Source organism: Paenibacillus sp. FSL H8-0122 (genome assembly GCF_038005345.1).
Classification (GTDB): Bacteria; Bacillota; Bacilli; order Paenibacillales; family Paenibacillaceae; genus Paenibacillus_AQ.
This window is the reverse complement of the sequence record NZ_JBBOTB010000001.1, coordinates 1383002-1440672: the sequence shown is the minus strand read 5'-3', so window position 1 is coordinate 1440672 and position 57671 is coordinate 1383002. Positions and strand designations below refer to the sequence as shown.

Genomic DNA, 57671 nt, shown 5'->3' with positions numbered 1-57671 from the left:
TATGACCTGTTGTAAAAACAATGTGGGCATGCTCTGAAACCTCACGGATTTGCCGGGCCAGCTCCAGTCCGTTCATCTGCGGCATCTCTACATCCAGAAAAATAATATCCGGCTGCAGCTCGGGCAACTGTTCTAGCGCCTCCGCAGGATTGGTGAACGTACCCGATATTGTGAAGCTCTCATGACGGCTGACCAGCACCTCCAGCAAATCCAGCGCTGGAATCTCGTCTTCCAAAATTACGGCAGTGTACACCTAAGCCACTCCTATGATTGAGTTTGTTTTAACGCCTAACCCTTCTGGCAAAATCCACAAACTGAAATTTGTCCAGCCGGTGCCGGGACTCGGTATATTGGAACAGCACGGTATTCTCCAGATACACATAGTTGCGCACTACGACAATATGCGTGTATTGCTTCAGGTCCAGCAGGCGCTGATCCTCCCCGGTGGAGGGCTCAACAGAAATCAGCTTTTTGGCATAACTGATCTTAAGACCCAGCTCAGACTCAAGGTATTCAAAAATAGAGCCTGCTGCGATCTCCTTGCTGAGGAATGGGACGATATCTGAGCGGAAATAGTCCTTGTCCAGAATAATGCGCTCGGCTTCAATCTCTCTGGCGCGGATCACCTTCCACACCGGCGTCTCTTCAGTGATGTGCAGTTGCCGGGCCAGCAGGGAGCCTGCCGGCTCCAGGACCGTCTCCTCTACCAGTGTCCGCGAGGGAACCCCGAGCGTCCCTGTCAGCTCCTGGAATGAGATCAGCCCGGTTACGGGGAAATCCAGCCGGGTCATATCCAGCACAAACGAGCCTTTGCCTTTGATCTTGTTAATATAGCCCTCACGGAACAAGAGATTCAGCGCCTTGCGCACCGTCTCCCGCGAAGTCTGGTAAGCCTCCGCCAGCTCACTCTCGGAGGGCAGCTTGGTTCCGGGCGCAAGCTGGCCGGAATGAATACGGTTGCTATATTCCGTATAAATCTGCAAAAATATATTCTCTCTCATCAATCATCACCGCCCTATATTGTAACACGCCCTCACTTCATCCGTGTATGAACAAAACTGCCTTAACAGGCGAATTCAGGTCACTTGTGCAACTCTTGTGCCCGTTCTATTTCCCTGTATATTTATATAAAAACAGCCCCGCAGGGCTGTCTGACTATCCTTATAAGTCTTGCTTAGTCCTGCCTGATCCGCTCAGCTCAACCCTTCAGGTGAACGGTCAGAATACTTGTCTGCTTCGCGGTAGCCGGTCCGGTCCGCTCCTCAATCCGCTCCACCATCTCCTGCCCGGCAGGGATAATGATCGGAGTAATGAGCGGGTAACCGGCGGCGCGGATGGCCTCCATATCGAATTCCAGCAGAAGCTCGCCAGCCTGCACCTTGTCGCCGATTTCCTTGCGCGCCGTGAATCCTTCGCCCTTGAGCGACACGGTGTTGATCCCGACATGGATCAGCACCTGGACTCCGCTGGCATGCTCCAGAATCAGCGCATGCTTGCTCTTAATCACATGGGCCACTGTAGCATCGAAGGGAGCGTAGACCTTGCCTTCGGAAGGTTCAATGGCAATCCCTTCCCCCATCTGCTTCTCGGCAAAAGCGGGATCAGGAACCTGCTCCAGCGGCACCGCCGTTCCGCTAAGCGGCGAGGCCAGCTCCAGAATATTCACCGGCTCCTGCGAGCCTTGAACGGAGCTGCGGCTGCTTAGCTCTTTGCTTGTGTCTGACGGACCGGATACTGCCGCGCTTTCTCCAGCAGCATCTGATTTATTCGCCGCCCGCTGCACGACTGCCCGGCCATACAGCACCGTGGCAACAAACGGCACAATCAGTACGATCGCCATCCCGACGAAGAATACGCCCCACTGGTTAGGGAAGATCGACAGGAAGCCAGGTACTCCCCCCACGCCAATGGAAGTGGCGCGGACTTGATTAACGGTCAGCAGCACTCCGGCCATCGCGGAGCCGATCATCCCGAAGATGAACGGGTAACGGTAGCGGATATTTACCCCGAAGATCGCCGGCTCGGTGACTCCGAGGAACGCCGAGACGGAAGAGGTGACGGCCAGACCTTTGGCCTTCTGCTCTTTGACCACGAATATCATGGCAAGAGCTGCGGCACCCTGGGCAATGTTGGAGAGGGCCAGCATCGGCCACAGGAATGTGCCTCCTTCGCTGCCGATCAGCTGAACGTCCACGGCCAGGAAGGTGTGATGCATTCCCGTAATAACCAGCAGCGAATAGAATCCGCCGTAGATCAAGCCGCCAAGGATGGCGAAATGATCGAAAACATAGATCAGCCCGGAGGTAATGGCATTCGCAATGCCGAACGTAACCGGTCCGATGATGGTGAAGGCCAGGAACCCTGTAATCAGCAGTGTCACTGGTGCGACCACGAGCAATTTGATCGAATCATGGACCCGCTTATCCAGGAATTTCTCAATACTGGCCAGAATATAGGCCGATACCAGGACCGGCAGGACCTGCCCCTGATAACCGATCCGCTCCAGATGCCAGCCGAACAGGTTCCAGGTTGGAACCGTCCCTTCCGTAGAAGCGTTAGCATAGCTGTAAGCACTTAATAAGTCTGGATGAACCAGAATCAGCCCTAATACAATCCCGAGCAGCGGACTGCCCCCGAAGCGGGTCACTGCAGCCCAGCCGATCAGAGCCGGCAAGAAGGTAAACGCCGTGCTGGCAATCGTATTAATAATGGCAGCAATATCCTTCCACTGCGGATAGACATCCACCAGTGACTGGCTGAAGAAGATCCCCGGGCCGGTCAGCAGGTTATTGATCCCCAGCAGCAGACCCGCAGTGACGATAGCCGGAAGAATAGGGATGAAGATATCCGCCAGTGTCTTGATCGCCCGCTGAAGCGGGTTCTGCTTGCGGGCAGCAGCTGACTTCACCTCATCCTTGGAGGAGCGGGAGCCGCCGGTCAGTTGAATCATCTCGTCATATACTTTATCGACCGTGCCCGGACCGATAACAATCTGGAATTGCCCCTGGGAAGAGAATTGTCCTTTCACGAGGTCATTTGCGTCCAGCGCCGCCGCGTCCACCTTGCTCTCATCATAGAGCGAGAATCTTAGCCGGGTCACACAATGCGTCGCAACCTCAATATTCTCCTTGCCCCCAACCGCCCGGACAATAGCTTCAACATTTTTGCGGTCTATAGCCATATTGTCACTCCTCGCATAGTTGATGAATACATAGTAGCCCATCAGATTTCAACTTGTGAAAATTACTTTAACTAATCGCTTGCTAAGGGTTTGCCGCTCCCGATCAGATCAGGGGGTAAAGGGCAGGCTTAATTGCAATCTGTACAACTAAATCCTCGGATGTGCCGCCGTATCTCTGCTTAGCTGTATTTCGTGCAATTAAGATGCCTAAATACTTGGATTTTCGCCCATCCGGACAAATTTAGTTGTATAGACTACAGTTAGAAGAGGAAATCCTTCCATTTCACTGCATTTAGTTGTACAGAATACACATATCTCTGATGATTCGCTAAGAAGTGAATGCTTTCTATACTCCTTAGGGTTCATGCTCAACTGGTCAAAAATACGTTCGAAGTATATTCCCGCAATTTCGGTCTTTTCTAGTTCTGACTGATCAGCCACATATATGAGGCGTACGGGCTTAACCGCAGCTCTTGCGTGAATGCAGCCTGCTCTGCCGTATTGCCAAGCAGAAGCGTATCCTTGCCCTCAGCACCCAAGTCCGTCCAGTGATCGTCCGGCAGCCGGAAGGTGATCTCCTTACTGCTGAAGTTCGAGACCACCACCAGTGCCTCACCGTCCCCCATGCGTGCATAAGCGAACACCTCGGGATGTGCTTCGTCCAGTCTGCGGTAGATGCCGTCCGTGAAGACCGCATGCGCCTTGCGCAGAGCGATCAGCCTGCGGTAGTGATGGAAGATCGAATCCGGCCGCTCCAGCTCTCTTTGCACATTGATGTCCGGGTAACGTTCATCCACCTTCAGCCAAGGAGTACCAGTAGTGAACCCGGCGTTCGGGCTGTTCTCCCACTGCATAGGCGTCCGGGCGTTGTCCCTTGAACGTTCCTGAAGAATCGCAAGGGCCTGCTCAGGACTTGTTCCCTGCTCACACAGAATACGGTACATATTCAGCGATTCAATATCACGGAATTCTTCGATGCTCTTCCATCTCGGATTCGGCATCCCGATTTCTTCACCCTGGTAGACATACGGTGTGCCCTGTAGTCCATGCAGTGTAGTCGCCAGCAGCTTGGCGCTCTCCTTGCGGTACACAGTATCATCGGTGAACCGGGAGAGGGCGCGCGGCTGATCATGATTGTTGAAAAATAATGCGTTCCAGCCCCCACCCTCCTGCATCCCGGTCTGCCACTCACTGAACAGCCGCTTGAGTGCTTCGAAATCGTAAGGCATCAGCTCCCACTTGCGGCCGTTCGGATAATCCACCTTCAGATGATGGAAGTTGAAGGTCATCGAGAATTCCCGCTGCTCAGGGCTGGAGTAGCGGATGCACTGCTCCAGTGTCGTAGAGGACATCTCACCGACCGTAACCAGCTCATACGGGCCAAATACCTCGTCGTACATGGCCCGGATGTATTCGTGGACCCGTGGACCGTCTGTGTAATACTTCCGTCCGTCTCCCGGCGGCACACTCCCGTCATCGTCCGGGAAACGCTGGTCCTTGGAGATCAGGTTAATCACATCCATGCGGAAGCCGTCCACACCCTTGTGGGCCCAGAACAGCATCATCTCATTGACCTCTCTGCGAACCTGCTCATTCTCCCAGTTCAGATCTGCCTGTGTCTTATCGAAAAGGGTAAGATAATATTGGCCTGACGCCTCATCGTACTGCCAGGCGGGACCGCCGAACTTCGACTGCCAATTGTTCGGTACTCCCCCGCCTGGCGCCGGGTCCTTCCAGATATAATAATCACGGTACAGATTATCCCGGCTGGAGATCGCCTGCTTGAACCACTCATGCTCTGTCGAGGTATGGTTGACTACGATATCCGTCATGAGCTTCATTCCCCGCCGGTGCAGCTCCGCTACCAGCTCGTCGAAGTCCTCCATCGTGCCGAATTCGGGGTTAATCCGCTCATAGTCGGCCACATCGTAACCGTTATCATGTCCCGGCGAGACATAGACCGGTTGGAGCCAGACAATATCAATCCCCAGCTCCTGCAAATAATCCAGCTTCTCCGTCAGGCCTCTGATATCGCCGGTTCCGTTCCCCGTCGTATCCCTGAAACTCTTCGGATACACCTGATACACGGTAGACCGGCGCCACCATTCCGCTGTCCGGGCTTGACTCACTTGATTCAACTAAAGCACCTCCATGAAGAACTTGTTGACATACATTACACTTGTATATACAAGTTCAAACAGTGGGGAGGCTGTTATGTGAGGAGGATGCTCTCGCACAAACGGATACATTAGGCCCACGCGCCGTCCCCCGGCACAATGTATGCTGTTTTTGACATACATTCGGGCCGTGTGCCTGCTTGCGAGCACAATGTATGCTGTTTTTGACATACATTCGGGCCGTATGCCGCTTGCGAACACAATGTATGCTGTTTTCCACATACATTCGGGCCGTATGCCGCTTGCGAGCACAATGTATGCTGTTTTTGACATACATTCGAGTCGTATGCCGCTTTCGAGCACAATGTATGCTGTTTTTGACATACATTCGGCTCACGCGCCTCTACCTTTAAATTGTGTGCGGTTTTTCGCATACACTGGGTCCACGTACCTTCGGGCTGAGCATCCACCACTCCACCTCACAAAAAAACAGCGCCCCTCCCCGCAACCGGGGACAGAACGCTGCTTGTTAAAATGCTATTACCTCTACACTCTTCGCTTATTCGCGCTATTTTTCGCTATGCTTAGCTACTATTTACTACTCCAAATATCCCTTAATCAGTCCCAGCGGCAGCAGCTTCGGCTGCTCGCAGGTGGTGGTCAGCTCGGCATAGCGCTTCGAATCGGAGCTGGTGTGGAAGGCGTGCATGATCTCCAGCACATGATTCGCCAGCTCGCCGTTAGCGCGCGGGGTCTCTCCGGTCCCGATGCAGCGGGCCATATCCGCCACGCCGATGCCCCGGCTGTTGCCCTCATAGCTATGGACCACCGGAATCTCCTTGAATTCGGAGCTATGCGCCGGACGCAGCAGGATCGGGCCGCCGAAGGTGTTCGGGTCCGGCACAATCAGGGTGCCCAGCGAGCCGTAGATCTCAATGCGCGGGAGCGTGCTGTGCCAGACATCGAAGCTGGTAATCATCGTGGCAACTGTACCGCTGGCGAACTGGATTGTTCCGGCCACATGCGTAGGGACTTCAACGTCCACCACCTTGCCGAACTTCTTCTCACTGGTGATCGTCCGGGTAGGGAACGAGGTCTTCGTCATGCCGCATACCGTAGTGGCCGGACCAAGCAGAGATACCAGAGCCGTCAGATAATACGGGCCCATATCGAACATCGGGCCGCCTCCGGCCTGATAGTAGAATTCAGGGTCCGGGTGCCAGCTCTCATGCCCGTGGCAGAGCATGAAGGCCGTCGCCGCCACCGGCTCTCCGATGTAGCCGTCCGCGATCAGCTTCGCGCAGGTCTGCAGACCGGCTCCGAGGAAGGTGTCCGGCGCGCAGCCGATGAACAATTCTTTTTCCTTAGCCAGCTCCACCAACTCAGTCCCATGCTCAAGCGACAGCGACAGCGGCTTTTCCACATACACATGCTTGCCTGCGAGCAGTGCTTGCTTACACACATCGAAATGGTAATTAGGCGTGGTCAGATTCACGACAATCTCAATCTCGTCCGAAGCCAGCAGCTCCGCTGTCGTCCAGACATTCGGCACTCCGTATTGCTCAGCCGCCTGCTGCGCCCGCTCCAGATTTAGATCCGAACAGGCGTAGACCTCCGTATTCTTGAACGTTCCCGTCAAATTCTCGAAATAAATGCCGCTGATATTTCCGCAGCCGACAATCCCAATTTTTACTTTACGCACGCTGTCTCCCACCTTGTCCTTCGTTTATTTGGCTGCCCACAAGAAGCCCCGGCGCATCAGTTCCTTGGCCTCTGGAATATCGAACACATCCGCATGATGTCCAAGCGCGTTATAGAATACCTTGCCCTGGCCCCATTTCTTCGTGTAGACGACCGGCATCGTGATGACACCATTGGCCGAATGCTCCCCTTCACTCATAACAAAAGTAGTGGTAGCCAGTACATTCACCGCCGGATCGACGTGCAGATAATACTGCTCCGACTTCACCATGAAGTCCTGCATACCTTCCACAATCGGGCTGGAGCCGGATTTCACGATGTTCACTTCATAATCCACCCCATCGTTGAAGGGATGTGCCACCCATTGCGATCCGGTCAAAAATTGCCATTCCGTATTGGTACGGAAGGAATCGCACATCCCGCCATGACAGCCCGCGATGCCTACGCCGGAAGCCACAGCAGCCAGAACCGCCGAACACTGCTCCCCCTTGATTTCACCCATGGTCCACACCGGCACGATCAGGTTCAGCGCCTTCAGCGCCTCAGCATCATTGAAGCTGTCCAGCGTATCCGAGACTTCAACCTCGAAGCCTTCATTCTTAAGAATATCCGCAAAAATCGCCGCTACCTCATTCGGTTCATGCCCGTCCCATCCGCCTTTTACAATCAATGCCTTCTTTGCCATATCAAGCTCTCCTTTTTGTCCTATTTATCCAAGTTCGGGTTATAGATTGATTAAGAACCGGTCTTCCTGAAGAAATTGTAATTCATTGCGGCCGTTCCTGCTCGTCATTTTGCTTGTAGGAATGGTCATTTTTTGCTAAATTTAAGACTGCATTATGCAGTAAACACTAAATCACTGAAACCGCTTCCTGACGAACTGCCGGGAGGACGAGAACAGGAGTAACCATGAGAGCGTTTCACGAGAACCGGACGTATGGCTATGCGTTTCCCTTCACTGCCTTTGTAAGCCGTAATATTGATTTTTTGGCCCACTGGCATAATGATCTGGAGATTGTCTATGTCCTGGAGGGATCGATCCGGATGGGGATTAACTCCGAGACACGGGTGCTGACCGCCGGCGATCTGGCCGTATGCAGCAGCGGGGATATTCATTATTATGACAGCAAGAACAGCCAGTCCAAGCTGCTGATGGTTATTTTCAATCCTTCCCTGATCGGATATCCGGCCGGCTGGCCTCTGAATATGCGGCTGATGTCCCCTTTTCTACATAACAGCCCATCTGCCCCGGCAGAAGGCAATCCCCGGCTGCCTGCGATTATGCAGGAGCTGCTCGAAGAGTATCTGGAGAAGCCCCCGCATCATGAACAGCTGGTGACCGGCCTGCTGCATGAGCTGTGTGCGCTGATTCTGCGGCAGATGCCGCTGGATATCGTGAATCCGCATAAGGATAAGCGGCGCATTACCAATATGAAGATTATGCAGGAGGTGCTGGAGTATCTGGATGTCCATTACATGCACCCCATCACCCTGGCCGATGCCGCCCGGCATGCCAATATGAGCCTGTTCTACTTCTCCCGCTTCTTCAAAAGTATCTCAGGCATGAGCTTCGTCGCCTACCTGAACAGCATCCGCGTCAACCAGGCGGAACGGCTGCTGCTGGGCACCGACAAAAGCATTCTGGATATCGCCCTGGAATGCGGCTTCACCAACATCCGCACCTTCAACCGGGTGTTCAAGCAGGTCAAGCTGCGGACACCGAGTGAGCTGCGATAGCTTGAAATATTCTTAAAGAGAGAGTTAAAAAACCTCGTATAGGAGAGTATCCTTGCGGGGTTTTTTGCGGTTGTATGGGGTTAGGGCATGGATATTTCTTACAACTCTGCTGGAGGCGTCTCTATCTGTTGTTCATTTGCCCTGTTATAACGGACTCAACCTCTAAGTCCACACCAAACCGCCAAGCCTGAATATTACTATACTAATCATTAATAAGCTGCCCACTAGAGGATGAATGGAAAAGGAGTGGTGATAGTTAAACAGCCGATACCATACTATTCCGGGGCGCATACTTGAAGGAATTCAAATCTACTGACAGGAAGTGATAAAGTAATGGCCCTTTTATCAACAGGACCGATTGAGAATAATCCGGTTAGCGGAGTGAGACCTACCCAGCAGGTTACTATTAAAGTCGATAACCGCAGCGTTGACATGGCTTCTACAATATCGATTCAGGGATATTATTTAAATGCCGGGGTAAGAGTCTTGTATGTAAGCGAGCTACATCATATTGCACCGAATCAAGTCATTACGAAAAATTATTACGCTGATTTTAACGGTTTTGAATTTACCTTTGTTACACCGGAAGCATCTGAAGCCAGCGGACCGATTCAAGTCTCGGTGTGGGGCAAGAGCAGCACCGGCCAACTGGTAACGGCACACCGGTTAGTGTCTGAAGAACTGCTTGGAGAACATAACGGCGGAGGGGCAGGGCCTACTGGAGCAAGAGGTCCGACCGGACCGACCGGCGCAGGAGTGACAGGACCCCGCGGAGCGACAGGCCTTCGTGGAGTGACAGGACCCACCGGGCCAGGGACAGGAGCTACAGGGGTTACCGGTGCTACGGGACCTCGCGGAGCGACTGGACCCACCGGTTCAGGGACAGGGGCTACCGGCGCTACGGGACCTCGCGGAGCGACTGGACCCACCGGTTCAGGGACAGGGGCTACCGGCGCTACGGGACCTCGCGGAGCGACTGGACCCACCGGTTCAGGGACAGGGGCTACCGGCGCCACGGGCACTACCGGCGCTACTGGCGCCATGGGCGTTACCGGCGCTACTGGCGTTACCGGCGCTACTGGCGCTACCGGCGCCACGGGCGTTACCGGCGCTACTGGCGCCACCGGGGCTACCGGCACTACCGGGGCTACGGGTGCTACCGGGGCTACGGGTGCTACCGGCGTCACGGGTGTTAGGGGTCCAACCGGTCCAACCGGGGTATTATCCAATGAGCTTTTATTCGCGACTCTGTCTACAGATGCTGTCATAAATCCCTCAGGTCCCATACCCTTTGACGCCATTTCAACAAGCTTAGGAACCAATATCACACTTTCTACTTCAGGATTGACTCAAGGACAAATTACTCTCACCGGAAACCATGTCTATTTGGCTATGTATTCTGTGGCTACAAGTACAAATAACACCTCTTTTCAATTCTATAGGGATCTAACAACTCCAATTGCTGGTACCCAGACTTTAACAGCCAATAACTCCAATGCTAATCACAGTTCCACAGCTATTATCAATTTAATAGGAGCACCAGATGCGATCTTAACTGTTCAGAGTTTAACAACGAATGTAACTATGCGAGGAGTTTCTACTGAAGTAACAGTAGTAATGTTAAACTAATCACAATTTAAACATCCTCTTCTGGCTATTCGGAATACGGCTGTTCAATCGTTCAAATCCAATTGAGGTATACGCTCGTACTGTGCAGGAAAGTCAGCATTCCCTGCCAGTGCGAGCTTTTCGTTTGTTCTGAAGATCGTATAGTCAATAATCCAGTAGGCAATCTACCTTGAAGGCTAAGTCCCGCAGTTCTGCTGATTTAACCGGCTTTCAAGCATAAGGAAGGAAGCCGAAATGCTGCTCTGGAAGATTATATTCGCCTGCTTCTCGGCGGTCTGTACCTTCATCGCTACGTTGATGGGACTGGGTGACGTCATCGGCAATTACACTAGCGGCTGGGTCATTGAGACCGTCAGAGTAATATACGGCAGTGACAGGCGCCGTAGCTACAGGTTCAACCGGGACGACTGGACAGTCACCTCATACGGGTACAACGTCCGTTAAAACACAAAACGTGGTATTTTCCAGGGTCTCTCAGGTCCGTTAGCAGCACACTCGGCCGGCCGGTGTAGTCCCGTGATTCGGAACCTCCGGGATTCGACCCTATTCATAGAATTAAATCAGATGCTCTACTAGTCTTTTGTACTGAAGAATTACTATAAATAGGTTTATGTACGTTTCCAAAATAGAATCTACGAATATATTAATACATCCCCACCTATAAGGAGGCGTATGAATGTCTAACCCCAATATTCCAAACATCACTCCTTCGATTACCTTATCGAGGGATGATGTCGTCAATCTGTTGTTCTCTTCTATTGCGATGGAAGAGTTGGGACTTGCTCATATCATTAATGCAGAAGGCGAGAAAATTCAATTCGCTCTGGGTACACTACCAGGATTAAGCGGTCCCCCCGCCACACTGGCGCAGATGCTGGAGGTCAACAGCAGCACCCAAGCCATGCTCGACACGATCTTCCGACAGGAGATGATGCTCGATTCCAAGCTCAAGACCGCCGCCAACGTTCCAACCTTGCAGGGTCCCACCGGACCTGTCGGACCCACTGGCGCCGCAGGCGCCGTCACCACGGTCAACGGCCAGGCCGGTGTTGTCGTATTGGATGCTGCAGATGTAGGCGCATTTCCCGAAAACGTAGAGTCTTCTGATTCTAATCTTAACAGCTTCATAGAAGCGGGTGTCTATAGCTCCAATAATCCTACGGGTCCGGTGCCTCAGAACGGTCCGCAGCCTGTAACCCATCCGGCGGTTTGGACCTTGTATGTCTCACAGGTAGGTACCTTCGTGCAGCAGATCTATATCTCGAACCCTGTCCTCTTCTACCGTAGCAGTCAGGATAACGGGGACCACTGGGGCCCGTGGATCGAAATTGGACAACAGGGGGCGACTGGCGCTACAGGGCCGACCGGGGCAGGTGTTACCGGACCTACTGGAGTTAGTGGCGCTACGGGAGTAACCGGGGCCACAGGCGCTACCGGGACCACTGGGGCCACTGGGGCTACCGGGGCCACGGGCGCTACCGGCGCTACCGGGGCCACAGGCGCTACCGGCGCTACCGGCGCTACCGGGGCCACCGGGGCCACCGGCGCTACCGGCGCTACCGGCGCTACCGGTGCCACCGGGGCTACCGGCGCCACGGGCGCTACCGGCGCCACCGGGGCCACGGGCGCTACCGGCGCCACCGGGGCCACAGGCGCTACCGGCGCCACCGGCGCCACGGGCGCTACCGGCCCCACCGGCGCCACGGGCGCTACCGGCGCTACTGGAGCCACCGGGGCCACCGGCGCCACCGGCGCTACCGGCGCTACCGGGGCCACGGGCGCTACCGGCGCCACCGGGGCCACCGGCGCTACCGGCGCCACCGGGGCTACCGGCGCCACCGGCGCCACCGGGGCTACCGGGGCTACCGGGGCTACCGGGGCCACCGGGGCCACCGGCGCTACCGGCGCCACCGGCGCCACCGGCGCTACTGGGGCCACCGGCGCCACCGGCGCTACCGGCGCCACCGGCGCCACGGGCGCTACCGGCGCCACGGGCGCTACCGGCGCTACTGGCGCCACCGGCGCCACCGGCGCTACAGGTGCTACAGGCGCTACCGGCGCCACGGGCGCTACCGGCGCTACTGGCGCCACCGGCGCCACGGGTGTTAGGGGACCCACCGGGGCCACCGGCGTATTATCCACTAATCTTTTATTCGCGACTCTCTCTACAACTCCTACCTTAGGTGCCTCGGGTCCCGTGCCCTTTAACACCGTTTCAGCCAGTGCAGGAGGTAATATTACGCTCAATACAACAACAGGGCAGATTACGCTTACCGGGAATCATATTTATTACGCATCATATTCTGTAGCCACAACTAACAACAACTCCTCTTTTCAATTCTATTTAAATCTAACAACGCCAATTGCCGGTACCCAGACCTCAACAGCCAATAATTCCAATGCTAATCACAGTTCTTCAGCAATTATCAATTTAATAGGTTTACCAAATGCCATTTTAACTGTTAAGTCCAAATCCGCTAATGCAGCAATGAAAGGAAATTCTGTCGAAGTAACAGTATTCATGTTAGCTTAACCACAATTTGAGAGAACATCTCCAACAATCGAACAGTTGGCTACCTAATCTGACTTTCACATCAACGTACTGCCATTCAGTTTACCGTGGTTCAACCCCATATTCCACTTGTCATTAGACGCTCGTATTGGTTAGGGAAGTCATACAACCCTGCCTCTACGAGCTTTTTATTCGCTATGAAATGAGACAATTATATCTTGCCATTTCAGCGGAAACTAACTACAATTCACTTATTAGAACTCTTTTAAAAACATTAATACAATCATCCGGGAGGAGGACTCTGCTATGGCACCGCCGTCTCATAACACACAGCTGGTGAAGAAAATAAATGTGGAGCTAGTCAAAAATATGCTGCGCACCTCCGGCACCGGCACCAAAGCCTACATTGCCGGACAGACCCGCTTAAGCGTGGCTACCTGCGGCACCATCCTGAATGAACTGGTCCGCACCGGCGAGATTCTGGAGCTTGGTTGGGAAGAATCCAGCGGCGGCAGGCCGGCGAGAATATACCAGTTCAACGCAGATTACTCTTATATCCTCTGTATGATTGTACGTTCGGAGGGTGGCCTGCAGTCGATTACTTATGCGCTTGCTAATCTGAATGGTGAGATCATTGAGGAAGCTGCCAGGGAATTTGACCGGATTCCCCCGGATACTCTGACAGAATGGCTGGATGAGATCATTGCGGTCCATCCGAATGTCCAGGCGATCGGCATTGGCATTCCGGGAGTCGTCCAGCATGACCGGATAGGGATATGTGATGTCCCTGATCTCGCAGATCAGCCGCTCGGCATTCTCCTGAAGGAACGCTATGAAGAGGTAGAGATCATCATTGAGAATGATATGAACCTGACGGTCTACGGCTTGTACCAGAAGCTGCTCCTGGATGAAGAGAGCCATTTTGCTGTGCTGACCTTCCCCAAGAACCATTTCCCGGGGGCCGGCTTCATAGTGAACGGACGTTTGCTGAACGGCCACAGCTTTTTTAGCGGTGAGGTGTCTTACCTGCCTTACGGTATCCCCAGAGAAGAGCAGCTCCGGTTGCTCCAGAGCTCAGGCGACCCCCGTAAGCTAGCCGTACATGCCCTGGTATCCATCATCAGCATCATTAACCCTGCCACCATCGTAATTACAGGCGACAATATCTCGCCGAAGATGCTGGAGGATCTGCTCAGCGGGTGCCGGGAGATCATTCCGCAGGGGCATATGCCTGAGCTGATCATTCAGAATGATACCCGGCAAGAATACATGACCGGACTGATTACAACAACCATCGAAAGCCTGAATTGCCGTTTTCACCTGGTTGAACGAAAGTAAAATAAATCTATTTTTAATATCCTGGAGGCTATTGTACTGTGAAAGCTCAACCCACCCATTCTACCAGCAAACGCAACACCGTCTACATTATGCAACTCGTAACGATCTTCCTCGGCTTTGTGGTCTTTGGCATCTCCGAGAATATCAAAGGACCCGCGATTCCGCGGATTCAGCTGTCGTTCAATCTGGATGAAGGCCAGCTCGGCACACTGCTCTCACTGAACGCGCTGGGCTATCTGCTCGCCTGCTCCTTCACCGCTATTCTTGTCCGCAAATGGGGCATCAAGGCAGTCACTATTATTTCGTTTGCTTCCATGGTTCTCTCAGGGGTGCTAATCTACCTCTCACACAGCTATCCGCTGTTTACTTCCTCTTACTTTCTAATGTACATAGGGAACGGGATGCTGGAGATCGGACTGGCGATTCTGGGGGCACGTATCTTCGTCAAAAACACGGGGATGATGATGAACCTATCCCACTTCTTCTATGGCCTAAGCTCAACTGTAGCGCCGCTGCTGGCAACCGGGGTTATGTCGCTGAGTGTATTCGGTCATATGCTGGACTGGCGGGGGATGTATCTGGTCATGCTGTCGCTCTGTCTGCTGCCGATCCTCTCGGCGCTGCGCAGCACATTTCCCGGAGATGATCTGCCGAATGAGGACCGCACCTCCTTCCGTACCCTGACGCGCGATCCCGCGCTCTGGATGATGGTGATGATCCTGTCCTTCGGCGTGGTCTCAGAGCTGGCGGTGGGCGGCTGGCTGGTCAACTTTCTGGAAAAGGCTTATGCCTGGGACACTGTCCGGGCTTCCGGCTTACTGTCAGCCTTCTTCCTGCTATTCTCCCTGGGACGGCTCTTGCTGGGTGCGCTGACCGACCGGATCGGCTTCGTGCTCTCGCTGATTATTTTCTCCTGTTTCTCGGCCGTCTGCACCTTCGCCGCCCTGGCCGGCGGGGAGCGTCTCGCCTTTCTGTTCGCCCTATCCGGGGCCGGGATCGCTATTATCTATCCTACCGTGATGGCTTTTATTGCCCGCCGCTACCCGAACGGAAGCGATACAGCCATTACCTTTGTGGTCACCTTAATGGGCCTCGGGAGCGTCATCGGCAACTATATTATCGGCTGGGTTATTGAGTCCGTCAAAGCCTTCTACGGCTCCACCACCGAGCTTGGCCTGCTCCGCGGTCTCCAGGCGGGGTACGGGTTCATCGGACTGTGCGCAGCCGTCTGCTCCCTGTCGGGCATCGTGCTGTATGTATATTTGAAGCGGCGGCAGGAATTGATCTGAGGGCCGGATCGGGGAGGGCTTACTGCCCCCCTCCGCCCCTGCCTTTTACAAATAATCCTTAAGGTTATGCAGCACCACCGCGTACCCGTTAGCATACATGTGGACACCGTCCATCGTGTATGCTTCTTTCAAATTCCCTTCAGCGTCCATCAGCCCCTCATTGACATTAATGAACTCATAACCGTGCTTCATCGCCAGTTCCTCCACTGCCCGGTTCGCTTCCAGCAGCGCCGCATTGGTTCTCGTTCTGAAGTAGTTCTCCCGCATCTCCTCATCCATTCCGGGGAAATCGGCCTTGGCATTCACCGGATAATACGCCATGACATACACCTTGCACTCCGGCAGCCTGGCCCCGATCCGGGTCAGAATCTCATTGTAATTCGCAAGCAGCTTCTCCAGCTCATACTCCCCGTCCGCTGAGCTGATGTCGTTCGTGCCGATATTAATGAACAGCTTCGAAGGCGCAAGCTCCAGCACACAGACCTCCAGCGCTTCGAGCAATTCCCGGGTCACATAGCCCGCAATCCCGCGGTTATAGATAACCGTCTGCTTCTCCAGCGTCTGCTGCAATTCATTCACCGGAAAAAATTCCATCAGCGAGGAGCCCGCCAGTACAGTCTGCCCTTTTCGCGCCAAGGTGTTCAGGATGCTGTACTTCTTCACCTTTTCTGCTTTCTCCTCTTGCATTTGCTTCTCCCACATTGCGTCAAGCTCTTCCTCAGTCAAGCTAATCTCCTCCGTTTCTGCTGCTCTACTCTATTGTACTCTGCTACTCTACTATTGTTCTACTCCATAACTAAACCTGCAACTCGCTCCAAATTGTGTCAGAAATATGGAAATTGATCTTCATGTAAGGTTTATGTTCTATGCACACGTGTTCCGTTATATGTTAGATATCGGGTGCGGTCAGAGGTGCACATCTGGCTGGTTTGCCCGCAAGGTGCCGGTACGCCGGACCTCAATTCTACAGTTGAAGGGCGGAATGTTTTTGAAAAAGGTAGTTGGCTTGCTCCTGTCGGTTGCACTGTTGTCTTCGTTCTATGTTGCCAGTCCCCCCGAGGTATCAGCCGCATCACCAATTGTGGTGAATTCGACGATTGTAGTGAAGGCCGGGGAGACGTATAACGGCAATGGCCAGACGTTCGTCGCCAATCCGAGTACGCTTGGAGACGGCAGCCAGGCAGAGAACCAGAAGCCCATCTTCCGGCTGGAAAAGAATGCTACACTCAAAAATGTAATTATCGGCGCTCCCGGCGCAGACGGGGTGCACTGTTACGGGAATGCTACCATCTCCAACGTAACCTGGCAGGATGTCGGCGAAGATGCCCTTACCCTGAAGGCCTCCGGCACCGTCAATATTACAGGCGGAGGTGCGTACAAAGCCTACGATAAAGTGTTTCAGGCGAACGCTGCGGGCACCATCAACATTAAGAATTTCAGAGCCGATGATATCGGCAAGCTGGCCCGCCAGAACGGCGGCACCTCCTACACCGTGAACTTCACACTGGACAACTCGGACATCTCGAACGTCAAGGATTCCATCTTCCGCACAGACAGCAGCAGCAGCGCCGCCCGGATCACCAATACCCGCTACCGGAATGTGCCAACCCTGTTCAAGGGTTTTGCCTCGGGCAAGACCAGCCAATCGGGCAACACGCAATATTAAGGTACAACAAGGTCAGGGAAGCTAGTGTGAATACACCCGGCTGATTCCTGCAGCAGACCACCTTTAACAGTAACCGCCTCCATTTCCGGCTCCGCCGGGATGGAGGCGGTTTCAGTTCAGACGGACGGCCAAGCACACATGAACACGATAATCTCCGGGATGGAGAATTGGATTTATTTTGGACACATCTGCCCCTCTCAACTCTATCGACATGAACTCACATGATATGTTATTATGATACACTGATAACGTATTAACGAACTAAAGCAACCGATGCGGCAGGCAATCTACTAGGGGGATTAGAGAGATGAAGAGACAGGGAATATGGGTTCTATTAACCATCATGGCTATTGTACTAATTACAGGCTGCTCAGGCTCCGGTTCAGGCGGCAAGGACGGCAAGCTGGTGATCGGCATAGATGACAAGTTCGCCCCGATGGGCTTCCGGGATGACAACAATGAGCTTGTCGGCTTCGATATTGACTATGCGAAGGCAGCTGCCAAGAAGATGGGCAAAGAGGTGACCTTCCAGCCGATTGACTGGTCCGCCAAGGAATCCGAGCTGAACAGCGGGCGCATCGATATGATCTGGAACGGATACACCATCACGGACGAGCGCAAGGAGAAGGTGCTGTTCACCAAGCCTTATCTGGAGAATAGCCAGGTGTTAGTTGTGCTGGCGGGTTCATCGCTGGCAGCGCTTAAGGATCTGGCCGGCACAGAGGTCGGACTGCAAAGCCTCTCCTCTGCCGCAGATGCCCTGGATGCCAGTCCGATCAAAGCCGAGCTTAAGGACGTGACCGAATACCCCGACAATGTACTGGCGCTGACTGACCTGAAATCGGGCCGCCTGGACGGGGTGGTCATTGATGAGGTTGTCGCCAGATACTACATAGCCAAGGAGCCGGATACGTATAAGCTGATGGAAGAATCACTGGCTCCTGAGCAATATGGTATTGGAATCAAGAAGGGCAATGATGAGCTGCTGAAAGAGCTGCAGAAGGCGCTGGACGAGCTGAACAGTGACGGAACCGCCGCTGAGATCTCAACCAAGTGGTTCGGAGAGAATAAGGTATTGAACTAGAAGCTATCGTTTAGGAGCCGGTTGAAGACATGGATATCGATTATATTATTAGAATTTCCGGACCGATGCTGGAAGGCGCCCGGACCACGGTGCTGCTGTTCCTGATCGTGATCGTGCTGTCCATTCCGCTTGGGATGGTGGTCACGCTGATGGCCAAAAGCACGCTAAAGCCGCTGGCCTGGATCGCACACGCTTATATTTACGTCATGCGCGGAACGCCGCTCTTGCTGCAATTGTTCTTCTTCTGCTTCGGTTTGCCGCAGATTCCCGTAATCGGGCAATATCTGGTTATGGACCGCTTCGTGGCGGCCAGCCTGGGCTTCATCTTAAATTACGGCGCTTATTTCGCCGAGATCTTCCGGGGTGGGCTGCTCTCGATCGATAAAGGCCAGCATGAAGCAGCCAAGGTGCTCGGTTTAAGCCGATGGCAGACGCTGCGCAAGGTCATTCTGGCCCAGATGTTCCGGGTGGCGCTGCCTGCGGTTGCCAATGAGTCTATTACGCTGGTCAAGGATACCGCTCTGCTGTATGCCGTGGCGGTACCTGAGCTGCTAAATTTCGCCAAGACGGCGGTGAACCGTGATTTTACCGTCACTCCTTTTATCGTAGCGGGCGTTATTTATCTGCTGATGACACTGGTGCTGACACTATTCTTTAAGCTGCTGGAGAGACGTTTCAAATTTGAGTAGAAGGGCTGTTTGGCTATGAGTAGCATGATTGAAGTACGGCAATTGATGAAAGCCTTCGGCAGCCTCAGCGTGCTGAACAAGATTAGCTTTGACGTGAAGCCCGGCGAAGTCGTTGCCGTAATCGGACCCTCGGGCTCCGGTAAAAGCACCATGCTGCGCAGTCTCGTGCATCTGGAGGAGGTCACCGGGGGCAGCATCTCGATCTGCGGGAAAGCGCTGGTTGAGAATGGCCGTTACGCCAGTACGGCAGCGATCAGAGACATCACTTCAAGCATGGGGATGGTGTTCCAGCATTTTAATCTGTTTCCGCATCTCAGTGTGCGGGACAACCTGGAGCTTGCCCCGCGCACGCTGAAGCGGGAGAGTGTGCAGCAGATTACCGCCAAGAGCCAGGAGCTGCTCTCGAAGGTAGGGCTTGCCGACAAAGCAGACGTCTACCCCTCCACGCTGTCCGGCGGGCAGAAGCAGCGGGTCGCCATCGCCAGAGCGATGATGCTCAGCCCGGACATTCTTCTGTTCGATGAGCCCACCTCGGCGCTCGATCCTGAATTGACCGGCGAGGTGCTCCGCGTCATCCGCCAGCTCGCCGAGGAGAACATGACGATGATGATCGTCACCCATGAGATGAGCTTCGCCCGCGATGTCGCCGACCGTGTATTCTTCATGGACAACGGGGACATTGCCGAATCCGGCACACCGGAGGAGATCTTCGGCAGCCCGAAGCTGGAGCGGACACGGGCGTTTTTGATGCGGGAGTAGCAAATTGGAAGCAGATGAGGACTTGACTTAACGCGAGTCCTTTTTTTTTATGTGTAGGATGCTGTGATCATTTTGCTTTTCTCTTCTTTTCCTCTAAACGAATCCATAATATAAGAACACTGAGCTGTATAGCTGCCAGAATGAGAGCCACAAGTTGTTGCCCTGTGGATAGAGACTGGATGATGGGAATAAACATTACAGGCCCTCCATTTGTACAACTAATCTTTGGTATTCGTTTAATAGACAATCCAATTCCCTCGACTTCGTCAACACCCGATCATCCAATAAACCGTATTCGTTAGCCAACCCATTCATTTCCCTTCGTTTTTCTTCGATTAATTGCTGTAGGGTATACATGATAAATGTTTCTCCCATATTTTGTCGTTTGACCCATTTTAGCAAGAGTTACCCAACTATGAAAAAAACCTTTTAGGATTCTCACGTTATGAAAATGTTTGATCTCTCTGGACACAAAAACAACCTCCGCTTATAAAACACAGAGGTTGTTTTTATGTTGATTTTTTAAGAACCTTCACCATTTGAGAGCGTTGATACATTTACAGGAAAGGAACCGTCAGGTGGTATGGGCGGTATTACTTCCAAGATCAATGAACTACAAAGTAAGCTCACTAGAAGCAGGGATGAAAGCCACTTGCGCATCTTCGATCACTCCTTTCATAAATTGCTCATACCTTGCTTTTTTTTCAGCCAAAGCCTGATTTCGGTACTGCTCAAAAAAGGCAGCACAGTTTATGATGAGGTTCTTGTTGTTAGATGCAATAGAATGGGACAAGGCTTTTAGCAGCCGATTGATCCCCTCCTGATACTGATGGCGAGTAAGACAGTACTTAGCCAGCTCATAGCATAACCGCGCGTAGCGGTCACGTTGAAAAACATCTTGATAATGCACATGGGCAGGCCAGGAATCGTTCGTTAGTAACTCATCTATTTGATCTTTGAAATGAGCAAGCACTGCGTCAGCCTCATATTCAAAACGGTTAACTGCATTCATGATGGTCAGCAGGCTAGGCAGCCACTCCTCTGGGTACTTGTCTAAAAAAGTTAGATACTCTGGCAAACAATCAAAATGTCCCATAAGCACATTCAGGTTATATCGATTGGCCTCAGCAAACCGTGTGAATTTGTAGACTTCCTCCCAACCAGTATCATCCAGGTTATCGAACCAGCTCAGATCCTCATATCCGGCAATATACTCTAAAGCTTGTTCATACCTCCCCATCCACTCTAGAGCATTCCCTTTCAGCAAAAAACTCTGCCCATAATAAAAGACCAAATGCCGTTCTGTGATAAACGCTTCAGTTTCGGTAATCCCTCTACGTGAGCGTTCTTTTTTTGGAAAGAGAATAATAGTCAGCAAGGCTTTCATTTCATCGGCATATCGGATTACTTCGTCCCATTGTTGCAGGTTAAAATGAACATTGGCTAATTGCAGCAGGCCGTCTAATTGTAGGTTTTCGGCAAGACGCTTCCGATAAGGTGCAAACTTGAGCGCAGCCTCATGATTTTCCTTTAGGTCAGTACCTAGCCTGGCTCGAAACCATTTGTAATGACTAGTGGCTAGCCGCTCGGAATGCTGCTTGATCTCATTTTCACAGATACAACGGTAAAATGGAATGGAGGACTTCCACTCTCCTTGGGCAAAAAGTGACTCAGCTAAAGTGAATACATCTTGGATATGAACAGGCTCTTCCATGATATGGTTCAACGTGGCAGTAATCAAATCCTCTTTTCCAAGCTGGACACATCGCAACAGAAAATTTTTAATCTGTTTCCAGTGGGTTTTGCCGCTGGCCAAACATTCGGTAACATAAAACTCATACAGCCAGCCAGGAGGTTGCTCTAGCACCTTTCCGATTAAATCTAACTGCCGTACTGGTATGGGCTTTGAAGGTATGCTAGTAAATATAGCACTTAGTAGACCGCGGTTTATCCCGCTTCGCTGTGCAAGTTCATGCATTGTCACATTCTGCTGTTCCATCTCTCTCTCGATCAAGGTTAGTATAGAAGCTATTGGTTTAGTAAGAGAGCTAGGGTTTGGAACATTTTTGTTATTGATCAATATGATGTTCCCCCATCTCTTCTATGGTCTGCTCGGGAAAAGCGTTTTGCAGCTAATTTTTCCAAGCTGTAATGCTTTTTTTGTCGGAGCATGCACCACATCTTTTAGAATATGGGTAAATTGTACCTTATAGAACTTTTAAGTTCAATTATTAAACAAACAATACAACTTTCAACACTCTGCTAATCTCCTATAGGCTTGGTCTACACTTTTATATAGAGAGAGGTGGGCCTTTAATGAAGGTAGCAAAACAAATAGGAGATAAAGTACGACACTATCGAAATCTTAAAGGACTGACCCAGGAACAACTTGCAGAACTAGTAGATACATACGGCACCTACATTGGGCGATTAGAGCGTGGCGAGCAAAATGTGCAGCTTGAAACATTAGAAAAAATTGCAGATGCTTTACAAATAAGCGTATACGCCTTATTCAATCATCCTCAGTTTGATCACTTGAATAATCAGGAATGGATCTGGCAGGTTGTTCATCTGTTGCAGGAGCAATCTAACGATGAACAAGAGAAGGCTTATCGTGTATTGAGTGAAATGTTTAAGAAAACATCCAAGTAGCTGATTACATTACAAACGAATTCATACCAAAAAAACACACCGAAAATCATCTTATGGATTGATTTCTGGTGTGTTTATTTTAATCTGAACACTTAAAGTGTTACTGGGATGACGCTCAAGCTTAGCTCAGAACGCAGCAGATGAAGCAAGTGGATTTAGTCCATCTAATTTCGCGCTAGAGATACACTTCCTTATATTAGTTGGATAAACAACACTTACTGGGGCCGACTTTCGGCGAATCCTTATAATTCGGAAGATTAGATGTACTTTTTCCAACTGCTGACCCGTAACCGTCCATTTCGAGCGAAATAAGTGCCTTTTTTCCACCTCTGCCCCAAGCTCAGACCAACTCCACTCTTACTTCAGCCAACCTTACCCTTACTTCAACCGAACCGAACCGCACTTTCTCCACCCCATCCACGCGCTAATCCGTCCTTACTCTGCCTTATTTCACTCCACCTACTCCACCTACTCCCCCGCTTCCGCAGAAGACACTGTACCCCCGGGCACCGGCTCCGCCGGTCCCATGGGAACTGTCGGCTCCTCATCCCAGCGCTTGCGGATGAACAGCTGGTAGAGCTTGACGATGATGATTTTGAGCATCATATAGACCGGAATAATGACCAGGATGCCGATGATTCCGCCGAAATCGCCGCCGGCCAGGACGAGAATGATGGTAGTCAGCGGGTGGATATCCATGCTTTTGCCGAAGATATAGGGGGCCACCAGGTTATCCTGAATCTGCTGCGCAACGAGCACGACCACAATGGACCAGACCGCCGTAGACGGGGACTCAAACAGACCGATGATGAAGATTGGCACAGTAGACAGAATGGCTCCGATAAACGGGATAAAGTTCATCAGCACCGCCACCAGCGTCAGCAGCAGCGCATACGGCAGGCCAATAATCAGAAAACCGATGTACATCAGGACGCCCAGCGCCAGATTAACCAGCACTCTGCCGACGATGAAGCTGCCCATCACGCCGTCAATCTCGGCAATCACCCCCGCGCCCTCCTCGTGATAGCGTCTCGGGAAGAAGCTCACGAGCTTATCGCCGAACTTCCCGCCTTCCTTCAGCATGTAGAACAGCAGGATCGGAAAGGTGAAGAGCACAATCGCAAAATTAGAGACAAAGGAGAACAGCCCGGACACATAGCCCGTTGCCAGCGAGAAGCCTGTATTCAAATAGCCCATCAATTGGCTGGACAGGTTCATATTCTCGGGAATCAGACCCGACAGCAGCTCCGTGTTCTCCAGCTTACTTAACTGTTCTCCCACTGCTCTCAGCACACCCGGCATATTGTTGCCCAGGTTCAGCAGCTGACTTTGCAGCGATGGCCATACGCCTACCGTGAAGCCCAGCAGCAGAACAGCAATGACCAGATAGACCAGCAGGATCGCCAGCGTCCGCTTCAATTTGCGCGAGGACAGGAAGTCGATCAGGGGCCGAAGCAGATAATAGAAGAATACGGCCAGCATTAACGGCACCATCACAACATTGAAGAGCGAGATAATAGGGGTAAAAATAAAGTCTACCAGTGAGCTGACATAGATAATTCCCAGCACCAGCAGCACGGCAATACAAATGCGGATGAACAAATTCAATTTGGCCATAGTTGACTCCCGTTCCGTTATTTTGAGCAGCGTTTCTTGTTCACTTAAATATAGCCGGGGTTTCTTAATTCAGACTAAACCAAGTCTAAAGATAAGCTAAAGATTTGGTCTTCGGGCCGGAATACGACTATGTTTAATTCCCTCATGAAACGGCTCTGGGATAGGCGGGTATCTATTTGCCGAAAAGAAAGCTTCTGTCTGCGCGGTTAGCCGATAGTTTGGACTACATTGCCTTCCTGGTCTTTGATGTAAGTCTTGCGGATCTGCACCTTCAACGCTTTGGCGGCAGACAGCCGCAGCTCCCCTTCCTTGGGCTGGAGCTTCGCCTCCAGCTCCAGGACTGCCTCTTCTGTCAGACCGATACTGACAAACTCCTCATTGACCCTACTCTCGTTAGCAGGTCTCAATTCCAGCATCACCTGCCGCTTCTTGCTGGTCAGCGTCAGCGGCTTCCCCTTCAGCAGCCGGCCGCGCAGCAGCTTGGCTATAATCGGTGCCTGCCGTGCGCCTATAGTCAGGACGGCCGGTGCTGTGCCGATCAGACGGCTTGTGCCAGGCTCATAGCCCAGCTCATCCACATACAGAATGCCCGTCTGGGAACCGTCACGGTCGATACCCTGACGCACCGCTTCCTGGATGGCCGGAAGTTCGAGCAGTGAACCCCGGGCAAGATCGGTGATATAGTGGGGGAGAACCTCCCTGCCGGCCTCCAGAAAGGCGTTGGTATTCCAGGACATCATCGCTTCCAGCTCGTCCGCTGTGATCCCTACCATCTGCAGAAATTCCACACGGCCGTTCGGCGTATCCACAGCCGGAAGCTCCGGGTCATCGGTGAACGCCAGCGCCGTCAGCCCAGTATCTGCTCCCAGGCATATCGGACCATTGGCATCCAGGTGATGGCCGGAAGCAAAGATATTGCCGCTGGAGAACACATATCTGGCCATGTTCTGCAGCAGATTGATCGCCCAGGCCGGAGGCTCCTGTTCTTCTGTACTTCGCGCCAGGCGGAAGGTCAGCTCGAAGCCGTAGCCGCTGTATTCAGGGTCCTCGGACTCCTTCTCGAACAGTTCGGTGAAGCCGAAGGTTACGAAATGCCAATGCGGATAGGGCTGTTCGGCTGTATAGGCGCTGATTCCGTTCAGCGGGTCATTGCCTCCCAGGCTATACGGCAGCATAGCCGCATAATGCTTCGGCGTCTGCTCCCCGTATAATCTCGTCATCTGTTCCTCTATAGCATCCCAGCCGATAGCTTCCACTTCTTGCTCACTCATCTTGTTCCCTCCGGTCTCAGATTTATGTATAGCCGGTACTTCCATAACCGGCCTAGAATCTCCCGTTCATTACCCGTAATTCCGTAATCATAACCAGCGCCAAGCGCCTCTCTCCCCTATAGCCGTACACTTCCTGAGCAACACCTCCGGCTTGCAAAATAACCCCACACCCCAAACCATATAAATCCTTATTCTTGCAAAAAAACGGCAAGCTCATCTGACGAGCTTGCCGTTTGTGTATCTTCATTAATAAAGGTATCAGTTAACACCGACCAGCAGGTCCTTACGGGCTACGCCGCTCTTAGCTGCCGCTTCGGCTACAGCCATGCGGATTCTCTCTACTACACGCGGATCGAAGGCATCCGGGATGATATATTTCTCGTGCAGCTCGGATGGGTCAATCACTGAGGAGATCGCCTCTGCTGCCGCCAGCTTCATGTCTTCATTGATATCTGTGGCTTCACAATCCAGCGCCCCTCTGAATATTCCCGGGAAGCAGAGCACATTGTTAATTTGGTTCGGATAGTCGGAACGGCCGGTCGCCATAACTCTTACATGCGGCGCAGCAATCGCGGGATCGATCTCCGGGGTCGGGTTCGCCATGGCGAACACAATCGGATCTGTGGCCATGTTCAGCACATCTTCCAGCTTCAGCACGTCCGGTGCAGAGACTCCGATGAAGACATCCGCGCCTTTGATTACATCGGATAGACTTCCGATTTCAAGATAAGGGTTCGTAATCTGGGCGTAATCGCTCCAGTGACTGCGCTCATAATCCGCCAGCCGGTTAATCGCGCCCTCCCGGTCCACGCCGATCAGGTTCACCGCTCCGGCATGCAGCAGCATTTTGGAGACGGAGATGCCTGCTGCACCTATTCCGTTGACTACGATTTTGACATCCTTAATATCCTTGCCGCATACCTTGAGCGCATTCAGAAGTCCGGCAGTTACGACAATTGCCGTACCATGCTGATCATCATGGAAGACCGGAATGTCCAGCTCAGCTCTTAGTCTGGCTTCAATCTCGAAGCAGCGCGGGGAGGAGATGTCCTCCAGGTTAATGCCGCCGAACGTCGGGGCAAGCGCTTTTACAATTGCAATAATCTCTTCGGTATCCTTGGTGTCCAGGCAGATCGGCACGGCGTCGACGTCTGCGAATTGCTTGAACAGCGCCGCTTTGCCCTCCATGACCGGCATGGCCGCCTTCGGCCCGATATCGCCCAGCCCCAGTACAGCCGTGCCATCAGATACGACAGCTACGGTATTCTTCTTCGTAGTTAGCTCATAGGCCTGGGACTGATCGTCGGCAATCGCCTGACAGACCTTCGCCACACCCGGCGTGTAGACTTTGGACAGGTCGTCTTTGCACAGAATCGGATGCTTCAGGGTAGTTTCGAGCTTACCGCCTTTATGCAGCAACATAATTTCTTCTAATAGTTCCATGGGTATCTCCTCCATTCAACTGGTCAAACGTTTGTTCCATTTATTATAAGATCTTACTATATATAGCGGATCTTCCTGCATTCGGAACTGTACCAGACCCGTATGCAGGCCCGTCAACTCTGCATTTCATATACTCCCTTAGTCATTCTCCGCGATAATTATCGGATTGGCAAGATAAAAGCTAACACCTGAAAATTGTCCACGATTTAGACACGATTGGATGCGATTTCATGTGATTCAGGCGTATCGTATGCGGATTGAGTTCCCTGATCAGCCGCCCCAGACGGAGATGAGCAGCGTAGCCACAACTACTGTAATCGCTCCGCCGATACGGGTGGAGATCTGTGCGAATGGCATCAGCTCCATGCGTCCCGACGCAGACAGAATGGCTACATCGCCCGTTCCGCCAAGGCCGCCGCGGCAGCCGGTAACAATGGCCGCTTCAACCGGATACATATTGACCCATTTGCCGGTAAAATAGCCGGTGATCGTCATCGCCACGATAACGGTAGCGCAAACAATAATATAAGGAAGCGAAATCAGGGCTGCGACATCCTTCAGCGGAATGTACAGCATCCCCAGGCCGACCATCAGCGGCCAGGTTAACGTGCCGGAAACCAGCTTATAGAGCTGATAAGCACCCTGCTCAATTTTGGCAGGCAGCAGCTTGGAAATCTTGAGCAGCGCAGCTGCGAAGATCATCAGGATCGGACCCGGAATGCCGACGAACGGCGACAGCAGATGTCCGGTGATGAACAAGCCGCAGGCGAACAGCAGGCCCGCACCCATCAGCAGGAAGTCAGGCTTCGCGTTGTCATACGTGCTGCCCGCCAGTTTCTGGCCGTCCTTCGACTTTACGAGCACACCGTTACCGGTGATGGACGGATTTTTGTCAGCCATCCGCTTAAGCAGGCCCGCGCCGATAATCGCAAACACGTTGCCGATCACCGCCGCCGGAATCATCTGCGCCACATACGACCCGGATTCGCCGCCAAGAATCTGCGAGAACGCGATGGACAGCGGGAGAATTCCTTCACCGACGCCGCCGCCAATAATAGGCACAACGATGTAGAACAACGTCCGGTGTGCGCTATAGCCTAGCAGCATCCCTACGCCCATCCCCGCAGCGACTGCGGCGATTGTTCCGGCCATCATCGGAATGAAGATGCGGATGAAGCCGTTAATCAGCGTGGTCCGGTTCATCCCGGTAATACTTCCGGCTACCAGAATCGAGATGTACAGATACAGGAAGTTCGAGGTCTTCATCAGCGTGTTGACCGATTCGAGCACCGAAGGATCAAGCACATTCCAGAACACCAGGAACGATGGAATCATTAGGGAGAGGATCGCAGGACCGCCGATATTCTTGAGAATCGGAAGCTTGAAGCCCAGATCACTGAGCAGCACCCCCAGTACAATAATTACTGCAAAGCCGCCGATCATATCATTTGGCAGTTCACCAAGCACAGAAGCCGCAAAAATAATGAGTGCAAATACCACATACAATGGGAGCGGAATGACGCCTACTTTTAAATGCAGAAGCTTCTGGACGAAACCCTGTTCTCCTTGCTTCAGTACAACAGGCTGCTGTTCCGGTACCGAAATCGGGGGTTGAATTGCTTTTTGCATGTTAACCTTACCTCCTTAACTCTTTTACAAATTCATCATAGCTGCTTTGAAAGCGCTTTTGTTTTTATGAAAGTAATAAAGGGGTTTTGTAAATTATTAAAGTAAGCGCTATCAATTAAAAGCGCAGGAAGTACTCTCTGAATACAAAAAAATCCGGCTCCTCTATGTTAAGAAGCCAGATGAATAGCAAGTTTTGTGTTCTCGTTCAATTATAAATGAATAAGCTTACTGGTATAGACCTGAGATTTTGCTAACTCACGAATGATGAAGATGTATATTGAAATCCAGACTACAACAACAAATACACCTGAAATACTAACAAAACCAGCGAATTTATCGGATAATATCAGACTCAATATTAATAGAGCCAAAAAAGCCAGGTTCCAGCCATAAGCAGCATACCGCTTAGGGTGACGAAGCGCCTGAACCGGATTATTCCATGTAAAGTCAGGAAATTTAAGATCCATACCGATCTTAAGAAGTGTATTAACCCCTATGGCCAGTACTACTGACGGAATTAACCAGCATAACGTGACCCAATCCTGTATTTTGTTGGATACAAGCAAGATAATAATGGAAGGCAGCACACCTAATACATCACATATTGTGCTAAACAATAATTTCGTATTAAAGATTGATTGCAGGGATAGCGGCAGACTTTTTAAGCCGAACCATTCGCGCCCTTCGCGGGAGAACGCAACTATTGAACTGGACATCCCGGTACTCAGCAATTGAGTAATAAAAAATACGCAAAGGATGGAAGAAATGTTCTCAGGAACAATACTTGCCATAACGAGTTTAATATTGTGATTGAAGGCAAAAGAGAAAAATGCCCCCATACAGATCATAACGATGTAATTGACCGCAAAGGACGGAACTCTGAAAAAATTAGCTATTTCGCGCTCAAGCATATAGAAATGTCCAGGCAGCCACGTATGGCTTGAAGGTTTCCGGGGGCTTTTTTGCTCTTTCCCCTTCATCCAATATTTTTCAAGCAACCTCATGTTTGCCAGTGCAAGTATAGCTGCGAGAATCAAAATACCTAACCAGCACAAGGGACTGCTTAGCCAGTGGGCAATCTGCACTCTCAACGCGATGTTGTATCTGAGATAAACACCGGAAGAGATAATAATAATTGAAAAAATACTTAGATTTAACCAACGATAGTTTCTTCCGCCAGGTGACACATAGGCCCCAAGAATAGAAATAGCCAGCGATAAGTTAAGAGTTACAACTGGTAATAGAACGAAGCATACACCAATAGCAACGTAGTCCCATAAAAGAAGCGAATGGCTGCCCCAAGCTAAGTTGAGCAAAGGAAATATGATGAACGCCTTGTATAGTAAAAAACGTAATAATAATCCGCAAAAATAAGATCCTGCGATCTCTTGTTTAGACAATGGCGTAGATAAAAGCTGATCTATACTATGTCCATCATATAGAATGGCAGTGAACCAGTTCATCGTAAAATACAAAAAAAACAATTGCGTTACCAAAATCGAAACCAGCAAGTCATTTAATGGATTAAATAAAATTGAAAGATTCATTAATTCACTGTTGTACATTACATTTAAATAGACCCAAATAATCGCCAAGAATGATACCAAAACAGCTTTTCGTACAATATGACTACGTATTAGTTCATACTGTATCACCCATTTAAACATCAGCCAAAGTTTAGTGATTCTCATTTTGATACCACATCCGTAAATAGATGTTCCAGATCAATGGTCCGGGGAAGAGTGTCAATCGCTGTATTTAAAGCAGACTTGCCTTCCTTTAAGATTACAATATGAGAACATATTTCTTGAGCGATATGTAATAAATGCGTAGAGAACAACACGGCTCCACCAGAGCGGGTAAATTCAAGCAAAGATTCTTTCATCATAATGATGGACCCGGGATCTAATCCGACCATGGGTTCATCCAATATTAACAGGGCAGGATCAATCATTAGTCCGGCAGTTAGTTGCAGTTTTTGTTTATTGCCTAAAGACATTTCACCTATTTCTTTGTTTATATGTTTAGTAAGTCCGAAAGCTTCCGCAAAGCTTTTAATCTTAAGCCAAGCCAGGCTGTAATCAACATCATAAAGTTGACACATCCATTTTAAGTATCGGTCCCCACGCATTTTTTCAAACAAGACGGCATGGTCCGGAATAAAAAACAGATTTTTTTTGGCCTCAATAGGATGTTGTTCCAAAGAGATACCGCCTACTTCTACTGAGCCCGATGTTTTCTCGATAATACCTGAAATAATCTTCAGTGTTGTAGTTTTACCCGCACCATTTTCTCCCAATAAGCCGCAAATTTGTTGGGGATATATAGACAGATCGAGCTCAGACAGAGCCAGATTATTCCCATATTTCTTAGAGAGCGCACGAATATGGAGTGAAGCTGTTTGAGAGCTAACCATTCTTTTTTATCCTTTTGTAGCTGGCGAAGGCAGCCCCTGCCCAAAGTGCTGCACCTATAAAAAATAAAGAGCTGGTCGAGCTATTGGAATCTATTCTTTGAATTCCGGCTATCACAAATACCAAAGCGGTTACAGCACAGATAATAACTCTCCTCATCATTATTCCCTCCTAAACAGTACCTTGAATTTCTATACTCCAAAGCTTGCGATAATTAAAACTATTGCGAATTAATTCTGAATGAGTCCCCTCCTCAACACAACTAGCATCGTAGACAAAGATAATATGATCGTCTTCCATAATCGATTCTATATCGTGTGAAATTAATATTATGGTGCATCTTGCAAACTCTTCCTCCAGGCATTTATATAACATCTCTTTTGAGGATGTATCAAATGAAGAAGAAGGTTCATCAAGTAATAAGACGCTAGGTTTTTTTAGAATTAATCGGGCCAATGATAACTTCTGCTTCTGCCCGCCAGATAATTGAATTCCTCCCGTCCCTAATAAAGAATCCAGCCCTTTCGGCAAACCGCTGGCCCAGGCCTTCAAACCCACCTTATCCAGAACACCCCATATCTGCTCCTCACTAACATTCTCCTTCACATATTTGAAATTTTCGAACAATGTATTAGAGAAAAAGAATTGTTCCTGGAAAATCACTCCTGTCTGTTGACGCAACTGATAATCAGAATAGTGTTCCAAACCTTCTTCATCCAGTAGAATTTGACCGTCAGTTACAAGATATTGTCTGGAAATCAAATGAAAAAGGGTGGTTTTCCCAATGCCGTTTGCTCCTACGATAACGTTTCGGACATTGGGGATAATTCTGAAATTAGCCTTGTTAAGAATCTGTGTACCGTTATCGTAATGAAACGACACATTTTTAAACACAACTTCCCCGCTAATCTCCCGCTTACTCTTGCGGCCATCTTGAATAACCGGAGATGACTGATCTAATACCCAGTATATTCGTTCCATTCCCGTTAAAGACTTCTGATATTGGAGCCAGGTTGCTGAGAGTGTAAACATGGAATTGTACATTCTCTCGATATAAGTTTTATATGCTATGAGCCCCCCGACAGTCATCGTACCACCGATTACATAATATCCTCCTAATCCAAATGTCAGCAGCATTATAATTAGAGCACCTGATCCTAAAAAAAACGTGTTTTGGAGATTTATAAGCGATAAACCGATATTATTCTGGTACCATTTTCTTAAAGCCTCACTATACCAATGAATAATACGGGGATAGTTACCGTTACTTTTAATAAAATCAATACCACTCAGAATATCATTATCGATATTAAAAAGCTTTGAAATATTCTCTCTCCCCTCCATCGACTTACTTTTATATTTTTCACCTGTCCTCTTTTGGAAGAAATAAATCCCAGGTATTATAATCATTGTATAAACAAATAATGGAAAATTCAAGTATGCCATCATAATAAGCGAATACAGCATCGATATGATCTGTGAAATAATAACGAGCAATAACCTTGACGATAATAAATCTACTGAATTAATATCAACCTCCATCCGATTTAACAAATCACCCTTATCATTCTTATGAAAAAAAGACAGTGGCAACCGGAAAAGCTTTCGTATTAGTTTCAATCGAAATCGGGCTGTCGCCTTTTGACCGATTACCGTTTGCATGTAGGATTGAAAGCCGTCAGTTCCAACCTGCACCAGAAAAATAATGATAAACAGAATAATGAGTTTGAAAAGTAAACCAACATCTTTTTGTGAAATGGCTACGTCTATTATTCCTCTGACAATAAGCGGGTTTAACGCTATTATCAGGTTTGAAAATAGCGTTATTACAATTAATATTGCCCACCATTTGTATAGAAACCGCAAGTCCTTGACAAAGGACTTCAAGACCTTCGTATTGCCTGTTTTATTAGTCCGCATATAGGATTCCTTTCTTCAAATACCGCTCGAAGAATAAGTCCGTAGTTAATGTGTTTGCAGTTGAAGCTCCTTCTTTTTTTGAGTATATTCCAGGAGATTATTACCTTTAACCCAAGGGCAGGCTTCTTCTGAATGGGAGTTAGCTTCGATTGCACGCAAAGCACAGCCTCTGCAATACGATTTTTGACTGCATTCAGAACTGCACAACTCACTTTTAACAGGGGAAACCATATTAAGAAGCTGGTGCGCCAATGGTGAATCAAAAATTTCCCGGTAGCTTTGATGATGTAAATTGCCCACATCCATCATCCCTGGTGTTAACATTACACAGGGTCTAACATTTCCGAAAGGATCCACAATCACTGATTTCCATCCCATTCCACAATTTGGAGTTTTATTATTATTCCGGATTTGTTCTTCACTTAAAACAGCAATAAAATCCGAGTATTGATCCATAATGCGTTTTTCATAGTTGATAATCTGTTCAAGTTTGCCGACATCAACCTCCATTTCTAATCGTTCACCCCTGCCAAAAGGATCCACTTTGGAGTACCCGAAGAGTGAAGCACCCAACTCTTTCGCAAGCAGAAGTGTATCCTCAATATGCCATACATTTTTGTTATATACAGACATTGCTGCCCGGACAAAAAAACCTGCTTCACTTATAGCCCGGATCCCATTACATGTTTTCTGAAAAGAACCCTCAACTCTTCTTAACTCTTCATGAACTTCCGCAGTGGGTCCATCTAACGATACACTGAAAACAATTTTGTGCTTGTAAGGTTCAAGCGTTGACAAAAGCTTTTGTGTTATCTTGGTGCCGTTGGTCAATAACCCTACAATATCAAACATTTTTGCAGCCAGTTCAACAATCTTATAAAAATGCGGATGAATAGAAATTTCTCCGCCTGTAAGTTCAACAGATATCACTCCATGGTCTCTTAACGTAGAGAAAACATTCTTTACATGGGCAAGAGACATCGTATCATCAATGTCAGGACTAGCTTCACGGTAACAGTGCGCACATCTTAAATTGCATTGCGCAAGCAATTCAACCGTAGCATGAATGGGTGTAGCATAATCAAAATCTCCAGTAATATTAATCTTGTAGTATGCAGGATCGTCAAGTAATACTGCAGCTCCTTCTTCTACTAATTGACCAATTACATGCTCTGCACCTGAACTATAGACGAAAGGATCCGATACATCATATTTATTACCTAAAAGTGTTAAAATTTCGTTTCCTGTATATATCCCGTGACAATGAGTCAATATTTCCGCCGCTGTCTTATTCAAGGTGAGGAGTGAATCATCCATTTGTAAGGAGGTGGCATTCGTCTCATTTCGAATATAAATCAAATTATTTTTGCCCGGATTTAGATGTAAGTGTGCTTTTTCAGTGAGTGCAATGTATTTAGATAACATATACTTCTCCCCAATCATCTGAATTTGTTCACAAAATAAGAAAAGGACTTAAAGAATTAGCTCCTCTTTAAGTCCCATCCATAAAAACTTAACCCCAAATATTAAATACATTTACAGCAGCAGTGACCTCAGTATCGGGAATCGGACCGTCAAGCAGACACAATGCACAAACGTTACAAGCAGGACAAGTAGATTTTTGCGTTTCAAAGCTTGGGTTTTCCACGTGAATCTCCTCCTAAAATTTGGATTTTATTATTACTGCACCCAAATAATACATCTAGTATTTGGGAATTAATGTAAATAAATCACAAAAAATGGACAAATCCCATAAATATGAACACAATATGGAAATAACCCTCAGGCTCCTTATTGGGAAGCAAGAGGGCTAATCCATTTCTGATCTGAAACTGAGAGTATTCTTTCCAACTAGATATACTTAGTAATCAATCCCTTACCGTTCGGAGCGAGCCGGTATTTCTGCACAGGCCTGCCGATGCTCCCGTAGACGAGGTCCATTTCCAGCACTCCCATCTCCGTTAGCCCGATCAGATATTTGCCGGCGGAGACGCGGGAGATTCCGGATACCGCTGAGATCTCCTCAGCGGAGAACAACTCGCTGCCGCAGCCTTCCACAGCACGCCAGATAGTCTGGAGGGTCTGACGGGTGAAGCCCTTGGCCAGTTCATGAGATGTCGTCCGTTCCTGCTTGAACCGGGACAGCCTGTCCAGCTCCGACTGGTTCAGCCGCTCCTGGGTGCGGAATAGCTTGTTCTGTTCCCTGTATCCATTAAGCGCTGCACGGAGCCTGGAGAATTCAAACGGCTTAATCAAGTAGTCCACTGCCCCGTTCTGCAGCGCTTCCTGAATGCTCTCCTTGTCACTCGCCGCCGAAATCACGATGACATCGATCTTCACACCCCTGCGCCGGATCTCGGACAGCAGCTCCAGCCCGTTGCTCTCCTTCATATAAATATCCAGCAGGATCAGGTCATAGGCCTGCTTCTCCAGCATACCCAGCACTTCTTCCGCCGAGCTGGCCCAGCCATCGGCACGAAAGCCCTCCACTTGCTGCACATAAAACTTATTCATCTCCGATACCATAGGATCATCTTCAACGATAAGTACTTTTATCATAATCGTTATCACCACTCTTCATGGGCTATCCACCCTTTTCATGATTAATTTAATTCTTCGCTCTATACGGAATCTGCACCGTGAATTCGGTGCCTTCCCCCTCCAGGCTGTCATACGTAATCGTCCCGCCCAGCTTGTCTACACTTCGCCGCACCAGATACAGCCCTACGCCCCGGTCTCCGCCTTTGGTTGAATAGCCCTGCTCAAACAGGTGATCTCCATTCTCCGCCGATATGCCCGTCCCGTTATCACTGACCTTAAGGGTAAGCAGGTTGTCCTTATGCCGGAACCCCATCTCGATCTGCTTGTTGTCCGCGCCTTGCAGCGCTTCCAGCGCATTGTCCAGCAGGTTGCCCGCGATCGTGACCAGCTCCCGCGCCACCTCGTGATCCGCCGCTTCAGGCAGCATGCCGTCATCCAGGATAACCAGCCGCACATCGGCCTCCCTGATTCTGCTGAGCTTGCCGAGCAGGAAGCCGACCATTACCGGGTCTTTGACCAGCCGGACTACTGAATCCGCCTCTGTCTGGATGCTCTGTACAATATCCGTCAGATATTCTTCCAGCCGGTCGTACCGCCGCATCGTATTCAGCCCCATAATGACATGCAGCTTGTTCATGAACTCATGGGTCTGGGCACGCAGTGCCTCGGCGTACAGGGAGATGCCGGAGAGCCGCTCCATCAGAATACTGATCTCGGTCTTGTCCCGGAACGTGGCAATAGCCCCTTCGATGATTCCGTTCACCCGGACCGGAACCACATTCACCAGCAGCGTAATGCCGCTCTGCTCCACTTCCTTATCCAGCAAGGCTTCACCAGTATCCAGCACCTTCTCCATCCGCAGCAGCGGCCAGAACTGCCCGGCTTGCTTGCCTACCGGGTCCTGGCTCAAGCCGACGCTGTTCATCAGCCTGCGTGCCTCGGCATTCACCAGGGTAATCCGCAATTCCTTATCGACGGCCAGAATCCCTTCCTTGGTCGATTGCAGCATGGCGCTGCGCTCCTCCAGTAACTTGGCGATCTCTCCCGGCTCCATGCCGAACATCATCCGCTTGATTTTGCGGGCGAGCAGGATGGCACCGAATATCCCCATCAGCCCGCCGACCAGGATGCCCGAGTAGATAATCCAGCGGTTCTGCTGAACGGCGGAACGGACGCTGCCAAGCGATATGCCTACAGCTACTGCTCCAACCTGCTTGCCGTCAGCGGCGAAGATCGGTGAGAACGCTCTCACAGAATAACCAAGCGAGCCTTCAGCCACGGATATGGTCTCCTTGCCATGCAGTGCATCGGTCTCATCCCCGCCCATGAAATGCTTGCCGATCAGGGCCGGATCAGGGTGGGAACGGCGAATCCCTCCCATATCCATGACCACCACGAATTGAACGTCATTGATGGCGCTAATATCGGTTGCATAACGCTGGATGCTGCCGGAATCGGACACTGCAAGCAGCCCGTCCACCACTCGCGGCGTGCGCGAGACCGTGCGGGCAATCGTGATGGCCTTGTTCTCCAGAGAAGCCCGGGCTTCTTCGGAGAATCTCATGCCGAACATTACATACACAATCAGCAGCACCAGCACGACGATGCCGCAGGTCATCAGGGTGATGGCGGTCTGAAGGCGTAATCTTTTTGTACCAATTCTCACATTGCTCCACCTTCAGGAAATTTTTCTCGATTATAACGCAAAAGTATTCAAAGCGCGATATTCACAATTCAAAGTAAATTCGGCTAGGACTCCGCAATCACAGACTGGTTACGCCCTCTGCTCTTCGCCAGATACAAGGCCTGATCCGCCTTCACAAGCAGTTCCGTAAGGTCAGCGGCATGGGAAGGGTAGTGGGCAATTCCCTGTGAAACCGTAAGCTTCGCCGCAATCGGCCCCTGGCTCCGCTCAACCGCAAGACGGATTCGCTCAGCAGCGCTGAAGGCTTCAGCAGGCGTGGTCCGGGCCAGCAGAATAACGAATTCTTCCCCGCCGTAGCGGTAACAGATATCATCCGGGCGAAGCGAGGTTACGATGACCCGGACAACATGCTTCAGAACCTCATCACCCAGGTTATGGCCGTAAGTGTCATTGACGAGCTTGAATTTATCTATATCCAGCATCACCAGCGAGAAGGGAGCACCGGAGCTTATCCGCTGGTTAATCGTATGTTCCAGGGATCTGCGGTTCATCAGACCGGTCAGCACATCCGTTGCAGCTTCATGGGTCAACTGCTCAGTCTGCTGCTGGATATTGGCCAGGGCAAGGGACACCCCGTCTGTCAGTAAGTACGCCTCCCGGCTCCAATACCGCTTCGCTTCCTGCAGCTCTATATGTTCCTTGCCCATTCTGCTTACGACATCTGCCAGATAGACGAAGGGACGGGCAAACTTGCGGGCCAGCAGAATAACGCCCAACAGCAGCAGAATGAACGGTAAGGAGGAATACCCGATCAAGGTACGGAAATGCCCGATCAGCTCCTTATGAATCTGGCTAATCGGGGAGACGACCACGATTCCCCAGCCATTGGCGGGCACACTGGAATAACCGGCCAGCATCTCGATGCCCCGGGTATTCGTGACACGCTGTTCTCCGCTTTGCTTATTCATCAGCTGCTGCACAACCTCATTACTGCTGACATCTGTGCCAATCCGCGTTTTATCCGGGTGATACACCAGATGCCCTTCTGAATCCACAATATAATAATAAACCCCCGAATCATCCTCCTGTCCATTGTCAAAAATCTCAGACAGCACATTATTCTCCTGAAGATAGATGGTGCCGCTAATAATTCCAGCATAGGTTCCCGCAGCATCGAAGATGGGCTGGCTCAAAAATACGATTAACCGCTTGGTATTGGCCGTCAAATAAGGGGAAGAAATATACGGCTTGCGGAGCGCTAATGCTTCCTTGCTATTCTCTGAGGTGATGTGCTTGCCTGTAGTCCCTATGCTGGCAGGGGAGACATGGCGGATGAATCCGCTGGCGTCGACCACGGTGATGGAATTGAAGAAATTGCTGCTGCTGCGCATCAGATCCAGGGACTCATTCACTTGCTGCGGCGGCATAGCTTCTATGTCAGACAGCCGGGCGGCGTTGTATTCCAGAGTCCCGTGCATGGACTGAAATAAGGAATCCATGGTCCTCGACATACGGTCAGCATTGAGGTAATTCAGGTGAAGTGTGGTCTCCATTAATGACCGCTTCTTGGACTCATAAGAACCAAGCAAAAGAATACTCGAAGTTAGTAAGACCACCAGCGTCACCAGACCTGTGAGCAGCGTGGTGAGACTCAGCTTTTTACTTTGACGAAGCTTGCGCTTCAACCTTATATACAAAACTGCAATCCTCCTTGGAGCAAGAAACGCAAAGATACACCCATCATACCGCAAATACTGATAATGTTCGACAGCGGATTTATGGCAGAACAGACGGCGAATGTCTCCCATACATAGCAGAATAAGCCCGCACAAGCGAGGCTCATCTTCAAGCAGTTATTCAAGTTCCGGGTCACCCTACGCCTGCAAAATCTCATCTACCCGCGCCGATGCACCCTTCCAGGAAGTCATCAGCGGAAAAGAGTACTGCTCACGTGCCCTAAGGTTCCACGGATGCGGGATACAGAGCACCTTCTTCCCTGCCTGTACCGCAGGCAGCAGGTTATGCGGACCGTCATCAATCAGCAGGTCGTAGCCGATGAGATGCTTCCGCTTGCAGGTGAAGAAATTGTCGGCCGGGATATACGGCATATGCTTTTGCAGCCAGTTCCATTTCTCCAGCACCGTCTTCGGGACAGCGGCCGTCACAATAATAACATCATAGGCATTGTGCAGCTTCTCCATCTCTTCCACCACATATTCGTCGAACAGCTCCAGCTCCTCGTACAGGCCGGGTCTGCCGAAGAACAGATCCATGGTGCTGTCCGGGTGGCGCAGATGATCTGTGTTCCAATCCATCATATCTTCGTAGCGAAGCGGATGTGTAGGAAATTCAATGTTGTTGTGGTATATCGCACGTTTGACGAGATGGCAGATCGTATCGTCCATATCGACGGCGATGATCGGTTTATGCATTGATTCTCCTCCAAGTACATTTTCATTTATTTTCATTTATTATAGGCAACCGGGGAATGGGTGTCCAGACATGCACCAGACTGAACATAAAAAAGCACATGCCCGCCTTCAGGGACACGTGCTTTGCTGCCTATCTGCAGCCACTGTGCGTATTGTGTGAGCATTCAGCTTCGGCTATCCACTCATTTCCCGTTATCTCCGCGACCGTCCCTTGAACAAGTTAATCACGAACAATACCGCTGCGACAAACAGCAGAAGATGGATCATATTGCCCATGAAATCAAAGATAAGGCCGAACAGCCATACCACCACTACCAGTCCAATTAATCCCCACAGCATAAGCTTACCGCCTTTCTCTTCCGGATTTATTTGTTCTTACTTTACCCTTGTGGAGCGGGATTTAAACGGCTGTCCGGCAGTTATGGGAGCTGCTCACTTCATATGAGACCGTCAGATCCGGCTGTGGAGACAGCTACTCTCCCAGGTTTTAAGACATTGCTTAATTACGGAGCGTACTGGTATACTGTTTTTAAATAATACAATTGTATTGTAAAAAGGAGACGTACCAGCCATCATGACTAACTCTTCCAGTCACCCGAAGACTCCTGCCCCGAAACTGCGGAGCAGACTGCTCAAATTTCTGTTGATCCTTGTATCTACCGTCCTATTTCTCATAGGATCTGGGTTCCTATATGAAGCCCTTTCCTCCAGCTCTGCCCGCAAAAACTATCCTGCACCAGGTCAACTGGTGGATGCCGGAGGCTATAACCTCCACATTCGCCAGTTAGGAGCAGGAGCCCCGACTATTATTCTGGAAGCAGGCAGCGGCGAGACCAGCCTGTCATGGAGGGATATTCCTGAACAGTTAGCCGAAGCAGCTACCGTTGTCACTTACGACCGGGCAGGATATGCCTGGAGCGAACAGGCGGATACGGAACGCTCCGGAGCCAACATTGTGCGTGAGCTGCATACCGCGCTGAAGAATGCGGGTCTTCCCGGCCCGTACCTGATGGTCGGCCACTCCCTCGGGGGCATGTACGCCCGGCTGTTCACACAGACGTACCCGAAGGAAGTAACCGGGCTTGTACTGATTGATGCAAGACCTGAGAACGATGACCGGGAGACAAAGCCGATTCTGGAGGCAGAGAATGTGGCCGGTAACCCCAGCGCTTCCCTGCTGAGCCTGCTCAAGCGCTCCGGGGCGCTCCGCCTGTTCCAGGACCAGCTCCTCGCGGGCCTGATTGCGGAGCAGGACCGGGCACAGTTCATTAACGTTATTTCCACGCCTGCCTATTTTGCTGCCAAGGAGCAGGAAGCAGCACTGGCCAGTTCTACCGAGGATGCGATCCGTGGACAGCACTTCGGCGCACTCCCGGTGAAGGTGATCGCCCGTGGCCAGCCTCAGGACTACGCCTCCTTCGGGATCTCCGGGGAAGGCGGCCGCAGGCTCGAAGCCATCTGGCAGGAGGGCCAGCGTAACATGCTGAAGCTCTCTTCCAATAGTGAGCTTATTGTCGCCGAGAAGAGCGGCCATATGGTCATTCACGACCAGCCTGAGCTGGTCATCCAGACCATTCTGAGTGTACTGGAAGAGAAGTAACTCATGGGTACATCGGCTTGATTACATTCCAGTTGGCATGCATAGACAAGGTTACCGGGGAACAGCCCTTGGGCATCAGAATGCCAAGTCCATAGCTATGCTCGAATTGTACCGCATAGTACTGCATCTGCAGCTCTCTCCATAAGTGGTGCACGCCGAAGTCGTCTTGCATAGCCGCAATATCATGGAACAGAATAACTCCATGATCCGCCAGCTTCGGCAACCAGTACTCATAATCATGCTTAACCGCCTCATAGGTGTGAAGGCCGTCAATATGCAGCAGGTTGATGCTTGAATCCGGAAATACATGCAATGCCTCATCGAAGGTCATGCGCAGCAAGTGGGAGATTCCAGGGTAATAGGTGCTTGACGAAGATTGTACCGACTGATAAATAGATTCATCATAGAGCCCCGAATGCTTGTCGCCTACCCATGTATCGACTGCATAACACTCCGTTGCAAGCCCATGATCCTTAACCGCCTGACAGAAGGCGAAGTGAGATGCTCCGTAATAGGTCCCCAATTCTACGATCTTGCCAGGCATCAAATGAAGGACCAAATCATAAGCGAACCGGCGGTGTCCTTCCCAGGCGGTATTCAGATGCGTCCCCCGCTCATCCGTCTCAAACACGGGTCTTCTGCTATTCCATACGTTCATATATACGCCTCCTGATGAAATCCTTGATCTAAGTTAATGTATTCGGACCCAGTGGATTTGGTTGCAAAAAAGCGGTACAAACCCATGCTCATTCTTAGATGAGCTTGCAGTTTGTACCGCCTGTCTTCCCCCTATTTCAATACGCGGAATCCACAATAATCCATAATAAGTTCACAGAACAGCATATATCTGCATCCGTATCCTGAATTACTTGCTGCAGAATTACACTTCAATAATCGATTCAGCTCAGTTATCCGTTATGGAAGAATGCTAGGCTAATCTAATAACGCTAAGAAAGGCACTGGTTCCAGCTCTCCCATTACGATTAGATATAGTTAGGGTTGCGTTAGAAGTATTGACAACAGAAAGGACGCTTCCTGCTGCAAGATTTCGAATATATTCCCCGCCAATTTGATAAGCGTTACTACCACTAGGTACTTGTGTGTAGAACTCACCCCCAGGAATAACCGTTCCATTTACGGCGACAGCCCACGCTATTATTAGTATAGAAACTGCTGTGGTGACCTGAAAAGCAATCCGGTAAGTTCCCGCTGTAGCGACCGTAAGCGAAGTATTGGCATCTGTTACAGTAATATCCGATGTTCCAATGCCAGGAAGATTAAATATAACCTTACCTCTATTAGCAACAGTAACATTTCTTTGATTCGAAATGACATAACGATAAGAGGAAGGAAAACCAAATCCGGTTACACCCGGCTTGCCGATTGGGCCGGTTACGCCTGTCACTCCTGTCAAACCTCGAGCACCTGTAGGTCCCACTACACCTGTGGGTCCCCTCGTACCTGTCGGGCCGGTGGCACCCGTTGGACCGGTTACACCAGTGGGGCCAGTGGGGCCAGTGGGACCAGTGAGTCCCGTTGGGCCGGTTACACCGGTTGGCCCCGTCACCCCTGTAGCACCTGTCATCCCTGTAGCACCCGTCAGACCTCTAGCACCTGTCACACCCGTTGGACCCGTCACACCGGTAGCCCCCGTCACACCGGTAGCCCCCGTCACACCGGTAGCCCCCGTCACACCAGTCGGGCCCGTTACACCGGTCGGGCCCGTCACACCAGTCGGGCCCGTTACACCGGTCGGGCCCGTCACACCGGTTGGGCCGGTTACACCGGTGGGCCCTGTTACACCGGTCGGGCCCGTCACACCGGTCGATCCCGTCACACCGGTCGATCCCGTCACACCGGTAGCCCCCGTCACACCGGTAGCCCCTGTCATACCGGTAGCCCCCGTCACACCGGTAGCCCCCGTCACACCAGTCGGGCCGGTCACACCGGTCGGGCCCGTTACACCGGTGGGTCCTGTCACACCCGTCGGACCCGTCACACCGGTCGGGCCGGTCACACCTGTGGGTCCCGTCACACCGGTCGGCCCCGTCATGCCTGCCCAGCCGGTTACACCGGTGGGTCCCGTCATACCCGTTGGTCCCGTCAGTCCTGTGGGTCCTGTCACACCTGCCCGGCCCGTCACACCCGTTGGACCTTTTAGCCCCGCCTGGCCGGTCATCCCCGTTGGTCCCGTCACACCTGTCGGCCCCTTGACACCCGTGAGTCCCCTTACACCCGTGGGACCCGTTACACCGGTCGGACCGGTTACACCCGCTCGGCCGGTTGCACCTTTGGTACCGGTTATCCCTGTGGGTCCCGTTACACCTGCCCGGCCGGTCACACCCGTTGCTCCTGTTACACCCGCTGGACCGGTTAGCCCAATTGGACCGGCCGCTCCTGTTGGACCCCTCACCCCCTTCTCCCCGGTGGCCCCAATCCCAACAGGCCCTGTCACCCCTTGTTCGCCGATCGGAACCCATCCCCCAGGATACGTTGAACCACCGTCCTGACTGCTGCGGTAATACAGCGCAGGGTTGGAAATATACAGCTGCTGGACATAATTGTCTACACGAGACACATAAACGGTCCATACCGACGGGTGCTCCACCTGTGGCCCATCCGGCGGAGGGGGACCCGTGGGACTATCTGAACTGTAGACACCCGGCTGATTATACCGCGCCAGACGATTGTCCGACGGCTCTTCATGGAGGGGGAAGACCCGGTTGTCTGCATCCAGAATGACCTCGCCGGTCTGACCATTGACACTGAATACACTTCCGGCGAAGCCTGTTGGTCCCGTGGGCCCCGTGGGACCAAGGATCGTTGGAATACCGGCTGCGGTACGCATCTTCGAATCCAGCATAATCTCCTGACGGAAAAGGGTGTCAAGAATAGCTTGTACATTGCCGTTAATCTGAAGCACCTCTGCCAATGTAGCAGGAGTTGAACCGGGAAGCGTGCCCAGAGCGAACTGAATTTTCTCTCCTTCGGCATTGATGATATGTGCCAGACCCAACTCCTCCATTGCGATCGATGAGAACAACAAATTCAATACATCGGCCCGCGACAAGGAGAGGGCCGGAGTAATATTGGGTATATTGGGATTGGACATGGTAAGGCCTCCTTTAGGTTCTCAACCAATTCTGATTACACTCAGGAAACCATTGTCTTCACCAACATTAGCCCCTGATATCCTTTGCACTGTAGTCGCGGTATTCGTTAAAGTAAGCTTATCACCAGCATTTAATCGGATAAGATATTCTCCTCCTATCTGATAATTATCGCCGGTGCTGAAATATCTGTGAAATTCACCGTTGGGAATAGGAGTAGCATTGACCGAAACCGTCCATCTTTTGAGTGGAATTGACTGATTCGCTATCGTTAATTGAAAGGCAACTAAATAATCGCCTGCTGTATTAACCGTTACTGTGGATTGACCATCGAATGCGATATCAGACGTCCCTGCACCAAGAACGTTGAATACAACATTATCATTAGGATTTATGGGAACATTACCGGCAGTTGTAGAAATGTACCTATAAGAGGGAGCGAAGCCTACTCCCTGTGCACCAGTTGAACCAGTGTGACCGTTTGGACCCCTCAGACCTGTCGGACCGGTTGGGCCTGTTACACCTGTTGGCCCCCTTGCACCTGTCGCACCCCTAACGCCCGTCGGACCCTTCACACCGGTTGGCCCCGTCACACCCGCCCGGCCCGTCACACCGGTCGGACCCGTCACGCCAGCAGGACCGGTCACGCCGGTCGGACCGATTACTCCCGTCGGGCCCGTTATCCCTGCCCAGCCCGTCCCACCGGTCGGGCCTGCCACGCCAGTGGGACCGGTCACGCCGGTCGGACCGGTTACTCCAGTTGGACCCGTCACGCCAGTTGTGCCGGTAACACCCGCTATTCCGGTTACGCCCGCCCGACCCTTCACTCCAGTCGGGCCGGTGACACCGGCCCTACCGGCAGCACCTGTTGGGCCAGTGACTCCCGTTGGGCCTGTCACTCCCGTTGGGCCGCTCATGCCGGTCACACCGGTCGGGCCGGTTATACCCGTCACTCCGGTTATACCCGTTGGACCCGTTATACCCGCCACTCCGGTTATACCCGTCATGCCAGTTACACCTGCCAAGCCACTGACGCCTGCCCGCCCGCTCACTCCAGTTAGACCGGTTACACCTGTCCGGCCCGTCACACCTGACCGGCCCGTCAGACCAGTCTGGCCCGGAACACCTGCCCGGCCGCTTACACCCTTCAGTCCCTTCACACCCGTAGGGCCTGTCACACCTGTCGGTCCGCTCAAGCCTGCCCGGCCCGTCGGACCTGTAAGCCCCCTAACACCTGCCCGGCCCGTTTCACCTCTCAGCCCCGTCACACCTGCCGGACCGCTAACACCTGCCCGGCCGCGTACACCCGTTGAACCCGTTGGACCAGTGGATCCCTGCGCTCCGGTAAGTCCACTAGCGCCGCCCGGACCGGTTACACCCCTTGGCCCCGTCATACCTGCCGGGCCGCTAACGCCCGTTGGCCCCCTTGGACCCGTAGGTCCCGGCGCTCCGGTGAGTCCTATAGCGCCACCCGGACCTGTGATACCTGAGTTCCCGCTCACTCCTCTAGGTCCTGTAGCCCCTGTACCCGTTGGACCCGTCGGGCCTCTTTCGTTAATTTCTATCCATAGCGACCAGGTAATCCCCGAATCCTGACTGTTGCGGTAGTACAAATGCGGGTTAGATATATAGAGCTGCTGCACAAAGTTACCGACCCGGGATACATAAACAGTCCATATGGATGGGTGCTCCACTGGCGGACTGTCCAGCGGTGGAGGGCCTGCGGGATTATCTGAACTATACACGCCCGGCTGATTGTATTGCGTCAGACGATTGCCCGATGGCTCATAATTGAATGGGAGAACCCCGCTCTCTGCGCTCAGAATGATATCGCCGGTCTGACCATTTACACTTAGGACACCACTCGCCGCCCCAGTAGGTCCTGCTGGACCTGTAGGTCCAACCAGGGAGGGAACGCCCGCGGCCGTTCTCAGCTTGGAATCAAGTATGATTTCCTGGTGGAAGATTGTATCAAGCATCGCCTGACTACTGCTGTTGACATCCAATACTTGTTCAAGCGTCGCAGGTGTGGCTCCCGGAAGAGTCCCGAGGGCAAACTGAATTTTCTCACCTTCAGCGTTGATGATATGAGCAAGCCCCAGCTCTTCCATCGCAATGGATGAGAACAACAGGTTCAATACATCGTCCCGCGACAATGCGATAGTTGGTGTGATATTGGGAAGATTAGGATTCGACATGTTAATGCCCCCTTACATTCGAAATCGCATACGGAAATATCCCTTTATTCATGCGATCCTGATTATATTTAGAAATGCACCTGTCCGGTTGACATTACTTCCTCCCACTACTAATTGGGCTGTTCCTGTATTTTTCAACGTAAGTTGAGAATTTGCAGCAAGCTGAACAACAAACTCGCCGAACATCTGAAAATATCCTGTAGTAATCTGTTGATGAAATTCACCAGTTGGAATAGGGGTTCCATTAACTGCAACCGTCATCTCCTTCTTGGCTCCGTGATCCTCATTTAGAACCGCCAGAAAGGTAATGCGGTAAATCCCCGCCAAGTCCACTGTAATCGTGTTACTCCCGTTAAAATGAACATTGGATGAAATTACATTAACGGTATTAAATGGAGTACTCCCCCCGATAGCAACGAATGTATTAACCGCTTTATTCAAGGTAACGTTACAATAAGCAGGGATAGGCCTTAATGCAGGGCCAGTCAAGCCGATATGGCCCGTTGCACCGGTTGGACCGTTATGACCTCTGAAGCCAGTGGCACCGATTATACCGGTGGCTCCAGTGTTACCTGCGTCTCCCGTCGGGCCTGTGATCCCGGTCGGGCCGGTGGCTCCGGTTGAGCCAGTGGCGCCTGCCAGGCCGGTCGGGCCGATGATCACCCCCGTAGGGCCGGTTACACCGATAGGGCCGGTAGCACCTGTTGGACCAGTGGGACCGGTAAGGCCCGTGGCTCCCGTCGGGCCGGTTACTCCTGTCGCACCAATTGCACCCGCTTGGCCCATCACACCCGCCCCGCCAGTGCCCCCTGCCCGGCCAGTCACTCCTGCCCGGCCGGTGACTCCTGCCAGGCCGGTTACACCGGTTGGACCTATCACCCCTGTCGGACCCCTCACGCCTCTCAGGCTCACGCCAGTCGGGCCTCTCAACCCTGTCGGACCGGTGGCTCCGGTTAGACCCTTAGGACCAGTCACCCCAGCCTGACCAGTCATACCCGTGGCTCCGGCCCGACCTGTCGGGCCTGTCATTCCTGCCCGACCTGTCGGACCAGTGGTCCCCGGTGAACCGGTTGGCCCGGTGGCTCCCCTCGGGCCAGTCAGGCCCCTCGCTCCCGTCGGACCCTTAGCACCTGTTAGGCCGGTGACTCCCGTCGGACCAGTGGCGCCTGTCACTCCCGTCGGGCCGGTCACTCCCGTCGCGCCCGTGGCTCCGGTCGGTCCTGTTGGCCCTGTCAGGCCGGTCGCGCCCGTAGAACCGGTCTGGCCGACCGGGCCAGTCGCACCCGTCGGGCCGGTCACTCCCGTCGGGCCGGTCGCACCCGTTGGACCAGTCGCTCCCGCCCAACCGGTTAGACCCGTTGCACCCGCCCGACCCTTCACACCTGTCGCACCCGTCGGCCCCGTTGCACCCGTCAGACCCGTTGCACCGGTCACTCCGGTCGAACCTGTAAGCCCCGTTGCACCCCTCACACCTGTCGAACCTGTAAGGCCGGTCGCTCCCTTAGAACCGGTAACCCCAATCGGGCCGGTCCCCCCCGCCCTACCCGTTACATCTGCGCCGGTTGGACCGGTAGGTCCTCGCTCACCAATGGGTACCCACGGAGTCCAGTGTAAGCCAGCATTCTGGCTGCTGCGGTAGTATATAGCCGGATTGGAAATATAGAGCTGCTGAACATAATCACCTACATGAGATACATAAATCGTCCATACTGGCGGATGGTCCACCATCGGACCGTCCAGCGGACCCTCGATCCCGGCGGCGCTACCTGAGCTGTAGACACCGGGTTCAATGTAATTCCCTAGAATACCGGTCGGCGCCTCAACGTTGTTGATCGGGAAGATGCCATCTTCTGCAGTCAGAATCACATCCCCCTCCTGTCCGTTGATACTGAGAACACCACCGGGTTCTCCTCTGGGCCCTGAAGGTCCAATAGGTCCGCTTACTACAGGTATGTTCGAAGCGGTCTTGAGCCTGGAATCGAGCATCATTTCTTGACGGAAGATGGTGTCCAGCATAGCTTGAGTGCTGCTATTGACCTCCAGCACCTGTGCAAGGGTGGCAGGGGGACCGCTGATTCCCGGAAGCGTACCCAGAGCGAACTGGATTTTCTCGCCTTCAGCATTAATGATATGAGCGAGTCCAAGCTCTTCCATGGCAATGGAGGAGAATAGCAAATTGATAACATCATCCCTTGATAAGGTAATCGTCGGCGTGATGTTAGGAATATTGGGATTGGACAATATATTCCCTCCTTATGCTAGAGTTATTCTATCTTATTGATATCCATCTCAAAGTGCGTGTAGTAGATGCCCTGTCGGGTGTACAAATCAGCTAATTGACCCTGCTTTTATGATAGAAAGATAAAGAAGGCCCGCGATCATTCGCGGGCCTTGCTTGTGCGGGTTGAGTTGAGCTTCACCATACCGCCTACCGTACACGCTGGCGCAATGGATTCCCTTTCTTCATCTTATACTCGCGCTGAACCGGCCGACCTCCGCCTTCGGAATCCTCCTTGCTTGGCGTCACCGCGAAGAAGGACAGCAGCCCGCCGACGGCTCCTACACCCGCCATGGTACCAAACAGGGTCCAGTGTCCCCGGTTCATCAGCAGGGACACTACCGGCGGCCCCAGCGCTACTCCGATGAACCGCATGCTGCTATATAAGGAGGTAATGGTCCCCCGGTTTTCTTTCTCGATCCCTTCCGTAATCAGCGCATCCATACAAGGCAGGACCACGCCAATTCCAATCCCGCTTAAGCTTAAGAAACCTACCATGAAATAGATATTGTCGCTTAAAGCGGTAATCACCATCGCAGCCGTAACTACAACCATACCGCCGAAACCGATCCATTTCATCAAAGGCTTGTTCTTGCCGATGACCTTGCCGCTTCCGTAAGACGCCAGACACAGCAGCGCCAGCGGAATAGCCAGGACAAAGCCTTTGTAGGCTCCATGCAGATTATACTTCGATTCTAATATCTCGGATAAGTAGAATAACACCCCGAAGGTTGCAAACATGCAGATTCCGCCAATCGCGAAGATAGCGTACAGCCAGCGGCCCCGCTCATGCAGCGTTTCTATGATGCCGGTCAGGAATTGCTTCAGACTTTTGGGGTCTGCCTTGTCCTCGGTCTTCGGTTTATGCACGAGAAAGATAACCAGCGCGCAGGAAATGAGGCACAGCACCGGAATCGCAATGAAGGGGGCATACCACAGCAAGGTCCCCAGATAAGCACCCAGAATCGGGCTTAATACTTTGCCGAACGTATTCGAGGTCTCAATGATTCCAAGTCCCTTGCTGACCTCTTTCTCATCCTTGAACAGATCGCCTACGAACGGAATGACAATGGGAAAGGCGCCCGCTGCACCAATCCCCTGGATGAAACGTCCTCCAAGGATGATCCAATACGCGCTGGTTCCGTTGGAGAACCAGGCGGCTGCTACACACACCGCTCCGCCCAGAGCTGCCAGAATCAGACTGGGCAGAATCACTTTTTTGCGCCCATAGCGGTCCGATAAATACCCAGCTATGGGAATCATCAGAATGGCGATCAGGCCATAGACCGTGATGATCATACTGACTTGAAAAGCACTGATCCGCAGCTCCTTGGAAATCTGCGGCAGAATCGGCAACAGCATGGAGTTGCCGAGTGTCATAATCAACGGGATGGAAGACAGTGCAATTAATACCCCTTTAGACCCTTTCATCATCGAACCACCTTCAATTAGTTTCGCATCCTGTTTATTCTCGGTCTAACGACTGTATTTATACCCTTAAACCAAAATGCTGCTGCGCAGCCAACATCAGTTGAAGAGGGACCTGCCCTTAACCATCAGATACCAGAGGTAGCATAACGAACAGGCCAGTAAATAAGATACAAACGTCCAGCCCAGATTCCAGCCGTGAGCATAGCTTACTTTCCCGCTTAGCACCAGGCAGAACTCAAACATAGTTTTGCAGAACGTAAACAGCAGGAGAAGCAGCAGCGAATTCAGGGAAGACCTCCTTACCGTATAGATAAGCAGACAGGAGACCACCGGAAATATCCCCAGATTATAGGGAAGAAAGGATAGAATTCCCGAGCCGGCCGGGGTAATGCTCCACCACTTCATATGGTATCCGACCTCATCGAACACAAAGGCGATTACACTTGCAATAGGTGCGATGAGCAGGATAACTGAGCTGTCTTGTCTGAGAAAATAACCGGCAATACACCAAGGAATAATCCATCCGATGATTACGTTAATCAGCATTTTATTCCATTCCTCCATCTGATTTCACATCTGCCTATTATGGCTTAATGAATTGTCCCTTATGCGTGTTGGCGGTCATCCGCGGGCCTCTTTGCCGGTTGTCCTAATCCTGACATTGGCTGAATAAGCTAGCTATATCAAGGAGGTGGACAACATTAACATATTTATAGGTTACATGGTTCTGGGTTTGTCCCTGTCGGCACCGATCGGCCCCGTCAATGCGGCCCAGCTCGACAAAGGATTGCGCGGAGGCTTCATGCATTCCTGGGCAGTCGGCCTCGGTGCGGTCAGCGCCGATATCATCTACATGCTGCTGGTATATTTCGGCATGATTCATCTGCTGGATGCCCCGTTCATCAAGGCATTCCTCTGGCTGTTCGGGTTCTTCGTCCTGGTCTACAGCGGCGTGGAGAGCATCAAATATTCGGGAGAGCTGTCGGCAGCCGAGATGAGGAAGAGCGAAGCCCCCCTGTCCAGATCATTTGTGTCGGGATTCCTCATGTCCCTGTTCAATCCGCTCTCCATCCTGTTCTGGCTGGGCATCTACGGCTCGATCCTGGCCAAGGCAGCCAGCGAATACCCGGTGCAGCAGCTATTGATCTACAGCGGCGCCATCGTGCTCGGCATTCTGCTCTGGGATGTGACCATGGCCGCAGCCTCCAGTATCTTCCGCAAATTCCTGACTCCCCGGGTATTGCGGGCCATCTCCGTATTATCCGGTCTGTCTCTGGTCGGCTTCGGCTTCTATTTCGGCGTTCAGGCTGCCCGGCTGCTCTTCTTCCATTAGACCTTGTTCTTCCGCAGCCGGATGCCTGTAATCCTGAACGCGGGTCCCCCGGGCAGCGAAGGATAACCGTCAGCCTGCTCCTCCGGCCCGGATTCCTTAACCGGAGCATCCCGCTGCTTGCGGACATGCTGAACGATCCAGTCCCCCAGCGCGATCAGCGCCACGATCAGCAGGCTGATATAGAAGCCCGGGCGGCTGAGCGCGTGGAACAGTGTGCCTGTTACAGCAGCCATAATCAGCACCAGACCGCTCCAGCGCTTCACTGCGCCCAGCGTACTTGGCTTCAGCAGCCTGCCCGAGGAGAGCAGAATGAAGGCCCAGTTATAGAGGATCATCAATCCGGCAGCGGTGGTGATGTATTCATACACCTTTCCCGGCAGCCACAAGGACATCATAATGGCACCGCTCAGACCGGCGGCAATCAGGCACAGCGCGAAGAACGGGTACTTCTCCTTCCATTTCTTCGAGAACATCTTAGGCGCATCCCCCTCCTGCGCCAGTGTGATCATCATCGAGGTGATTGCATACAGCGATGCGGTCATGGTAGAGAAGCCGGCAATGATCAGCACGCCGTTGAACAGATGCGGCACGAAGGCCAGATGGTCGCTGCGCAGAGCAAGCACAAATGGACTCTCCTTGGGATTAAAAGCGCTCAGCGGCACCATAATTACCGCAAGTCCAATAGACAGGATATACACGGACGCCAGTCCCACCAGCATCACCTTCCCTGCCTTCGGGGCATCCTCAGGATTCTTGAGCCTGTAAGACATAATCCCCAGCACCTCAATGCCCCCATAGGCATAGAAGGCAAAGATAAACGCGGACCAAAGCCCGATACCTCCCGCCGGAAAGAACCCCTTATAGCCCTGCGGCAGCTTCGGGGTGTACTTACCGCCGCCAATCCAACCTGCCAGCAGCGCCGCCGCGATCACCAAGAACATCAGAATGGCTGCCATCTTGATGACAGCCAGCACATTCTCCACCCGGTCGAAGCCTTTATTCCCGAAGAATACAATCCCCAGGCCAACCGCCGCGAACCCGGCCGCGAACACCCACATGGGTATGGCCGGGAACCAAAAGCGCGAGAATATGGATAATGCGGTGAGCTGGCTGCCCATAATCAGCAGCTCCGAGAACCAATACAGCCAGCCGCTGCCGAAGCCGGCCCAATTCCCGAACGCTTGCTTCGCATAGGAGCGGAAGGAGCCTTGTTCAGGCTGCTCCGCCGTCATCCGGGCCAGGGCATCGAATACAACATAAGTCCCCGCCGCAGCTAACAGATATACCAGCAGCACCGCCGGTCCGCCGATTGTGATTGCCAGCCCCGAGCCGAGGAAATACCCGGTTCCAATCGTCCCCGCAATACCGAGTAAGCTCAGCTGCCACCACTTTAACTTTTTGTCTTCTTCAGTCTTACCGGAGGTTTGCTTCATGAATTCCGTCCTCACCGCTTTCAGAATGGTAGATAACTCTCCAGTTCTAGAATTCCCTGCGGGACGGGAAACATGAATTTTATTTGATGAGGATCATTCCGTCTCAGCGCCATGAACCCACTGTAGCTGGGTATACGCCTTCATAGGGATGCCTGATGTATTGAATATCTCTTGATCCTTCACGTATTTATGCTCATACGTCATCTAATAACGCTTCTCTTGCTTCCCGTTGAATTCCGTGTAAGCTTCCAGCTTCACCGGCAGGCCCAGCTCCTGATTGAGCTGTGCATATTCATGAATAACCACTGTGCTGCCTTCCGGCTGACGGTCGTCTTCGAGCATATCCTTGCCCGACAGCTTCACTAGCTTGGTGCCGTCCTTGGCGTCCAGAACGCCTTCATTCTTCCATCCCGCCCGGGCAAATTCGGCTTGCCGCTCAGCGAAGGATTTCCAGGCGTCTACACGCAAGGCTTCCTCAGCAGACAGCTTCACATATTTTCCGCTTACAGCCTTCCCGTTCTTGTCTCTTGACACCTCTACCCATTTCGTTCCTTTATCTTTGAGATAGTGGCGAAGGCTGCTGTAGAAGTGACCGCCAAGGATGCCATAAGGGTGGAAGCAATCCATAATTTTTTCATTGTAATAATCTCCTTCAAGCGGGTTGTCAGAAACGGCGGGCCGCCTCTGCAATTCAAGAATAACAAGCGTCTGCATCCAACACTCATCATAAGCCCATCATTGCTCCAGCCTAAAAGACCACAAAGCCCGCCTCGGCGCGGACTGTGTGGTCTTGTTCTTCATTGCAGTCTGAACGCTCCTGACGGCAGATGGCTATATGAACAGCCTATTTCACCTAAAAGGTAGCATCCTGCATGAACGGAGAATGGGGTATCCCCCACATTACCAGGTACTTAATTCATTTCCATAGGCTACTGTACCTCCCGGATAATTAGACCAGACATATAATGCGGAGGGAGAAAAAAACCCAGTGCGCACTGGGTTCTCTGCCGGGGCTAAGCGGTCCACCCGCTATCTGCTGAACTATCAAACCTTGAAAGAGGGTAATCTTTAGGCTTTTTTCTTTCATTCCAGTAGGCCCTCTTCCTTCCCCCTGATAAATATCGACATATAGTGAAGTATCACAATATGAAGGAGGGTTTTATTTGTCCACACCCAATATTCCCAATATCACTCCGTCAATTTCATTGACGAGGGACGACGTAATTAATCTGATTTTCTCATCCATTGCGATGGAAGAGCTTGGTTTAGCACACATCATTAATGCGGAGGGGGAGAAAATCCAGTTCGCACTGGGCACCCTGCCGGGATTAAGCGGTCCACCCGCCACACTGGCACAGATTCTGCAGGTGAATGACAGCACGCGAGGCATGATGGATACCATTTTACGACAGGAAATGATGCTGGGTTCAAAGCTCAAAACGGCTGCCGGCGTTCCCAGCTTGGCGGGTCCAACAGGTCCGGTCGGGCCGACTGGTGCTGTAAGTCCCGTCACCAGCGTCAACGGCCAGACTGGAGCTATTGTGCTGGACTCTGCCGACGTAGGAGCTTTTCCTTACAATGAAGAGCCATCTGATTCCAATCTGAATTCGTTTATCGCAGCTGGCGTCTACAGCTCCAATGATCCCAATGGAGTTGATCCCACTAACGGTCCGGCAGGAGTAACGCATCCGCCGGTCTGGACCCTGTATGTGTCTCAGGTTGGGCGTTACATTCAGCAGATATATATATCCAATCCTGCCCTCTATTACCGCAGCAGCCCTGATTCAGGGTTTAACTGGACAGACTGGCAGGAAATTGGCGAACGCGGTGCCACAGGGCCTACAGGTCCGACCGGTGCAGGCGCAACAGGTGCTCCGCAAGGAGTTACCGGACCGACGGGCGCTACCGGCATTAAGGGAGCCACGGGTATCACCGGACTGAGAGGCATTACCGGAGCCACGGGCGTTACCGGGCCAACGGGAGCTACCGGGCCCACGGGCGTTACCGGGCCCACGGGTACTACCGGGCCTACAGGCGTTACCGGGCCGACGGGCATCACTGGACCCACAGGAGCTACCGGTTCAACCGGCATTACCGGGCCCACGGGCATTACCGGACCCACAGGTGTCACCGGACCCACAGGTGTCACCGGGCCTACCGGCATCACCGGGCCTACCGGCGTTACCGGACCCACAGGTGTTACGGGTCCAACTGGTATAACTGGACCCACCGGCATCACCGGGCCCACTGGCGTTACCGGACCCACCGGTATTACTGGAGCGACCGGAGTTACCGGACCTACCGGCGTTACCGGACCCACTGGCGTTACCGGACCTACCGGCGTTACCGGGCCTACCGGCGTTACCGGACCTACCGGCGTTACCGGACCTACCGGCGTTACCGGGCCTACCGGCGTTACCGGGCCCACTGGTGTTACCGGGCCCACTGGTGTTACTGGACCCACTGGCGTCACCGGGTCCACGGGTGTCACAGGTCCAACCGGTGTCACAGGTCCAACCGGTGTCACAGGTCCAACCGGCGTTACCGGGCCCACTGGTGTTACCGGACCTACCGGCGTCACCGGACCTACCGGCGTCACCGGGCCCACTGGTGTTACGGGTCCAACAGGCGTTACCGGACCCACTGGTGTTACCGGGCCTACGGGCGTTACCGGGCCTACCGGCGTTACCGGACCCACGGGTGTTACCGGTCCAACAGGCGTTACCGGACCGACAGGCGTCACCGGACCCACTGGCGTTACCGGACCTACAGGTGTCACCGGGCCTACGGGTGCCACCGGGCCCACAGGCTTACGCGGTATTACCGGAACGGTAGGATTATCCAGCGACTTCGCCAATGCCACTATCGCTGCTGTGAATCCCGTTGTTAATCCAGGTGCCCCCGTCCCCTTCGATACTGTTATTCCTACAGGGAGTAGCAATATACTTCTGGATACTACAACAGGAATATTTACTTTAACCGGCGGCCATATCTATCTGGCCATCTATTCCGTAGGGTCCCAGCAGAACAGATCCTTCCAGTTCGCTACCGCTGTTGCTCCAACTGCTCCAACTACATTGGTACCAGGAACTCTCACACAGGCAACAAGCGGCTCCGATGCTAACCATACTACATCCGTAGTTATTGATCTTATGGGACTAGGAGATTCAACACTGGCAGTCCTTAATGCCCTACCTGTCGACACTGCCACTGTCGTTAGTGATAGATGCCAAGTAACTATTCTAACTTTACGATAATGTTCTGCTGAACGATCACATCATGAAGGAGGGTTTTATTTGTCCACACCTAATATTCCGAATATTACTCCATCTATCTCCTTGACGCGAGATGATGTCGTGAACCTGTTGTTCTCATCTATTGCCATGGAAGAGCTCGGTTTGGCCCACATTCTTAATGCGGAGGGAGAGAAGATTCAGTTCGCGCTGGGCACGTTGCCAGGAATGAGCGGGCCGCCCGCCACTCTGGCACAGGTGCTGCAAGTCAATAATAATGTGCAATCCATGCTGGATACCATCTTCAAGCAGGAGATGATGCTGGATTCCAAATTGAAGACCGCCTCTAATCTTCCTGTAGTAATTGGCCCTGCCGGACCTACAGGACCCACGGGCGCTGCCGGCGGCGCCTTAAGTGTCAACGGTCAGACCGGAGTTGTTGTGCTAGAATCTGCGGACATAGACGCTTTTCCCTTAAACGAAGAACCTTCCGGATCTCCTCTGAACTCATTCACTCAAGCTGGCGTATACAGCTCCAATGATCCCAATGGACCTGATCCCACCAACGGTCCGACAGGAGTATCACATCCCCCGGTCTGGACCTTGTATGTCTCCCAAGTTGGAGCTTTCATTCAGCAGCTATACATCTCCAATCCCGTTCTCTATTACCGCAGCAGCCAGGATGGAGGAGCGCACTGGACGGACTGGCAAGAAATTGGTCAGCGCGGCATTACCGGACCTGCCGGTCCGACAGGTGCAGGTCTTACAGGTGCAATAGGCAACACCGGACCGACCGGTATTACAGGTCCGACCGGTTCCACTGGAGCAACAGGTATCAAGGGGCTCACAGGCGTCACCGGATCTACGGGCATTAACGGGCCGACCGGGGCAAGGGGCGCAACAGGTATAACTGGCGCGACGGGGATAGAAATTAGGGGGATTACCGGACCCACCGGCGTTACCGGACCTGCAGGTGTTACCGGACCTACAGGCATCACTGGATCCACCGGCGTTACTGGACCCACCGGCGTTACCGGGCCGACCGGCGTTACCGGGCCCACCGGCATTACCGGGCCGACCGGCGTTACTGGACCCACCGGCGTTACCGGGCCCACCGGCGTTACCGGGCCTACCGGTATTACTGGAGTGACGGGAGTTACCGGACCGACCGGCGTTACCGGATCGACAGGTACCACTGGGCCGACCGGAGCTACCGGACCCACCGGCGTTACCGGACCTACCGGCGTTACCGGACCCACCGGCGTTACCGGACCCACCGGTGTTACCGGACCCACCGGCATTACCGGACCCACGGGCGTCACTGGACCCACTGGAGTTACTGGACCCACCGGCGTTACTGGACCCACCGGCGTTACCGGGCCCACAGGCGTCACTGGGCCCACCGGCATTACCGGACCCACCGGCGTTACTGGACCCACCGGCGTTACTGGACCCACCGGCGTTACCGGGCCGACCGGCGTTACCGGGCCGACTGGCGTTACCGGACCGACCGGCGTTACTGGACCCACCGGCATTACCGGACCCACCGGCGTTACCGGACCCACTGGCATCACTGGACCCACCGGCGTTACTGGACCCACCGGCGTTACCGGGTCGACCGGCGTTACCGGGCCCACAGGCGTTACCGGGCCGACCGGTGTCACCGGGCCCACAGGCGTTACTGGACCCACGGGCGTTACCGGGCCCACGGGCGTTACCGGACCGGCAAATGACTTCATCTTTGCAACAATAACCGCTGGTTCAACTGCAAATGTTGGCGTCAATGCAG

General features: G+C 52.1%; 48 protein-coding genes (2 of these 48 running past the window's edge). 15 read left to right on the top strand and 33 right to left on the bottom strand.

From position 1 onward, the window contains the following. The 6 genes from NSS64_RS06250 to NSS64_RS06225 form a co-directional block, all read right to left on the bottom strand. Nucleotides 1-253 carry the start of a response regulator gene (locus NSS64_RS06250; protein WP_341139579.1) on the bottom strand. It extends 821 nt beyond the left edge of the window, so only the first 253 of its 1074 coding nucleotides appear in the window; the start codon lies at nt 251-253; its stop codon lies beyond the left edge, outside the window. 28 nt (nt 254-281) lie between these two features. Then, complete coding sequence (treR, locus tag NSS64_RS06245; protein WP_340939196.1) at nt 282-1001, bottom strand: trehalose operon repressor; 720 nt, start codon at nt 999-1001, stop codon at nt 282-284. Nucleotides 1002-1198: 197 nt separating this feature from the next. After that, nucleotides 1199-3181: a PTS system trehalose-specific EIIBC component gene (treP, locus tag NSS64_RS06240; RefSeq protein ID WP_341139578.1), complete on the bottom strand. Its 1983-nt coding sequence runs from the start codon at nt 3179-3181 to the stop codon at nt 1199-1201. A 419-nt stretch (nt 3182-3600) separates the two neighbouring features. Continuing rightward, nucleotides 3601-5319: an alpha,alpha-phosphotrehalase gene (treC, locus tag NSS64_RS06235; RefSeq protein WP_445667777.1), complete on the bottom strand. Its 1719-nt coding sequence runs from the start codon at nt 5317-5319 to the stop codon at nt 3601-3603. 577 nt (nt 5320-5896) lie between these two features. Beyond that, nucleotides 5897-7000, bottom strand: a complete 1104-nt coding sequence (locus NSS64_RS06230) for a Gfo/Idh/MocA family protein (protein ID WP_341139577.1) — start codon at nt 6998-7000, stop codon at nt 5897-5899. 24 nt (nt 7001-7024) lie between these two features. After that, entirely contained in the window at nt 7025-7684 is a 660-nt protein-coding gene (locus tag NSS64_RS06225; RefSeq protein WP_076084364.1) for a ThuA domain-containing protein, read from the bottom strand. A 224-nt stretch (nt 7685-7908) separates the two neighbouring features. Between NSS64_RS06225 and NSS64_RS06220 the strand changes: the two genes are divergently transcribed. From NSS64_RS06220 to NSS64_RS06195, 6 genes are all read left to right on the top strand, one after another. Further along, the gene (locus NSS64_RS06220; protein ID WP_340939192.1) at nt 7909-8736 is read left to right on the top strand and encodes an AraC family transcriptional regulator; all 828 of its coding nucleotides are present in this window, start codon (nt 7909-7911) and stop codon (nt 8734-8736) included. A gap of 333 nt (nt 8737-9069) precedes the next feature. Next, entirely contained in the window at nt 9070-10365 is a 1296-nt protein-coding gene (locus tag NSS64_RS06215) for a YVTN family beta-propeller repeat-containing protein (protein WP_341139576.1), read from the top strand. Nucleotides 10366-10599: 234 nt separating this feature from the next. Then, nucleotides 10600-10809, top strand: coding sequence for a hypothetical protein (locus NSS64_RS06210; RefSeq protein ID WP_341139575.1), 210 nt, complete (start codon nt 10600-10602; stop codon nt 10807-10809). 232 nt (nt 10810-11041) lie between these two features. Then, a complete protein-coding gene (locus tag NSS64_RS06205; protein ID WP_341139574.1) occupies nt 11042-12898 on the top strand; it encodes a collagen-like protein in 1857 nt (618 codons plus the stop codon). Nucleotides 12899-13183: 285 nt separating this feature from the next. Next, nucleotides 13184-14215, top strand: coding sequence for an ROK family protein (locus NSS64_RS06200; RefSeq protein WP_341139573.1), 1032 nt, complete (start codon nt 13184-13186; stop codon nt 14213-14215). Between the two features lie 89 nt (nt 14216-14304). Continuing rightward, a complete protein-coding gene (locus tag NSS64_RS06195) occupies nt 14305-15504 on the top strand; it encodes an MFS transporter (RefSeq protein ID WP_341142770.1) in 1200 nt (399 codons plus the stop codon). A 45-nt stretch (nt 15505-15549) separates the two neighbouring features. Here NSS64_RS06195 and NSS64_RS06190 read toward each other — a convergent pair whose 3' ends face one another. Then, on the bottom strand, nt 15550-16230 hold the full coding sequence (locus NSS64_RS06190) for a GDSL-type esterase/lipase family protein (protein WP_341139572.1): 681 nt from the start codon (nt 16228-16230) through the stop codon (nt 15550-15552). Between the two features lie 256 nt (nt 16231-16486). Here NSS64_RS06190 and NSS64_RS06185 point away from each other — a divergent pair, with 256 nt between their 5' ends. From NSS64_RS06185 to NSS64_RS06170, 4 genes are all read left to right on the top strand, one after another. After that, the gene (locus tag NSS64_RS06185) at nt 16487-17170 is read left to right on the top strand and encodes a pectate lyase (protein WP_036731535.1); all 684 of its coding nucleotides are present in this window, start codon (nt 16487-16489) and stop codon (nt 17168-17170) included. 343 nt (nt 17171-17513) lie between these two features. Further along, nucleotides 17514-18254, top strand: coding sequence for an amino acid ABC transporter substrate-binding protein (locus tag NSS64_RS06180; RefSeq protein ID WP_445667832.1), 741 nt, complete (start codon nt 17514-17516; stop codon nt 18252-18254). Between the two features lie 29 nt (nt 18255-18283). Then, the gene (locus tag NSS64_RS06175) at nt 18284-18943 is read left to right on the top strand and encodes an amino acid ABC transporter permease (protein WP_341139570.1); all 660 of its coding nucleotides are present in this window, start codon (nt 18284-18286) and stop codon (nt 18941-18943) included. A 15-nt stretch (nt 18944-18958) separates the two neighbouring features. Then, nucleotides 18959-19702 carry an amino acid ABC transporter ATP-binding protein gene (locus tag NSS64_RS06170; protein WP_341139569.1) on the top strand — a complete coding sequence of 248 codons (744 nt, stop codon included), beginning with the start codon at nt 18959-18961 and terminating at the stop codon, nt 19700-19702. Nucleotides 19703-19769: 67 nt separating this feature from the next. Here the strand turns inward: NSS64_RS06170 and NSS64_RS06165 are convergent, their stop codons facing one another. The 3 genes from NSS64_RS06165 to NSS64_RS06155 form a co-directional block, all read right to left on the bottom strand. Further along, nucleotides 19770-19898 carry a hypothetical protein gene (locus NSS64_RS06165; protein WP_341139568.1) on the bottom strand — a complete coding sequence of 43 codons (129 nt, stop codon included), beginning with the start codon at nt 19896-19898 and terminating at the stop codon, nt 19770-19772. Then, nucleotides 19898-20059 (bottom strand): aspartyl-phosphate phosphatase Spo0E family protein, encoded by a 162-nt coding sequence (locus NSS64_RS06160; protein ID WP_341139567.1) that lies wholly within the window; start codon nt 20057-20059, stop codon nt 19898-19900. The genes NSS64_RS06165 and NSS64_RS06160 overlap by 1 nt, the downstream gene beginning before the upstream one ends. A gap of 256 nt (nt 20060-20315) precedes the next feature. Next, a complete protein-coding gene (locus tag NSS64_RS06155; RefSeq protein ID WP_341139566.1) occupies nt 20316-21782 on the bottom strand; it encodes a DNA-binding protein in 1467 nt (488 codons plus the stop codon). 236 nt (nt 21783-22018) lie between these two features. Here NSS64_RS06155 and NSS64_RS06150 point away from each other — a divergent pair, with 236 nt between their 5' ends. Continuing rightward, nucleotides 22019-22354: a helix-turn-helix domain-containing protein gene (locus tag NSS64_RS06150; protein WP_341139565.1), complete on the top strand. Its 336-nt coding sequence runs from the start codon at nt 22019-22021 to the stop codon at nt 22352-22354. A 468-nt stretch (nt 22355-22822) separates the two neighbouring features. Here the strand turns inward: NSS64_RS06150 and NSS64_RS06145 are convergent, their stop codons facing one another. The 15 genes from NSS64_RS06145 to NSS64_RS06075 form a co-directional block, all read right to left on the bottom strand. Next, nucleotides 22823-23971, bottom strand: a complete 1149-nt coding sequence (locus NSS64_RS06145) for an AI-2E family transporter (RefSeq protein ID WP_341139564.1) — start codon at nt 23969-23971, stop codon at nt 22823-22825. Between the two features lie 206 nt (nt 23972-24177). Beyond that, a complete protein-coding gene (locus NSS64_RS06140) occupies nt 24178-25242 on the bottom strand; it encodes a suppressor of fused domain protein (protein WP_341139563.1) in 1065 nt (354 codons plus the stop codon). Nucleotides 25243-25500: 258 nt separating this feature from the next. Continuing rightward, a complete protein-coding gene (locus NSS64_RS06135) occupies nt 25501-26685 on the bottom strand; it encodes an NAD(P)-dependent malic enzyme (protein ID WP_341139562.1) in 1185 nt (394 codons plus the stop codon). Between the two features lie 270 nt (nt 26686-26955). Beyond that, on the bottom strand, nt 26956-28314 hold the full coding sequence (locus NSS64_RS06130) for a 2-hydroxycarboxylate transporter family protein (RefSeq protein WP_341139561.1): 1359 nt from the start codon (nt 28312-28314) through the stop codon (nt 26956-26958). A 209-nt stretch (nt 28315-28523) separates the two neighbouring features. Then, entirely contained in the window at nt 28524-30005 is a 1482-nt protein-coding gene (locus NSS64_RS06125; RefSeq protein ID WP_341139560.1) for a hypothetical protein, read from the bottom strand. Then, nucleotides 30002-30730 carry an ABC transporter ATP-binding protein gene (locus NSS64_RS06120; RefSeq protein WP_341139559.1) on the bottom strand — a complete coding sequence of 243 codons (729 nt, stop codon included), beginning with the start codon at nt 30728-30730 and terminating at the stop codon, nt 30002-30004. Before NSS64_RS06120 ends, NSS64_RS06125 begins: the two co-directional genes overlap by 4 nt. Continuing rightward, nucleotides 30723-30890: a hypothetical protein gene (locus NSS64_RS06115; RefSeq protein ID WP_341139558.1), complete on the bottom strand. Its 168-nt coding sequence runs from the start codon at nt 30888-30890 to the stop codon at nt 30723-30725. The genes NSS64_RS06120 and NSS64_RS06115 overlap by 8 nt, the downstream gene beginning before the upstream one ends. A gap of 9 nt (nt 30891-30899) precedes the next feature. Further along, nucleotides 30900-32648 (bottom strand): ABC transporter ATP-binding protein, encoded by a 1749-nt coding sequence (locus NSS64_RS06110; RefSeq protein ID WP_341139557.1) that lies wholly within the window; start codon nt 32646-32648, stop codon nt 30900-30902. A 45-nt stretch (nt 32649-32693) separates the two neighbouring features. Beyond that, nucleotides 32694-34073 carry a radical SAM/SPASM domain-containing protein gene (locus NSS64_RS06105; protein WP_341139556.1) on the bottom strand — a complete coding sequence of 460 codons (1380 nt, stop codon included), beginning with the start codon at nt 34071-34073 and terminating at the stop codon, nt 32694-32696. An 88-nt stretch (nt 34074-34161) separates the two neighbouring features. After that, nucleotides 34162-34296 (bottom strand): subtilosin A family bacteriocin, encoded by a 135-nt coding sequence (locus NSS64_RS06100; RefSeq protein ID WP_341139555.1) that lies wholly within the window; start codon nt 34294-34296, stop codon nt 34162-34164. 203 nt (nt 34297-34499) lie between these two features. After that, nucleotides 34500-35207, bottom strand: coding sequence for a response regulator (locus NSS64_RS06095; RefSeq protein WP_341139554.1), 708 nt, complete (start codon nt 35205-35207; stop codon nt 34500-34502). A gap of 49 nt (nt 35208-35256) precedes the next feature. After that, nucleotides 35257-36855: a DcuS/MalK family sensor histidine kinase gene (dcuS, locus tag NSS64_RS06090; protein WP_341139553.1), complete on the bottom strand. Its 1599-nt coding sequence runs from the start codon at nt 36853-36855 to the stop codon at nt 35257-35259. Between the two features lie 83 nt (nt 36856-36938). Then, nucleotides 36939-38531 carry a sensor domain-containing diguanylate cyclase gene (locus NSS64_RS06085; RefSeq protein ID WP_341139552.1) on the bottom strand — a complete coding sequence of 531 codons (1593 nt, stop codon included), beginning with the start codon at nt 38529-38531 and terminating at the stop codon, nt 36939-36941. A 177-nt stretch (nt 38532-38708) separates the two neighbouring features. Further along, entirely contained in the window at nt 38709-39266 is a 558-nt protein-coding gene (locus NSS64_RS06080; protein WP_340993765.1) for a 5' nucleotidase, NT5C type, read from the bottom strand. A gap of 192 nt (nt 39267-39458) precedes the next feature. After that, complete coding sequence (locus tag NSS64_RS06075) at nt 39459-39605, bottom strand: lmo0937 family membrane protein (RefSeq protein ID WP_341139551.1); 147 nt, start codon at nt 39603-39605, stop codon at nt 39459-39461. A gap of 235 nt (nt 39606-39840) precedes the next feature. Between NSS64_RS06075 and NSS64_RS06070 the strand changes: the two genes are divergently transcribed. Next, the gene (locus tag NSS64_RS06070) at nt 39841-40866 is read left to right on the top strand and encodes an alpha/beta fold hydrolase (RefSeq protein WP_341139550.1); all 1026 of its coding nucleotides are present in this window, start codon (nt 39841-39843) and stop codon (nt 40864-40866) included. Nucleotide 40867: 1 nt separating this feature from the next. Here the strand turns inward: NSS64_RS06070 and NSS64_RS06065 are convergent, their stop codons facing one another. The 6 genes from NSS64_RS06065 to NSS64_RS06040 form a co-directional block, all read right to left on the bottom strand. Then, nucleotides 40868-41524: a class I SAM-dependent methyltransferase gene (locus NSS64_RS06065; protein WP_341139549.1), complete on the bottom strand. Its 657-nt coding sequence runs from the start codon at nt 41522-41524 to the stop codon at nt 40868-40870. A gap of 270 nt (nt 41525-41794) precedes the next feature. Further along, nucleotides 41795-43978, bottom strand: a complete 2184-nt coding sequence (locus NSS64_RS06060; RefSeq protein WP_341139548.1) for a BclA C-terminal domain-containing protein — start codon at nt 43976-43978, stop codon at nt 41795-41797. Nucleotides 43979-43999: 21 nt separating this feature from the next. Then, entirely contained in the window at nt 44000-46174 is a 2175-nt protein-coding gene (locus NSS64_RS06055) for a collagen-like protein (RefSeq protein ID WP_341139547.1), read from the bottom strand. Between the two features lie 48 nt (nt 46175-46222). Then, nucleotides 46223-48415 (bottom strand): collagen-like protein, encoded by a 2193-nt coding sequence (locus NSS64_RS32715; RefSeq protein WP_445667776.1) that lies wholly within the window; start codon nt 48413-48415, stop codon nt 46223-46225. Nucleotides 48416-48602: 187 nt separating this feature from the next. Beyond that, nucleotides 48603-49883, bottom strand: a complete 1281-nt coding sequence (locus NSS64_RS06045; protein ID WP_341139546.1) for an MFS transporter — start codon at nt 49881-49883, stop codon at nt 48603-48605. Between the two features lie 96 nt (nt 49884-49979). Then, the gene (locus NSS64_RS06040) at nt 49980-50429 is read right to left on the bottom strand and encodes a CBO0543 family protein (protein WP_341139545.1); all 450 of its coding nucleotides are present in this window, start codon (nt 50427-50429) and stop codon (nt 49980-49982) included. Nucleotides 50430-50604: 175 nt separating this feature from the next. Between NSS64_RS06040 and NSS64_RS06035 the strand changes: the two genes are divergently transcribed. Next, complete coding sequence (locus tag NSS64_RS06035; RefSeq protein WP_341139544.1) at nt 50605-51216, top strand: LysE family transporter; 612 nt, start codon at nt 50605-50607, stop codon at nt 51214-51216. Here NSS64_RS06035 and NSS64_RS06030 read toward each other — a convergent pair. Together NSS64_RS06030 and NSS64_RS06025 are read right to left on the bottom strand one after the other, a co-directional pair. Next, the gene (locus tag NSS64_RS06030) at nt 51213-52649 is read right to left on the bottom strand and encodes an amino acid permease (RefSeq protein ID WP_341139543.1); all 1437 of its coding nucleotides are present in this window, start codon (nt 52647-52649) and stop codon (nt 51213-51215) included. The genes NSS64_RS06035 and NSS64_RS06030 overlap by 4 nt on opposite strands. Before the next feature lie 204 nt (nt 52650-52853). Continuing rightward, entirely contained in the window at nt 52854-53363 is a 510-nt protein-coding gene (locus NSS64_RS06025) for a hypothetical protein (protein ID WP_341139542.1), read from the bottom strand. Nucleotides 53364-53812: 449 nt separating this feature from the next. Between NSS64_RS06025 and NSS64_RS06020 the strand changes: the two genes are divergently transcribed. Together NSS64_RS06020 and NSS64_RS06015 are read left to right on the top strand one after the other, a co-directional pair. Further along, nucleotides 53813-55906, top strand: coding sequence for a collagen-like protein (locus tag NSS64_RS06020; protein ID WP_341139541.1), 2094 nt, complete (start codon nt 53813-53815; stop codon nt 55904-55906). A 39-nt stretch (nt 55907-55945) separates the two neighbouring features. Further along, nucleotides 55946-57671, top strand: the 5' portion of a protein-coding gene (locus NSS64_RS06015; RefSeq protein WP_341139540.1) for a collagen-like protein. Its footprint extends 350 nt past the window's final position; the window shows 1726 of its 2076 coding nt (coding positions 1-1726); the start codon lies at nt 55946-55948; the stop codon falls past the right edge of the window.

Bases quoted from the DNA above. Each gene is read 5' to 3' on its own strand.
- treR (WP_340939196.1), bottom strand. From the start codon at position 1,001: ATGAGAGAGAATATATTTTTGCAGATTTATACGGAATATAGCAACCGT.
- treP (WP_341139578.1), bottom strand. From the start codon at position 3,181: ATGGCTATAGACCGCAAAAATGTTGAAGCTATTGTCCGGGCGGTTGGG.
- NSS64_RS06225 (WP_076084364.1), bottom strand. From the start codon at position 7,684: ATGGCAAAGAAGGCATTGATTGTAAAAGGCGGATGGGACGGGCATGAA.
- NSS64_RS06220 (WP_340939192.1), top strand. From the start codon at position 7,909: ATGAGAGCGTTTCACGAGAACCGGACGTATGGCTATGCGTTTCCCTTC.
- NSS64_RS06215 (WP_341139576.1), top strand. From the start codon at position 9,070: ATGGCCCTTTTATCAACAGGACCGATTGAGAATAATCCGGTTAGCGGA.
- NSS64_RS06210 (WP_341139575.1), top strand. From the start codon at position 10,600: ATGCTGCTCTGGAAGATTATATTCGCCTGCTTCTCGGCGGTCTGTACC.
- NSS64_RS06205 (WP_341139574.1), top strand. From the start codon at position 11,042: ATGTCTAACCCCAATATTCCAAACATCACTCCTTCGATTACCTTATCG.
- NSS64_RS06200 (WP_341139573.1), top strand. From the start codon at position 13,184: ATGGCACCGCCGTCTCATAACACACAGCTGGTGAAGAAAATAAATGTG.
- NSS64_RS06195 (WP_341142770.1), top strand. From the start codon at position 14,305: ATGCAACTCGTAACGATCTTCCTCGGCTTTGTGGTCTTTGGCATCTCC.
- NSS64_RS06185 (WP_036731535.1), top strand. From the start codon at position 16,487: ATGTTTTTGAAAAAGGTAGTTGGCTTGCTCCTGTCGGTTGCACTGTTG.
- NSS64_RS06180 (WP_445667832.1), top strand. From the start codon at position 17,514: ATGGCTATTGTACTAATTACAGGCTGCTCAGGCTCCGGTTCAGGCGGC.
- NSS64_RS06175 (WP_341139570.1), top strand. From the start codon at position 18,284: ATGGATATCGATTATATTATTAGAATTTCCGGACCGATGCTGGAAGGC.
- NSS64_RS06170 (WP_341139569.1), top strand. From the start codon at position 18,959: ATGAGTAGCATGATTGAAGTACGGCAATTGATGAAAGCCTTCGGCAGC.
- NSS64_RS06165 (WP_341139568.1), bottom strand. From the start codon at position 19,898: ATGTTTATTCCCATCATCCAGTCTCTATCCACAGGGCAACAACTTGTG.
- NSS64_RS06160 (WP_341139567.1), bottom strand. From the start codon at position 20,059: ATGTATACCCTACAGCAATTAATCGAAGAAAAACGAAGGGAAATGAAT.
- NSS64_RS06150 (WP_341139565.1), top strand. From the start codon at position 22,019: ATGAAGGTAGCAAAACAAATAGGAGATAAAGTACGACACTATCGAAAT.
- NSS64_RS06145 (WP_341139564.1), bottom strand. From the start codon at position 23,971: ATGGCCAAATTGAATTTGTTCATCCGCATTTGTATTGCCGTGCTGCTG.
- NSS64_RS06140 (WP_341139563.1), bottom strand. From the start codon at position 25,242: ATGAGTGAGCAAGAAGTGGAAGCTATCGGCTGGGATGCTATAGAGGAA.
- NSS64_RS06135 (WP_341139562.1), bottom strand. From the start codon at position 26,685: ATGGAACTATTAGAAGAAATTATGTTGCTGCATAAAGGCGGTAAGCTC.
- NSS64_RS06130 (WP_341139561.1), bottom strand. From the start codon at position 28,314: ATGCAAAAAGCAATTCAACCCCCGATTTCGGTACCGGAACAGCAGCCT.
- NSS64_RS06125 (WP_341139560.1), bottom strand. From the start codon at position 30,005: ATGAGAATCACTAAACTTTGGCTGATGTTTAAATGGGTGATACAGTAT.
- NSS64_RS06120 (WP_341139559.1), bottom strand. From the start codon at position 30,730: ATGGTTAGCTCTCAAACAGCTTCACTCCATATTCGTGCGCTCTCTAAG.
- NSS64_RS06115 (WP_341139558.1), bottom strand. From the start codon at position 30,890: ATGATGAGGAGAGTTATTATCTGTGCTGTAACCGCTTTGGTATTTGTG.
- NSS64_RS06110 (WP_341139557.1), bottom strand. From the start codon at position 32,648: ATGCGGACTAATAAAACAGGCAATACGAAGGTCTTGAAGTCCTTTGTC.
- NSS64_RS06105 (WP_341139556.1), bottom strand. From the start codon at position 34,073: ATGTTATCTAAATACATTGCACTCACTGAAAAAGCACACTTACATCTA.
- NSS64_RS06095 (WP_341139554.1), bottom strand. From the start codon at position 35,207: ATGATAAAAGTACTTATCGTTGAAGATGATCCTATGGTATCGGAGATG.
- NSS64_RS06080 (WP_340993765.1), bottom strand. From the start codon at position 39,266: ATGCATAAACCGATCATCGCCGTCGATATGGACGATACGATCTGCCAT.
- NSS64_RS06075 (WP_341139551.1), bottom strand. From the start codon at position 39,605: ATGCTGTGGGGATTAATTGGACTGGTAGTGGTGGTATGGCTGTTCGGC.
- NSS64_RS06070 (WP_341139550.1), top strand. From the start codon at position 39,841: ATGACTAACTCTTCCAGTCACCCGAAGACTCCTGCCCCGAAACTGCGG.
- NSS64_RS06065 (WP_341139549.1), bottom strand. From the start codon at position 41,524: ATGAACGTATGGAATAGCAGAAGACCCGTGTTTGAGACGGATGAGCGG.
- NSS64_RS06060 (WP_341139548.1), bottom strand. From the start codon at position 43,978: ATGTCCAATCCCAATATACCCAATATTACTCCGGCCCTCTCCTTGTCG.
- NSS64_RS06055 (WP_341139547.1), bottom strand. From the start codon at position 46,174: ATGTCGAATCCTAATCTTCCCAATATCACACCAACTATCGCATTGTCG.
- NSS64_RS06045 (WP_341139546.1), bottom strand. From the start codon at position 49,883: ATGAAAGGGTCTAAAGGGGTATTAATTGCACTGTCTTCCATCCCGTTG.
- NSS64_RS06040 (WP_341139545.1), bottom strand. From the start codon at position 50,429: ATGCTGATTAACGTAATCATCGGATGGATTATTCCTTGGTGTATTGCC.
- NSS64_RS06035 (WP_341139544.1), top strand. From the start codon at position 50,605: ATGGTTCTGGGTTTGTCCCTGTCGGCACCGATCGGCCCCGTCAATGCG.
- NSS64_RS06030 (WP_341139543.1), bottom strand. From the start codon at position 52,649: ATGAAGCAAACCTCCGGTAAGACTGAAGAAGACAAAAAGTTAAAGTGG.
- NSS64_RS06025 (WP_341139542.1), bottom strand. From the start codon at position 53,363: ATGCAGACGCTTGTTATTCTTGAATTGCAGAGGCGGCCCGCCGTTTCT.